The sequence below is a fragment of the Kitasatospora sp. NPDC058190 genome (genome assembly GCF_042883685.1).
Lineage (GTDB): Bacteria > Actinomycetota > Actinomycetes > Streptomycetales > Streptomycetaceae > Kitasatospora.
This window is the reverse complement of record NZ_JBHVVI010000011.1, coordinates 57672-114082: the sequence shown is the minus strand read 5'-3', so window position 1 is coordinate 114082 and position 56411 is coordinate 57672. Positions and strand designations below refer to the sequence as shown.

Annotated in this window: 52 protein-coding genes and 1 pseudogene (1 of these 53 only partly in view); 30 read left to right on the top strand and 23 right to left on the bottom strand. The window is 72.1% G+C overall.

Annotated features, from left to right (window positions below; translation table 11 throughout):
* The first annotated feature begins 57 nt into the window (after window positions 1-57).
* Entirely contained in the window at window positions 58-678 is a 621-nt protein-coding gene (locus ACFVWU_RS07700) for a TetR/AcrR family transcriptional regulator (RefSeq protein WP_387616868.1), read from the top strand.
* Here the strand turns inward: ACFVWU_RS07700 and ACFVWU_RS07695 are convergent.
* From ACFVWU_RS07695 to ACFVWU_RS07680, 4 genes and pseudogenes are all read right to left on the bottom strand, one after another.
* Window positions 656-1048, bottom strand: a complete 393-nt coding sequence (locus ACFVWU_RS07695) for a hypothetical protein (protein ID WP_387616867.1) — start codon at window positions 1046-1048, stop codon at window positions 656-658. The two genes, ACFVWU_RS07700 and ACFVWU_RS07695, sit on opposite strands and share 23 nt — an antisense overlap.
* A gap of 852 nt (window positions 1049-1900) precedes the next feature.
* A pseudogene (locus ACFVWU_RS07690) lies at window positions 1901-3058 on the bottom strand (diguanylate cyclase domain-containing protein); the annotation flags it as partial.
* Window positions 3059-3464: 406 nt separating this feature from the next.
* Window positions 3465-4586 (bottom strand): adenylate/guanylate cyclase domain-containing protein, encoded by a 1122-nt coding sequence (locus tag ACFVWU_RS07685; RefSeq protein WP_387616866.1) that lies wholly within the window; start codon window positions 4584-4586, stop codon window positions 3465-3467.
* Window positions 4587-4759: 173 nt separating this feature from the next.
* Window positions 4760-5653, bottom strand: a complete 894-nt coding sequence (locus ACFVWU_RS07680) for a biotin--[acetyl-CoA-carboxylase] ligase (RefSeq protein ID WP_387616865.1) — start codon at window positions 5651-5653, stop codon at window positions 4760-4762.
* Between the two features lie 201 nt (window positions 5654-5854).
* On the opposite strand from ACFVWU_RS07680, the gene ACFVWU_RS07675 reads away from it, so the two are divergent.
* The 6 genes from ACFVWU_RS07675 to ACFVWU_RS07650 all read left to right on the top strand — a co-directional run bounded on the left by ACFVWU_RS07675 (window position 5855) and on the right by ACFVWU_RS07650 (window position 11626).
* Window positions 5855-7465 carry an acyl-CoA carboxylase subunit beta gene (locus ACFVWU_RS07675; protein WP_387616864.1) on the top strand — a complete coding sequence of 537 codons (1611 nt, stop codon included), beginning with the start codon at window positions 5855-5857 and terminating at the stop codon, window positions 7463-7465.
* Window positions 7466-7494: 29 nt separating this feature from the next.
* Window positions 7495-7716, top strand: a complete 222-nt coding sequence (locus ACFVWU_RS07670; protein ID WP_387616863.1) for an acyl-CoA carboxylase subunit epsilon — start codon at window positions 7495-7497, stop codon at window positions 7714-7716.
* A gap of 282 nt (window positions 7717-7998) precedes the next feature.
* Window positions 7999-8139, top strand: a complete 141-nt coding sequence (mmpB, locus tag ACFVWU_RS07665) for a morphogenic membrane protein MmpB (RefSeq protein ID WP_380610560.1) — start codon at window positions 7999-8001, stop codon at window positions 8137-8139.
* A 47-nt stretch (window positions 8140-8186) separates the two neighbouring features.
* Window positions 8187-8786 carry a nucleoside triphosphate pyrophosphatase gene (locus ACFVWU_RS07660; RefSeq protein ID WP_387616862.1) on the top strand — a complete coding sequence of 200 codons (600 nt, stop codon included), beginning with the start codon at window positions 8187-8189 and terminating at the stop codon, window positions 8784-8786.
* 93 nt (window positions 8787-8879) lie between these two features.
* Window positions 8880-9614 carry a hypothetical protein gene (locus ACFVWU_RS07655; RefSeq protein WP_387616861.1) on the top strand — a complete coding sequence of 245 codons (735 nt, stop codon included), beginning with the start codon at window positions 8880-8882 and terminating at the stop codon, window positions 9612-9614.
* 236 nt (window positions 9615-9850) lie between these two features.
* Complete coding sequence (locus tag ACFVWU_RS07650; protein ID WP_387616860.1) at window positions 9851-11626, top strand: acetyl/propionyl/methylcrotonyl-CoA carboxylase subunit alpha; 1776 nt, start codon at window positions 9851-9853, stop codon at window positions 11624-11626.
* Window positions 11627-11755: 129 nt separating this feature from the next.
* Here the strand turns inward: ACFVWU_RS07650 and ACFVWU_RS07645 are convergent, their stop codons facing one another.
* Together ACFVWU_RS07645 and ACFVWU_RS07640 are read right to left on the bottom strand one after the other, a co-directional pair.
* Window positions 11756-12745 carry a DeoR/GlpR family DNA-binding transcription regulator gene (locus tag ACFVWU_RS07645; protein WP_387616859.1) on the bottom strand — a complete coding sequence of 330 codons (990 nt, stop codon included), beginning with the start codon at window positions 12743-12745 and terminating at the stop codon, window positions 11756-11758.
* Window positions 12746-12945: 200 nt separating this feature from the next.
* Complete coding sequence (locus tag ACFVWU_RS07640) at window positions 12946-14400, bottom strand: NAD(P)H-quinone dehydrogenase (protein WP_387616858.1); 1455 nt, start codon at window positions 14398-14400, stop codon at window positions 12946-12948.
* Window positions 14401-14497: 97 nt separating this feature from the next.
* Between ACFVWU_RS07640 and ACFVWU_RS07635 the strand changes: the two genes are divergently transcribed.
* From ACFVWU_RS07635 to ACFVWU_RS07625, 3 genes are all read left to right on the top strand, one after another.
* Window positions 14498-14935, top strand: coding sequence for a gamma-glutamylcyclotransferase (locus tag ACFVWU_RS07635; protein ID WP_380610554.1), 438 nt, complete (start codon window positions 14498-14500; stop codon window positions 14933-14935).
* Between the two features lie 149 nt (window positions 14936-15084).
* Window positions 15085-15906, top strand: coding sequence for a purine-nucleoside phosphorylase (locus ACFVWU_RS07630; RefSeq protein WP_350511221.1), 822 nt, complete (start codon window positions 15085-15087; stop codon window positions 15904-15906).
* Between the two features lie 163 nt (window positions 15907-16069).
* Window positions 16070-17788 (top strand): phospho-sugar mutase, encoded by a 1719-nt coding sequence (locus ACFVWU_RS07625; protein WP_387616857.1) that lies wholly within the window; start codon window positions 16070-16072, stop codon window positions 17786-17788.
* Window positions 17789-17852: 64 nt separating this feature from the next.
* Here ACFVWU_RS07625 and ACFVWU_RS07620 read toward each other — a convergent pair whose 3' ends face one another.
* Complete coding sequence (locus tag ACFVWU_RS07620) at window positions 17853-18527, bottom strand: PH domain-containing protein (protein WP_387616855.1); 675 nt, start codon at window positions 18525-18527, stop codon at window positions 17853-17855.
* A gap of 106 nt (window positions 18528-18633) precedes the next feature.
* Here ACFVWU_RS07620 and deoC point away from each other — a divergent pair, with 106 nt between their 5' ends.
* The 4 genes from deoC (at window position 18634) to ACFVWU_RS07600 (ending at window position 22886) form a co-directional block, all read left to right on the top strand.
* Window positions 18634-19620, top strand: coding sequence for a deoxyribose-phosphate aldolase (gene deoC, locus ACFVWU_RS07615; protein WP_387616853.1), 987 nt, complete (start codon window positions 18634-18636; stop codon window positions 19618-19620).
* A 5-nt stretch (window positions 19621-19625) separates the two neighbouring features.
* Window positions 19626-21101, top strand: coding sequence for an aldehyde dehydrogenase family protein (locus ACFVWU_RS07610; RefSeq protein WP_387616851.1), 1476 nt, complete (start codon window positions 19626-19628; stop codon window positions 21099-21101).
* Window positions 21094-22020, top strand: coding sequence for an aldehyde dehydrogenase family protein (locus ACFVWU_RS07605; protein WP_387616849.1), 927 nt, complete (start codon window positions 21094-21096; stop codon window positions 22018-22020). Before ACFVWU_RS07610 ends, ACFVWU_RS07605 begins: the two co-directional genes overlap by 8 nt.
* Before the next feature lie 227 nt (window positions 22021-22247).
* The gene (locus ACFVWU_RS07600; RefSeq protein ID WP_387616848.1) at window positions 22248-22886 is read left to right on the top strand and encodes an ATP-binding protein; all 639 of its coding nucleotides are present in this window, start codon (window positions 22248-22250) and stop codon (window positions 22884-22886) included.
* Window positions 22887-23121: 235 nt separating this feature from the next.
* Here ACFVWU_RS07600 and ACFVWU_RS07595 read toward each other — a convergent pair whose 3' ends face one another.
* Entirely contained in the window at window positions 23122-23784 is a 663-nt protein-coding gene (locus tag ACFVWU_RS07595; RefSeq protein WP_387616895.1) for a SigE family RNA polymerase sigma factor, read from the bottom strand.
* Between the two features lie 603 nt (window positions 23785-24387).
* Here ACFVWU_RS07595 and ACFVWU_RS07590 point away from each other — a divergent pair.
* From ACFVWU_RS07590 to ACFVWU_RS07575, 4 genes are all read left to right on the top strand, one after another.
* A complete protein-coding gene (locus ACFVWU_RS07590) occupies window positions 24388-25068 on the top strand; it encodes a response regulator transcription factor (protein ID WP_355669748.1) in 681 nt (226 codons plus the stop codon).
* 46 nt (window positions 25069-25114) lie between these two features.
* Window positions 25115-26659, top strand: a complete 1545-nt coding sequence (locus ACFVWU_RS07585) for an ATP-binding protein (RefSeq protein WP_387616845.1) — start codon at window positions 25115-25117, stop codon at window positions 26657-26659.
* Window positions 26656-26979: a hypothetical protein gene (locus ACFVWU_RS07580; protein ID WP_387616843.1), complete on the top strand. Its 324-nt coding sequence runs from the start codon at window positions 26656-26658 to the stop codon at window positions 26977-26979. The genes ACFVWU_RS07585 and ACFVWU_RS07580 overlap by 4 nt, the downstream gene beginning before the upstream one ends.
* 82 nt (window positions 26980-27061) lie before the next feature.
* The gene (locus ACFVWU_RS07575) at window positions 27062-27679 is read left to right on the top strand and encodes a VanZ family protein (RefSeq protein ID WP_387616841.1); all 618 of its coding nucleotides are present in this window, start codon (window positions 27062-27064) and stop codon (window positions 27677-27679) included.
* On the opposite strand, the gene ACFVWU_RS07570 is transcribed toward ACFVWU_RS07575, so the two are convergent.
* The gene (locus tag ACFVWU_RS07570) at window positions 27649-28323 is read right to left on the bottom strand and encodes a PhzF family phenazine biosynthesis protein (RefSeq protein WP_387616839.1); all 675 of its coding nucleotides are present in this window, start codon (window positions 28321-28323) and stop codon (window positions 27649-27651) included. The two genes, ACFVWU_RS07575 and ACFVWU_RS07570, sit on opposite strands and share 31 nt — an antisense overlap.
* A 145-nt stretch (window positions 28324-28468) precedes the next feature.
* On the opposite strand from ACFVWU_RS07570, the gene ACFVWU_RS07565 reads away from it, so the two are divergent.
* Window positions 28469-28945 carry a hypothetical protein gene (locus ACFVWU_RS07565; protein ID WP_387616837.1) on the top strand — a complete coding sequence of 159 codons (477 nt, stop codon included), beginning with the start codon at window positions 28469-28471 and terminating at the stop codon, window positions 28943-28945.
* Between the two features lie 77 nt (window positions 28946-29022).
* On the opposite strand, the gene ACFVWU_RS07560 is transcribed toward ACFVWU_RS07565, so the two are convergent.
* Window positions 29023-30438, bottom strand: a complete 1416-nt coding sequence (locus tag ACFVWU_RS07560; protein ID WP_387616835.1) for an LPXTG cell wall anchor domain-containing protein — start codon at window positions 30436-30438, stop codon at window positions 29023-29025.
* A gap of 347 nt (window positions 30439-30785) precedes the next feature.
* Here ACFVWU_RS07560 and ACFVWU_RS07555 point away from each other — a divergent pair, with 347 nt between their 5' ends.
* A complete protein-coding gene (locus ACFVWU_RS07555) occupies window positions 30786-30971 on the top strand; it encodes a PspC domain-containing protein (RefSeq protein WP_207813471.1) in 186 nt (61 codons plus the stop codon).
* A gap of 85 nt (window positions 30972-31056) precedes the next feature.
* On the opposite strand, the gene ACFVWU_RS07550 is transcribed toward ACFVWU_RS07555, so the two are convergent.
* From ACFVWU_RS07550 to ACFVWU_RS07540, 3 genes are all read right to left on the bottom strand, one after another.
* Complete coding sequence (locus tag ACFVWU_RS07550; RefSeq protein ID WP_387616833.1) at window positions 31057-31425, bottom strand: ATP-binding protein; 369 nt, start codon at window positions 31423-31425, stop codon at window positions 31057-31059.
* 216 nt (window positions 31426-31641) lie between these two features.
* Window positions 31642-32799, bottom strand: coding sequence for an adenosine deaminase (locus tag ACFVWU_RS07545; RefSeq protein ID WP_387616831.1), 1158 nt, complete (start codon window positions 32797-32799; stop codon window positions 31642-31644).
* A gap of 105 nt (window positions 32800-32904) precedes the next feature.
* Complete coding sequence (locus ACFVWU_RS07540; RefSeq protein ID WP_387616829.1) at window positions 32905-33873, bottom strand: LysR family transcriptional regulator; 969 nt, start codon at window positions 33871-33873, stop codon at window positions 32905-32907.
* Between the two features lie 92 nt (window positions 33874-33965).
* On the opposite strand from ACFVWU_RS07540, the gene ACFVWU_RS07535 reads away from it, so the two are divergent.
* Window positions 33966-35249 carry an MFS transporter gene (locus tag ACFVWU_RS07535; RefSeq protein ID WP_387616827.1) on the top strand — a complete coding sequence of 428 codons (1284 nt, stop codon included), beginning with the start codon at window positions 33966-33968 and terminating at the stop codon, window positions 35247-35249.
* Window positions 35250-35275: 26 nt separating this feature from the next.
* On the top strand, window positions 35276-35830 hold the full coding sequence (locus ACFVWU_RS07530; protein ID WP_387616825.1) for a Uma2 family endonuclease: 555 nt from the start codon (window positions 35276-35278) through the stop codon (window positions 35828-35830).
* 27 nt (window positions 35831-35857) lie between these two features.
* Here ACFVWU_RS07530 and ACFVWU_RS07525 read toward each other — a convergent pair whose 3' ends face one another.
* The 9 genes from ACFVWU_RS07525 to ACFVWU_RS07485 form a co-directional block, all read right to left on the bottom strand.
* The gene (locus ACFVWU_RS07525) at window positions 35858-37135 is read right to left on the bottom strand and encodes a thymidine phosphorylase (protein ID WP_387616823.1); all 1278 of its coding nucleotides are present in this window, start codon (window positions 37133-37135) and stop codon (window positions 35858-35860) included.
* 124 nt (window positions 37136-37259) lie between these two features.
* Window positions 37260-37652: a cytidine deaminase gene (locus ACFVWU_RS07520; RefSeq protein ID WP_380610532.1), complete on the bottom strand. Its 393-nt coding sequence runs from the start codon at window positions 37650-37652 to the stop codon at window positions 37260-37262.
* Window positions 37649-38914 carry an ABC transporter permease gene (locus tag ACFVWU_RS07515; RefSeq protein WP_387616820.1) on the bottom strand — a complete coding sequence of 422 codons (1266 nt, stop codon included), beginning with the start codon at window positions 38912-38914 and terminating at the stop codon, window positions 37649-37651. Before ACFVWU_RS07515 ends, ACFVWU_RS07520 begins: the two co-directional genes overlap by 4 nt.
* Window positions 38911-40074 (bottom strand): ABC transporter permease, encoded by a 1164-nt coding sequence (locus tag ACFVWU_RS07510; RefSeq protein WP_387616818.1) that lies wholly within the window; start codon window positions 40072-40074, stop codon window positions 38911-38913. The genes ACFVWU_RS07515 and ACFVWU_RS07510 overlap by 4 nt, the downstream gene beginning before the upstream one ends.
* A gap of 3 nt (window positions 40075-40077) precedes the next feature.
* Entirely contained in the window at window positions 40078-41904 is a 1827-nt protein-coding gene (locus tag ACFVWU_RS07505; RefSeq protein WP_387616816.1) for an ABC transporter ATP-binding protein, read from the bottom strand.
* Between the two features lie 50 nt (window positions 41905-41954).
* A complete protein-coding gene (locus ACFVWU_RS07500; RefSeq protein WP_387616814.1) occupies window positions 41955-43013 on the bottom strand; it encodes a BMP family protein in 1059 nt (352 codons plus the stop codon).
* A gap of 253 nt (window positions 43014-43266) precedes the next feature.
* A complete protein-coding gene (locus tag ACFVWU_RS07495; protein WP_387616812.1) occupies window positions 43267-44520 on the bottom strand; it encodes an amidohydrolase in 1254 nt (417 codons plus the stop codon).
* A 219-nt stretch (window positions 44521-44739) separates the two neighbouring features.
* Window positions 44740-46365 carry a methylmalonyl-CoA mutase gene (locus ACFVWU_RS07490; protein ID WP_387616810.1) on the bottom strand — a complete coding sequence of 542 codons (1626 nt, stop codon included), beginning with the start codon at window positions 46363-46365 and terminating at the stop codon, window positions 44740-44742.
* 46 nt (window positions 46366-46411) lie between these two features.
* Window positions 46412-47725, bottom strand: a complete 1314-nt coding sequence (locus tag ACFVWU_RS07485) for an RNA-guided endonuclease InsQ/TnpB family protein (RefSeq protein ID WP_387616808.1) — start codon at window positions 47723-47725, stop codon at window positions 46412-46414.
* A 191-nt stretch (window positions 47726-47916) separates the two neighbouring features.
* Between ACFVWU_RS07485 and ACFVWU_RS07480 the strand changes: the two genes are divergently transcribed.
* From ACFVWU_RS07480 to ACFVWU_RS07450, 7 genes are all read left to right on the top strand, one after another.
* Window positions 47917-48672, top strand: a complete 756-nt coding sequence (locus tag ACFVWU_RS07480; protein ID WP_387616806.1) for an SDR family oxidoreductase — start codon at window positions 47917-47919, stop codon at window positions 48670-48672.
* A gap of 69 nt (window positions 48673-48741) precedes the next feature.
* Complete coding sequence (locus ACFVWU_RS07475; RefSeq protein ID WP_387616804.1) at window positions 48742-50385, top strand: alpha/beta hydrolase; 1644 nt, start codon at window positions 48742-48744, stop codon at window positions 50383-50385.
* 297 nt (window positions 50386-50682) lie between these two features.
* Window positions 50683-51168 carry a 2-oxo-4-hydroxy-4-carboxy-5-ureidoimidazoline decarboxylase gene (locus tag ACFVWU_RS07470; RefSeq protein WP_387616802.1) on the top strand — a complete coding sequence of 162 codons (486 nt, stop codon included), beginning with the start codon at window positions 50683-50685 and terminating at the stop codon, window positions 51166-51168.
* A gap of 687 nt (window positions 51169-51855) precedes the next feature.
* Window positions 51856-52236: a succinate dehydrogenase, cytochrome b556 subunit gene (gene sdhC, locus ACFVWU_RS07465; protein ID WP_033332398.1), complete on the top strand. Its 381-nt coding sequence runs from the start codon at window positions 51856-51858 to the stop codon at window positions 52234-52236.
* Window positions 52237-52244: 8 nt separating this feature from the next.
* Window positions 52245-52736: a succinate dehydrogenase, hydrophobic membrane anchor protein gene (gene sdhD / locus ACFVWU_RS07460; protein ID WP_387616799.1), complete on the top strand. Its 492-nt coding sequence runs from the start codon at window positions 52245-52247 to the stop codon at window positions 52734-52736.
* Window positions 52737-52787: 51 nt separating this feature from the next.
* Complete coding sequence (gene sdhA, locus ACFVWU_RS07455) at window positions 52788-54530, top strand: succinate dehydrogenase flavoprotein subunit (protein WP_387616797.1); 1743 nt, start codon at window positions 52788-52790, stop codon at window positions 54528-54530.
* On the top strand, window positions 54530-55300 hold the full coding sequence (locus ACFVWU_RS07450; RefSeq protein ID WP_387616795.1) for a succinate dehydrogenase iron-sulfur subunit: 771 nt from the start codon (window positions 54530-54532) through the stop codon (window positions 55298-55300). The genes sdhA and ACFVWU_RS07450 overlap by 1 nt, the downstream gene beginning before the upstream one ends.
* Window positions 55301-55404: 104 nt before the next feature.
* Here the strand turns inward: ACFVWU_RS07450 and ACFVWU_RS07445 are convergent, their stop codons facing one another.
* Complete coding sequence (locus tag ACFVWU_RS07445; protein ID WP_387616793.1) at window positions 55405-55662, bottom strand: SCO4848 family membrane protein; 258 nt, start codon at window positions 55660-55662, stop codon at window positions 55405-55407.
* Window positions 55663-55806: 144 nt separating this feature from the next.
* Here ACFVWU_RS07445 and ACFVWU_RS07440 point away from each other — a divergent pair, with 144 nt between their 5' ends.
* On the top strand, window positions 55807-56411 hold the 5' portion of the coding sequence (locus tag ACFVWU_RS07440; RefSeq protein ID WP_387616791.1) for a D-alanyl-D-alanine carboxypeptidase family protein. The gene runs 586 nt beyond the window's last position; the window shows 605 of its 1191 coding nt (coding positions 1-605); it begins with the start codon at window positions 55807-55809; its stop codon lies beyond the right edge, outside the window.

The following is a 56411-nucleotide window of genomic DNA, read 5'->3' as shown; positions in this document are numbered from 1 at the left end:
GTGGAGTCTTGAAGAGACAATACGTCTCGTCTCGTCGTTGCGCATAGAATTTTTCCCATGGCTTCCAGAACCGCCCCCGACCCCGCCCGCCGCAGCGAGCGCGCACGCGCCGCCGTCCTCGCCGCCGCCACCGAACTCGTCGCCGAAGTCGGCTACAGCAAGCTGACCATCGAGGCGATCGCCGCCCGGGCCGGCGTCGGCAAGCAGACCATCTACCGGTGGTGGCCCTCGAAGGGCGCCGTCGTCTTCGACGCCTTCCTCGCCGTCAACGCGCACGAGGGCGGCCTCGCGCTCCCCGACACCGGCGACCTCGCCGCCGACCTGCGGGCCGTCCTGCGCCCCACCAGCGACGAGCTCACCGACCCGGGCGCCGACCGCACCTACCGCGCCATCATCGCCGAGATCCTCAACGACCCGGCGCTGCACACCGAGTACCGCACCCGCCTGCTGGACCCGCTGCTGGAGATCACCCGCGACCGCCTCCGCACCGCCCGCGAGGCCGGCCAGCTCGCCCCCGACGCCGACCTCGACCTGGCCGTCGAACTGCTCTACGGCCCGCTCCACTACCGCTGGCAGTACCGACTCGGCCCGCTCACCCACGAACACGCCGACCGCCTGGTCGACGCCGCCCTACGGGCCCTCAACCCGCCTGTCGCTAACGTCCGTTCCGACGTCTGACCGCATACACCAGCAGCACGACGACCAGCAGGACCACCAGCGCCGCGACCGCGAACCAGCCGAACACCGCGTCCAGCGCCCGCCCGACCACGCTGCGGCGGACCTTCCGGGTGCGCCGCGTCGCGGCATGGTCCGTGATCCGGTGCGCCCGCAGGCCCACCCCCAGCTGCGGCGCCCGCTCAGGGGCCGTCCGTACGGGTGTGGCCCGGATCGGCGTCGGACCCGTCTGGCCCGCCGGGGCCGCCGGAGCCGCCGGAGCCGCCGGTAGGACCACCGACGCCGCCGACGCCGGGGCGGCCGTCGCCACCCCGCCGCCGAGCACCAGCACCCCGGCCACCGCCGCGCCCACCAGCCGTCCGCCCACCGCCAACCCCCACTCCCCGGTCCATCCCCGCCACCATCCCACCGCGCCACCCACCCGCGGCAGCCCTCGCCCCCAACCGCGACCCACCCGCGACACCCCGGTCACCGAACCGGCACAAAGCGCCGCCACCCCGCCGCCGGACGGGGCACCGGCAGGCAACGCCCGGCCGTCAAGGGGCAGCCGGCGCAACGCGGATCACGCCCTACGGAGCGGGCGGGTTGCCGATCAATTCAGCGGCATCGTCGGCGAAGAGCTCCACCAGGCCCCCCACCACCACGATCCCCCGCTCCCTCACATCGCCGGCGGCGAAGCCGCCCCCGCCAACGCCACCGCCACCACCGCCCGCATCGCGCAGGCGACCTGCCCCAACGGCAGCGTCGCGTCGTCGGCGAACAGCTCCACCAGCCAGCCCCCCGCCGCGTTCTGCCCACCGGCCGCGACCATCCCCCGGTAACCGGAGACGACCAGCATGGCCTCCTCCGCCGGGTCGTTCCCCGCCGCGCCCGCGCGGAGCGCGAAGGCGCCGCCCCGGACGGCGCGGCGGGTCATCGGGTAGTGGCGGAGGTCGAAGACGGCGTCCGGGGCCTCGATCTGGGCGCGCTGGGTCTCGGCGCGGGTGCTGCTGGGCCCGCTGGTCATCCGGTAGACGGCGTGCTGGGAGGTGCGCATCAGCTGGGAGCCGGGCGAGACGTAGGAGACCCACCAGCCGACCGCGTCGAGCAGCCGGGCGGAGGTCTCGGCGACCACGACCAGCTTGGCGAGAGTGTCGGCCGGGTGGACGGCGCGGGCGGCCGCGGCCTGGTCGAGGGCGGCGAGGACGGCGGTGAGCAGCTGCCCGGGGTCGGCGCTGTGGGCGGCGCCGCGGAAGCGCCGCCGGTCCGCCGCACCGGCCCGCCCACCGGGGCCGCGGCGGCCGTCGGCGCGGTGGTGCGGGTCGGCGGCGTCGGCGAGCAGCACGGTGGGGTCGGGCGAGAAACCGGGGCCGTGGCTGCGCCCGGCGACGACGGGGTGGGCGGCGCGGGCGGCCTTGGCCCGGTACTGGGCGGCGTCGGCGAGCCGGAAGAGCCGGTCGGGGGTGGTGACCGGCCCGATGGAGTCCCCGGTGGAGGCGACGCCGCAGGCAACCCCCTCCCCCTCGGACAGCGCCAGCGCCCGCGCGCACAGCTCCTCGGCGACGGTGACCACCTCGTCGGCCTTCTGCCCCTCCGCCAGCAGGCAGAACTCGTCCCCGCCGAGCCGGGCGGCGAGGCTGCCGGGCAGCTTGGCGGCGGCCAGCGACAGCTGGTGGGCGAAGCGTTCCAGCAGCCGGTCGCCCATCTCGTGGCCGAGCTGGTCGTTGACCCGCTTCAGCCCGTTGACGTCGCAGACCACCAGCGAGACCACGGTGTTGTCCCGGTTGTGCGCCTCCAGCGCGCTCTCCAGCCGGGCGTCGACGGCGCGCCGGTTGGCCAGGCCGGTGAGCGGGTCGGAGAAGGCGAGCTTGCGCAGGTCGGCGAGGCGCTCGGTCTGGGCGAGTCCGGCCGAGACCTGGGCGGCGAGCAGGGTCGCGTAGTCGGCGTCGGCCTGGGTGAACTCGGGCGTTCCGATCGACCGGGCGAGGTAGAGCTCGCCCCAGGCCTGCCCGTGCAGCACGATCGGCGCGACCACGCAGCAGGCCCGTCCGCGCCGGCGCAGCGCCGCGGCGCGTTCCCGGCAGTACGCGCCGGCGGTCGGATGCGTGTGTCCGGCGTGCGGTTCGACGTTCTCGGCGGTCTGCAGCCAGGCGCGGGGCAGGCGCCCGGTGGTCCAGCGCTCCTCCAGGTAGGTCACGATCTCCGGGAAGTCCGCGACCGGGTACGACTCGTCCTCCGGCAGCTCCTCCTCGCCGGGGGCGAGCGCTCCGTGGTTGACCAGGACCCGCAGCCGGCCGGACTCGCGGTCCCACACCGAGACGGCGGCCATGGTGGCGCCGAGCGCCTCGGTGGCCCGGGCGGCGGCGGCCCGGACGGCCTCCAGCGGGGTGAGCGCGCCGGCCATGTCCTGGGCGAGTTCGACCACCGACTGCAGCCGCAGGTCGGGCAGCGGGTCGGGGCGGCGCGGGCCATCGCAGTCGCAGCCGCGGTCCGTCATGATCGCCTCACTGCTCACCGGCTCGCCTCGCTCCCTGTGCTCGGTCCTGCCAGACCCCCGAAGCCGATCGCACCCGTCCGGCCGCTTGCACCAAGACTATGGCGATTTCGTTCGGTTATGCCCCGTTTGCCCGGAGGGACCCGCAGCGGACCGTACGGCTTTCAACCGTTCGGCCACTCGGAGGCCCTCCCCGGACTCGGGTACCCCTCGGAGCACCCCCGAAGCCCCTCCCCGACCCGGCCGCCGGAGGAGCCCAGGAAGAGCCTCCAGGAGGAGCCCCCAGGAGAAGGCACCAGGAGGAGGCACCCGCCCGCTACTCCGGCTTCAGCCGCCGCGACAGCAGCCACGGCTCGACCAGCCCCAGCCCCCGCACCGGCCGCCGCCACATCGGCTGCAGGTGGAACCGGGCCCCCGCGTCCGGCCCCGGCACCGGCAGCCCGGAGGCGGGCATCCCGGCGGCCACCGACAGCGCCTCCGCCAGACCCGGCCCCTCCGAGTCGGCCGGGGCGACGCTGCCGTTCTGCTCCAGCGCGGCGGCGAACTGCCCATCGATCAGCACCGCGTCCTTGGGCGCGATCGAGGTGAGCCGGCTGGCCAGGTTCACCGTGGTGCCGAAGACGTCGCCCATCCGCTGGGTGACCGTCCCGAAGGCCATGCCGACCCGCAGCGCCGGGATGGTCTCGTCCTCGGCCAGCGCCTCGATCAGGCTCAGCGCGATCTCGGCGGCGGTCGCCGGGTCCTCCGAGACGTAGAGGATCTCGTCGCCGAGCGTCTTGATCACCCGGCCGCCCTGCCCGGCGATCAGGTCGGAGCAGGTGTTCTCGAAGGTCTCGACCAGCTCGCCGAGTTCCTCCTCCTCCAGCCGCCGCGACAGCCGGGTGAAGCCGACCAGGTCCGCGAAGCCGACCGCGAGCCGGCCGCTGGTGATCTCGTTGTCCTCGGCGGCCTGCACCACCCGGCCGGTGACGGCGGCCAGCTGGCGCCGCCAGACGTACACCAGGAACTGCTCCAGCTCCGGCAGCAGCAGCTCGACCAGCGGGTACGCGACGTCGGCGCGGGTCAGCCCCGGCTCGGCGGACTGGGTGAGGTTCTCCAGGAAGGTGTCCATCTGCCAGCCGGCCAGCCGGGCCGTGGTCTGGCCGGTGGAACGGGCCACCTGGATCGCCATCGACTCGCTGAGCAGACCGGACTCGACCAGGCCGGCGAGGCGCCGCAGCGCGATCACGTCGCCGTCGGTGAGCGCCCGGGACTGGCCGATGTCGGGGAAGCCCATCGCCCGCCAGAAGCGGGTGGCCAGCTCCATCGGGACGTCGGCGGCGCGCGCGGCCTGGTACGGGGTGTAGCGGCGTGGCGCGTCCAGGATCAGGCGTTCCAGTTCGAGCGCGACCGTGGGGTCGTGGCTGCCCGCCGTCCCGCCGCTGCCGTCCCCTGCCACCGGTCCGTCCCCGTGCGGTTGCCGCACTTGCCTCGTTTCCTACCTGTCCGGGCGCGCCGCCCGCCACCCGGGCGGGCAGTGGCGCGCCTCACACCGCTGCCAGGTGGAATGTTCGCACGGAATCCCGTGATCCGGGGCATCCGCCCGAGTCAAGGGGAGGTGAAGACTGCCGTTCAGGGGGCTTCGGGGCGGACGTGCACCACGTCCCCCGCGCCGACCGCCCGGCGCGCGCCGTCGGCGGTACGGACCACCAGGCGGCCGTCCCCGTCGATCGCCACCGCCTCGCCGACCAGCTCGCGATCGCCCGGCAGGTGCACCTTCACCCGTCGGCCCAGGGTGGTGCAGCGGTCCACGTACGCGCGCATCAGGTCGCTCGCGTGCGGGTCCCCGGCCGCGGCCGTCCACTCGCCGTACAGCTCGGCGAACTCGCGCAGCAGGGCGCGCAGCAGGACGGAGCGGTCGGTGGTCTCGGCGCCCGCCAGCGCGAGCGAGGCGGCGGTGGGAACGGGCAGCTCCTCCGCGCGCAGCGAGACGTTCAGCCCCATCCCGGCCACCACCGCGCCGCCGCTGAGCTCGGTGAGGATGCCGCCGAGCTTGCGCTCCGCGCCGTCGATCTCCACCTGCAGGTCATTGGGCCACTTCAGCCCGACCTCGACCCCGGCCACCCGGCCGAGCGTGCTGGCGGCGGCCACCCCGACCAGGATCGGCAGCCAGCCGTACCGCTCGACCGGCACCTCCTCGGGGCGCAGCAGGAAGGACAGGAACAGCCCGGAGCGGGCCGGGGCGCTCCACTGCCGGTCCAGCCGCCCGCGCGCGGCGCTCTGCGCCTCGGCGACCAGCACCGCGCCCTGCGGGGCACCGGCCCGGGCCCGCTCGGCGAGGTCGGTGTTGGTGGAGCCGGTCTCGGCGACGACGTCCAGCGAGGTCCAGAGCCCGCCCGGGACGACCAGGTCCCGGCGCAGCGCCTCCTCGTCCAGCGGCGGCCGGTCCAGGTCGGTCCAGGGGGACGGTCCGGTACGGCCGAAGCCGCGCAGTCCGCTGCGGCGGGGGGTGTCGGGTGCGGTCATGGGCAGCACACTAGAGGCGCAGTCCGCCATATCGTCCCGCATAACGCTCGTTAACACACTGTGTCGATGACCATAAGGCCAGGACATGACGCGTAGCCCTGCGCGCTGGCTACGCTACTCAACGGTAGTTCGCAGCGCCGCCCTGCCCTCGTGCGCGAGCCCCCGACTCCGGCCCGCGCGCAATCGAACAGGCCGCGGCCCATGATCAGGGAGAGCCACCGGATGACCGAGGCGCCGTACGACCCCCACACCACCGCCGGCAAGCTCGCCGACCTGCGGCGCAGGCTCGACGAGGCGGTGCACTCCGGCTCGGCCAAGGCCGTGGAGAAGCAGCACGCCAAGGGCAAGCTGACCGCCCGCGAGCGGGTCGTGGAGCTGCTGGACGAGGACTCCTTCGTCGAGTTCGACGAGTTCGCCCGGCACCGCTCGACCAACTTCGGCCAGGAGAAGAACCGCCCGTACGGCGACGGCGTGGTGACCGGCTACGGCACCGTCGACGGCCGCCAGGTCGCGGTCTTCGCCCAGGACTTCACCGTCTTCGGCGGTTCGCTCGGCGAGGTCTTCGGAGAGAAGATCGTCAAGGTGATGGACTTCGCGCTGAAGACCGGCTGCCCGGTCATCGGCATCAACGACTCCGGCGGCGCCCGGATCCAGGAGGGCGTGGTATCGCTCGGCCTGTACGGCGAGATCTTCCGCCGCAACGTGCACGCCTCGGGCGTCATCCCGCAGATCTCGCTGATCATGGGCCCCTGCGCCGGCGGCGCGGTCTACTCCCCCGCGATCACCGACTTCGTGGTGATGGCCGACCAGACCTCGCACATGTTCATCACCGGCCCGGACGTGATCAAGACCGTGACCGGCGAGGACGTCGGCATGGAGGAGCTGGGCGGCGCCCGCACCCACAACACCAAGTCCGGCAACGCCCACTACCTGGCCACGGACGAGAAGGAAGCGGTCGAGTACGTCAAGAGCCTGCTCTCGTACCTGCCCTCGAACAACCTGAGCGACCCGCCGTCCTACCCCGAGCAGGCCGATCTCTCGATCACCGACGAGGACCTCGAACTCGACACGATCGTGCCGGACTCGGCGAACCAGCCGTACGACATGCGCAAGGTGATCGAGCACATCGTCGACGACGGCGAGTTCCTGGAGACCCAGCCGCTGTACGCGGGCAACATCATCACCGGCTTCGGCCGGGTCGAGGGCCACGCGGTCGGCATCGTCGGCAACCAGCCGATGGACCTGGCCGGCTGCCTGGACATCAACGCCAGCGAGAAGGCCGCGCGCTTCATCCGCACCTGCGACTCCTTCAACATCCCGGTGCTGACCTTCGTCGACGTGCCCGGCTTCCTGCCCGGCACCGAGCAGGAGTGGGACGGCATCATCCGCCGCGGCGCCAAGCTGATCTACGCCTACGCCGAGGCCACCGTCCCGCTGATCACCGTGATCACCCGCAAGGCCTTCGGCGGCGCGTACGACGTCATGGGCTCCAAGCACCTGGGCGCCGACCTCAACCTGGCCTGGCCGACCGCCCAGATCGCGGTGATGGGCGCGCAGGGCGCGGTCAACATCCTGCACCGCCGGGAGATCGCCGAGGCCGAGGCGGTCGGCACCGTCGAGGAGAAGCGGGCCGAGCTGATCGCCTCGTACGAGGACACCCTGCTGAACCCGTACCTGGCCGCCGAGCGCGGGTACGTCGACGCGGTGATCGCCCCGAGCGAGACCCGCCGGCACATCGTCCGGGGTCTGCGGGCCCTGCGCGGCAAGCGCGAGGTGCTGCCGCCCAAGAAGCACGGCAACATCCCTCTGTAGGCCCCATCCCTGTCGGGAGAGAACACGCCATGTCCCCGATCCACGTGCTGCACGGGCAGCCGACCCCCGAGGAGCTCGCCACCGTCCTGGCGGTGGTCCAGGCCCGGGCCGCCGCCGCGCAGGCCGCCGCCGAGGCGGCGCGCCAGGCCGGCGTCGGCCCGGCCTCCCCCTGGAACGACCGCTCCCGCCTGCTCCGCCCCGCCGTCCACCCGGGCGTCAACGCCTGGCGGACGTCGGGCTGGGCGCACTGAGCTGACTCGCGCATCAGCAGAGCAGGAAGTCGGAAAGCCCGACTTCCTGCTCTGCTGTTCGCCCGCTCGCCTCCGGGGCGCTCTGACCCGGTGCCGACGGTCGGCGCTCCCTCGTCGCTCCCTCGCTTCTCCCTTTCGGCACCGGCGCGCCCCTTCGGCTCGGGGCGGGAATCCCGGCGCGCCCTTCGGCTCGGGGCGGGGACTCGCCCGTTCCCCCTCGTTGCCCGAAACCTGAGTACGGATACTCAGGCGCCCGGCCCCCGCGCGGCGCACTCTGGACGGGTGCTCTGGTCAGACCCCCGCGATGAGCCCTCGCCCGAGGCCCGCCGCATGCAGGAACGGATGCAGCGGGCCGGCAAGGTGCTCGCCGCCCTGGTGCTGGTGGGCGCCGTCCTGATCATGATCGCCCGGTCGTTCACCTGAACCGTTCACCCGAACGGCGGACACCGGCACCCCCTACCCTGGTGGGCATGACCGACCAGCGCCCCCTCGTCCTCGCCTCCGCCTCCCCCGCCCGCCTCGGGCTGCTGCGCCAGGCGGGGCTCGACCCCCGCGTGGTGGTCAGCGGCGTCGACGAGGACGCGATCAGCGCCGCCTCCCCCGCCGAGCTCGCCCTCGTCCTGGCCGAGGCCAAGGCGAAGGCCGTCGCCGCCGAACTGACCGCCGGCGAGCTGGTGATCGGCTGCGACTCCGTCCTGGAGCTGGACGGCGAGGCCCTCGGCAAGCCCGCCGACGCCGCCGAGGCGCTGGCCCGCTGGCAGTCGATGCGCGGCCGCGCCGGCGTGCTGCGCACCGGCCACTGCGTGATCGACACCGTCACCGGTCGGCAGTCCTCGGCGACCGCCTCCACCACCGTCCGCTTCGGCACCCCGGACGACGAGGAGATCGCCGCCTACGTGGCCTCCGGCGAACCGCTGCACGTGGCCGGGGCGTTCACCCTGGACGGCCGCTCGGCGCCGTTCATCGACGGCATCGACGGCGACCCGGGCAACGTCATCGGCCTGTCCCTGCCGCTGCTGCGCCGGCTGCTCGCCGACCTGGACGTCCGGCTGGTCGATCTCTGGGCCTGACCGCCGGGGCCGATCCGTGGACCGAGCGACCTGCCGCACCCGGCAGGTGCACCCCTAAGCTGAGCGGCGTTCGAACGGGGAGGGAACGCGGCGATGACCGACAGCGTGCTCAACGTGGTGCTCGGCCTGGTGGCCAGCGCCATCAGCGCCGCCCTGGGCTGGCTGGCCCAGGCCCTGCGGCGGCGCCGCAGGATCGAACGGGTGCGGGGCTTCCTCGGGCTGCCGTCCGGCAGCGAGTGCCTGATCGTGGTGCCCCGCAGCGTCGGGACGGGCTCGCACGCGCACACCGTGACCCGTCGGGACGCCTACGCGCTGATGTGGCTGGCCGGGCTGGTCGAGGAGTGCGGTGCCCGGCCCGAACTGGTCGCCCACGACGCCGCGCACCGCGGCCTGGGCACCAAGACCGAGCTGTGCCTGGGCGGTCCGGTCAGCAACGACCGGATGGCCGCCCACCTGGCCTGGGGCCTGCCGGGGGTGCTGGTCACCTCCGGTCCCGGTCCGGGCAGCAACGTGCTCGTGGTGGGCGACCGCGACTTCCGCGCCGACCAGGACCAGGCGCACACCCTGCTGGCCCGGATCGCCACCCCGGACGACGGTCGGCCGGTGTTCCTGATCTCCGGCCAGACCGGCACCGCCAACCAGGCCGGGGTGCGCTACCTGGTGTCCCACCACCGCGAACTCGCCCGCACGTACGGCCGGAACGGAACGTTCGCGCTCGTCCTGCGGGTGGTCAACCCGGAGGCGTACGGGCCGGACATGGTGGAGCTCGTCGCCGACGTGACGGCCGAGGCGCTGCGGCGCCCCGCCGCCGCCTCGACCACGGCTTAAGCGGGCTGCGGGAAGGTGTGTCCCATGACACCGTCCCGCCACGCCGCCCGCCGGTCACCCACCGTCGACCGCCTCGGTCCCACCGCACCGGCCTCGACCTGCGAGGTCGCCACAAGGGCGGTGTCCGGGGCCCGAATTCCCATCACCGAGCGTGTGGGATAGTTCACAACCTGGGGCTACTCGCCGGTACTGCCCAGGAATCCATAAACTCAACGAGGTTCAAGAAGGGAGCCACAGTGCGCAAGGTGCTCATCGCCAACCGCGGGGAAATCGCCGTCCGCGTCGCCCGGGCCTGCTCGGACGCCGGTATCGCCAGCGTCGCCGTCTACGCCGAGCCGGACCGGGATGCGCTGCACGTCCGCGCGGCCGACGAGGCTTACGCGCTGGGCGGTGACACCCCCGGCACCAGTTACCTCGACATCGCCAAGGTCCTCAAGGCCGCCGAGGACGCCGGCGCCGACGCCGTCCACCCCGGCTACGGGTTCCTGTCGGAGAACGCCGACTTCGCCCAGGCCGTCATCGACGCGGGTCTGACCTGGATCGGCCCGCCGCCGCAGGCCATCCGCGACCTCGGTGACAAGGTCACCGCCCGTCACGTCGCCCAGCGCGCCGGCGCCCCGCTGGTGGCCGGCACCCCGGACCCGGTCTCGGGTGCGGACGAGGTCGTCGCGTTCGCTCAGGAGCACGGCCTGCCGGTCGCCATCAAGGCGGCGTTCGGCGGCGGCGGCCGCGGCCTCAAGGTCGCCCGCACGCTGGAGGAGATCCCGGAGCTGTACGAGTCCGCGGTGCGCGAGGCGGTCGCCGCCTTCGGTCGCGGCGAGTGCTTCGTCGAGCGCTACCTGGACAACCCGCGGCACGTGGAGACCCAGTGCCTCGCGGACAAGCACGGCAACGTGGTGGTCGTCTCCACCCGTGACTGCTCGCTGCAGCGCCGGCACCAGAAGCTGGTCGAGGAGGCGCCCGCGCCGTTCCTGACCCCGGAGCAGAACGCCGAGCTGTACCGCGCGTCGAAGGCCATCCTGAAGGAGGCCGGCTACGAGGGCGCCGGGACCTGCGAGTTCCTGGTGGCGATGGACGGGACGATCTCCTTCCTGGAGGTCAACACCCGTCTGCAGGTGGAGCACCCGGTCACCGAGGAGGTCACCGGGATCGACCTGGTCCGCGAGATGTTCCGGATCGCCGACGGCGAGGAACTCGGCTACGGCGACCCGGAGGTGCGCGGCCACTCCTTCGAGTTCCGCATCAACGGCGAGGACCCGGGCCGCAACTTCCTGCCCGCGCCCGGCACCGTGACGCTGTTCGCCCCGCCGTCCGGCCCGGGCGTGCGCCTGGACTCCGGTGTGGAGACCGGCTCGGTCATCGGCCCGGCCTGGGACTCGCTGCTGGCCAAGCTGATCGTCTCCGGCCGTGACCGCAAGCAGGCCCTGGAGCGGGCCAAGCGCGCGCTGAACGAGTTCAAGGTGGAGGGCATGGCCACCGCCATCCCGTTCCACCAGGCGGTCGTCACCGACCCGGCGTTCGCGCCCGAGGTGCACGGCAGCGACGAGCCGTTCACGGTCTACACCCGCTGGATCGAGACCGAGTTCAACAACACCATCCCGGCGTTCGCGGGCTCGGCCGGCGAGGCCGAGGAGGCCGAGACCCGGGAGACCGTGGTCGTCGAGGTCGGTGGCAAGCGGATCGAGGTCTCGCTGCCGTCCTCGCTGGGCGTCTCGACGGCGCCGGCGGCCGGTGCGGCGGGTGCCGCCAAGGCCAAGCGCCGGGTGGGCGCCAAGAAGGCCGGCTCGGCCGTCAGCGGTGACACCCTGGCCTCGCCGATGCAGGGCACCATCGTCAAGGTCGCCGTCGAGGAGGGCCAGGTCGTCGCCGAGGGCGAGCTGATCGTGGTCCTGGAGGCGATGAAGATGGAGCAGCCGCTGAACGCCCACAAGTCGGGCACCATCGTCGGCCTCAAGGCCGAGGTGGGCGCGAGCGTCAGCAGCGGCGCCGCGCTCTGCGAGATCAAGGACTGACCGAGGCGGTAGCGGTTCGGGCCCCGGCGGAATCGGGGGCCGAACCGCGGCCGTCAATCCTTCGACCGGTCCGTACTCCCTTCGGGGGGTGCGGACCGGTCGTGTTTCCCGGTCGTACGGGAGACGGCCTCAGCGCCCCCGCGGCAGGCCCAGCTCGGCCAGCCGGACCGGCATCCCGCCCGGGCCGACCGGCCCGCCGTGCGCCCCGGGACGGCGCTGGCCGGGCAGCGGGGCGCCGCCGGGGCCCTGGGCGGGGCGGCGGCCCATCGGGCCGGGCTGGGTCTGGTGGACCGGGCCGCTGCCCGTGCCGTGCACCGGGGCGTCGCCGGGGACCGCGCCGATCGGCGCCAGGTCGATCTGCACCCCGCAGTCGGCCAGCGCGTCCAGCTCGCGGGCGGTGGCGTCGTCGGCGGTGGCCTGCTCGTCGGTGACCAGCCGGGTGATGGTCTCGGTGGCCACGGTCTGGAACATGCCGGCCGCGCCGAGCTTGGTGTGGTCGGCGAGGACGATGACCTCGGCGGCCGCCAGCACCATTGCCCGGTCCACGCTCGCGGACAGCATGTTCGCGGTCGACAGCCCGCGCTCGGCGGTCAGCCCGCTGCCGGAGATGAAGGCCTTGGTGACCCGCAGCCCCTGCAGCGACTGCTCGGCGCCGCTGCCCACCAGCGCGTAGTTGGAGCCGCGCAGGGTGCCACCGGTCATCACCACCTCGACCCGGTTGGCGTGCGCCAGCGCCTGGGCGACCAGCAGCGAGTTGGTGACCACCGTCAGGCCGGGCACCCTGGCCAGCCGGCGGGCCAGCTCCTGGGTGGTGGTGCCGGCGCCGACCACCACCGCGTCGCCCTCCTCCACCAGCCCGGCGGCGAGGTCCGCGATGGCGCTCTTCTCCGCCGCGGACAGGTGGGTCTTCTGCGGGTAGCCGGGTTCGCGGCTGAAGCCGCCGGGGAGCACCGCGCCGCCGTGCCGGCGGTCGAGGAGCCCTTCTGCCTCCAGCGCCCGCACGTCGCGGCGCACGGTCACTTCGGAGGTCTGGACGACGCGGGCCAACTCCCGGAGCGAGACGGCTCCGTTGGCGCGCACCATTTCGAGGATCAACTGGCGACGTTCTGCTGCAAACACAGAACCGACGGTAACCCGCGTGACCGTCTGCTTTCAGGCGTTTGCAGCTAGTAGCGGGAATTGCTCGCGCACGAGCGGCGCGTGACCGTACAATACGCGCCGTCAATAGCCCGGGACTGCGCCCGCCGTCCGGGTGACGATCACCCATGCGCGAAGGGCGGCCGCCGATCGGCGGCCGCCCTCAACTTCAGGCCTCGGGCTCAGGATTCGCCGTCGGCCCGCTTGCGGATGTGCAGCTGCCGCGCGGCCTCGGCGGTCGAGCCGGACACCGACGGGTAGACGGTGAAGGCGCTGGCCACCTGTTCGACGGTCAGATTGGCGTCCACCGCGAGCGAGATCGAGTGGATCAGCTCGCTGGCCCGCGGGGCGACGACCACGCCGCCGACCACGATGCCGGTGCCCGGGCGGCAGAACAGCTTCACGAAGCCGTCCCGGATGCCCTGCATCTTCGCCCGCGGGTTGCCGCGCAGCGGGAGCTTGACCACGACGGCGTCCATCTTGCCGCACTCCACGTCGGCGGCGGTGTAGCCGACGGTGGCGATCTCCGGGTCGGTGAAGACGTTGGAGGCCACGGTCTTGAGGTTCAACGGCTGCACCGCGTCGCCGAGCGCGTGGTACATCGCGATCCGGCCCTGCATGGCCGCCACCGAGGCGAGCATGAAGACGCCGGTGCAGTCGCCCGCCGCGTACACGCCCGGGGCGCTGGTGCGGGAGACCCGGTCGACCTGGATCTGGCCCCAGTCGTTGAGCTTGACCCCGGCCTCCTCCAGGCCCATGCCGGCCGTGTTGGGGATCGAGCCGACCGCCATCAGGCAGTGGGTGCCCTCGATCACCTTGCCGCTGGAGAGGGTCACCTCGACCCGGTCGCCGATGCGCTTGGCGCTCTCGGCGCGCGAGCGGCTCATCACGTTCATGCCGCGGCGCCGGAAGACGTCCTCCAGCACCTCGGCGGCGTCCGGGTCCTCGCCCGGCAGGACCCGGTCGCGGCTGGACACCAGCGTGACCTTGGAGCCGATCGCCTGGTAGGCGCCGGCGAACTCGGCGCCGGTCACACCGGAGCCGACCACGATCAGCTCGCGGGGCAGCTCCTCCAGGTCGTACACCTGGGTCCAGGTGAGGATCCGCTCGCCGTCCGGCTGGGCGTCCGGCAGCTCGCGCGGGTGGGCACCGGTGGCGATCAGCACGGCGTCGGCGCGCAGCGACTGCACACTGCCGTCGGGCCCGTCCACCAGCACCTCGCGGGAGCCGTCCACGGCCTGCCCGCCGGCGCCGAGCCGGCCCCGGCCGCGCAGCACGGTGACCCCGGCGCGGGTGACGGACTGGGTGATGTCGTGGGACTGCGCGATCGCCAGGCGCTTCACACGGCGGTTGACCTTGCCCAGGTCCACGCCGATGACCTTGCTCTCCTGCGCCTCGCCGTCGCCGTCCCGGGCGACCGTGATGCCCAGCTCCTCGTACGAGCTGTCGAAGGTGGTCATCACCTCCGCGGTCGCGATCAGGGTCTTCGACGGCACGCAGTCCGTGAGCACCGCCGATCCGCCCAGACCGTCGCGGTCGACGACGGTCACCTCCGCGCCGAGCTGAGCGGCCACCAGCGCCGCCTCGTAGCCGCCGGGTCCGCCACCGATGATCACGATCCGAGTCACGCTCACCATTGTCCCGCACGCCGAGAGCGCCGCCACAACGGGGTCCGGGCTCCGTACGGACGCACAACCGCCCGCCGCGTGCGCCGACCGGGCTACGCTGGCCCCCATGCCCCTTTACGCCGCGTATGCCACCAACCTCGATGCCCGGCAGATGACCCGCCGAGCCCCGCACTCCCCGCTGCGCGGCACGGGGTGGCTGGACGGCTGGCGGCTCACCTTCGGCGGCGAGCAGCTCGGCTGGGAGGGCTCGCTGGCCACCGTCGTCGAGGACGGGAAGCACCAGGTCTTCGTCTCGCTCTACGACATCGCGCCGATGGACGAGGAGGGCCTGGACCGCTGGGAGGGCGTCCAGCTCGGCATCTACCGCAAGACCAAGCTGCGCGCGCAGACCCTGGACGGCGACATCCAGGTCTGGACGTACGTGCTCAACGACTACGAGGGCGGCCTGCCCGCGGCCCGCTACCTCGGCCTGATCGCCGACGCCGCGGAGAGCGCCGGCGCCCCGCACGACTACGTGATGGACCTGCGCCGCCGGCCCTGCTGAACGCGCGCCTCCTTCTTTCTGTACGTATCAACGACCCGGTCACCCGAAAGGCGCCGCCGAGCTGTGTTTTCGGGTCAACCGGGTAACGATCCGGCACGCCGCGTCGGAATTTCTACGCGCGTAGCCGAAAGCCGTCTATCCTCGGACCCGTGAACGCTTCTCCTCAGTCGGTCGTCTCCGCCGACCCCTACGCCGCCGCCCAGGCCGCCGCCGAGCGCCTGCGCGAGCTGACCGGTGCCGAGCGGCACGACGTCGCCCTGGTGATGGGCTCCGGCTGGGTGCCAGCCGCCGACGCCCTGGGCGAGACCGTGGCCGAGTTCCCGGTCACCGAACTCCCGGGCTTCCCCGCCCCCGCCGTGGCCGGCCACGCCGGCAAGATCCGCTCGGTGAAGATCGGCGACAAGCGCGCCCTGATCTTCCTCGGCCGCAACCACTACTACGAGGGCCACGGCGTGGCCACCGTCGTCCACGGCGTGCGCACCGCCGCCGCGGCCGGCTGCGGCATCATCGTGCTGACCAACGGCTGCGGCGGCCTGCGCCAGGGCTGGACCCCCGGCCAGCCGGTCCTGATCAGCGACCACATCAACCTGACCGCGGACTCCCCGATCGTCGGCGCCAACTTCGTCGACCTCACCGACCTGTACTCCAAGCGCCTGCGCGCGCTGTGCCACGAGGTCGACCCGAGCCTGGACGAGGCCGTCTACGTCCAGTTCCGCGGCCCGCACTACGAGACCCCGGCCGAGGTCAACATGGCCCGGGTGATCGGCGGCGAGCTGGTCGGCATGTCCACCACCCTGGAGGCCATCGCCGCCCGCGAGGCCGGCGCCGAGGTGCTCGGCATCTCCCTGGTCACCAACCTGGCCGCCGGCATGACCGGCGAGCCGCTCAACCACGAAGAGGTGCTGGAGGCCGGCAAGGCCTCCGCCGAGCGCATGGGCGAGCTGCTGGCGAAGGTCCTGGAGCGGATCTGACGCCTCCCGGGCGCAGAATCATGAACGACGGGGCCCACGGGCGGCGTGATCCGCTGATCACGCCTTCCCGCGGGCCCCGTCCGCATGTGCACACCTCATCCCTTCTTGTTGCGCGGAACCCTCCGGCCGACACACCGACGCACTTCCCGATGGAGCAGCCGACATGACGCAGGCACCCACCACCGACCTCCTCGCCCGGGCCCGCACCTGGCTGGCCGAGGACCCCGACCCGCAGACCCGCGAGGAGCTGACCGCCCTGCTGGCCCGGGCCGAGGGCCCGGAGGCCGAGGAGGACTGCACGCTCGCCTGGGCCGAGATCGCCGAGCGCTTCGCCGACCGCCTCCAGTTCGGCACCGCCGGCCTGCGCGGCGAACTGGGCGCCGGCCCCATGCGGATGAACCGCGCCGTGGTGATCCGGGCCGCCGCCGGCCTGGTCGCGTACGTCAAGAAGGAGAACCTGGGCGACCTGGTCGTCATCGGCTACGACGCCCGGCACAAGTCCTACGACTTCGCCCGCGACACCGCCGCCGTGGTGGTCGGGGCCGGCCTGCGGGCCGCGCTGCTTCCGCGCCCGCTGCCGACCCCGGTGCTCGCCTTCGCCATCCGCCACCTGGGCGCGGCCGCCGGTGTGACCGTCACCGCCAGCCACAACCCGCCGCAGGACAACGGCTACAAGGTCTACCTGGGCGACGGCTCGCAGATCGTCCCGCCGGCCGACGCCGGCATCGCCGCCGAGATCGACGCGATCGGCTCGCTGAACGACGTCCCGCGCGCCGAGGAGGGCTGGGAGGTGCTCGGCGAGGAGGTCATCGAGGCCTACCTGGCCCGGGCCGTCTCCATCGTCGACGAGCACAGCCCGCGCGAGCTGGACGTGGTCTACACCCCGATGCACGGCGTCGGCCGCGACACCCTGGTCGCCGCCTTCCGCCGGGCCGGCTTCCCGGCGCCCACCGTGGTCGCCGAGCAGGCCGAGCCCGACCCGGACTTCCCGACCGTGGCCTTCCCCAACCCGGAGGAGCCGGGGGCGATGGACCTCGCCTTCCGCACCGCCGCCGCGGTCGGCCCGGACATCGTGATCGCCAACGACCCGGACGCGGACCGCTGCGCGGTGGCCGTCCCCACCAACGCCAACGCGGCCGGCAGCGGCAACGGCACCTCCGGCTGGCGGATGCTGCGCGGCGACGAGGTCGGCGCGCTGCTCGGCTCCGCCCTGGTCGCGAAGAAGGCCGAGGGCACCTTCGCCACCACCATCGTCTCCGCCACCCTGCTCGGCCGGATCGCCGAGGCCGCGGGCCTGGAGTACGCCGAGACGCTGACCGGCTTCAAGTGGATCTCCCGCGCCGAGGGCCTGCGCTACGGCTACGAGGAGGCGCTCGGCTACTGCGTCGACCCGCAGGGCGTCCGGGACAAGGACGGCATCACCGCCGCCCTGCTGGTCGCCGAGCTCGCCGCGACCCTCAAGAAGTCCGGCCGCACCCTGACCGACCTGCTGGACGACCTGGCGCTGGAGCACGGCCTGCACGCCACCGACCAGCTCTCCGTCCGGGTCCAGGACCTCTCGCTGATCGGCGACGCGATGCGCCGCCTGCGCGAGCAGCCCCCGACCGCCCTGGCCGGCCTGACCGTCACCCGCGCCGACGACCTCTCGGCCGGCTCCGCCGACCTGCCCCCCACCGACGGCCTGCGCTACTACCTCGCCGGCGAGTCCGTCCGCTCCGCGCGCATCGTGGTCCGCCCCTCCGGCACCGAGCCCAAGCTCAAGTGCTACCTGGAGGTCGTCCTCCCGGTCGCCAGCGCCGCCGACCTCGCCTCCACCCGCACCCGCGCCGCCGAGCTCCTCGACACCATCAAGCACGACCTCGCCCAGGCCGCGGGCATCTGACCCACCCCGTACGAAAGGGCCCGCCGGTGCGCACCGGCGGGCCCTTTCGTACGTGTCGGTCGGGTCAGACCGTGATCACCGTGATCAGGGCGACGAGGCCCACCAGGGTGGGGGCGATGACCCACCAGCACCAGCGGACGACGACGGGGCCGGCGGCTTCCGGGCGGGCGGCGTTGCGTTCGGCCATCTCCTGGAGGACGTCGGTGATCTGGTCGGACCAGGCGCGGGTGGGGTCCGGGGCGCCCTGGACGACCGGGTTGGTCTGGCGGCCGAAGACCATGCCCATCCGGGAGGCGTGCTCGGCGGCGCCGCGGGTCTGGGCGCGGGTGGCCCGCTTGCGCTGGCGCAGGGAGACCGGGACGGCCCAGACCTGGTACTTCTTGTCGCCGGCGAGGAGCTCCACCGAGTAGCCCGCGCGCAGGGCGTCCACCGAGGCCCAGGGGGCGGTGATGGTCCGCCACGGGTTGCGGACGAGCAGGCGGCTGTTGTCGGCCCGCACCGCCGGACGCAAGGTGTAGGCGATCACCGGGAGGGCGAACACCGGGACGGCCGCGAGGGCGACGTACGGGGTCTTCCCGGTGCCGGTCACCACGGCATCGCCGATCAGCCAGGCGGCGACGGCCAGCAGGAACACGCCGGAGATGACGCCGGGGACGGAGCGGTACACGCGGTCCGCGTACTCGGGCTCCCCGTCGGGGGCGGCCGAGCCCTGGTGGGGCTTGCCGTCGGAATCGGTCATGGCGTCGATTCTGCCCCATGCCCCTCACCCGCAGGTCTCGGTCCGGCCACGAATGGCGGGCACCCTAGCGGTTTGCTACGCGCGTAGATATGCTGGTCTTGTGACTATGTCCACTGTTGCAGCCAATGCCCCCGGCGTTGCGGGCAGCGGCCTCGCGGACGTTGCGGCGTCCGAGGCCTCGCTCCGCCGCTTTCTGCACGGCCTGCCCGGCGTCGACCAGGTCGGCCTGGAGGCGCGTGCCGCCGCCCTCGCTACCCGCTCGATCAAGACCACGGCGAAGGCCAATGCCATCGACCTGGCGATCTCCATGATCGACCTGACCACGCTGGAAGGCGCGGACACGGTCGGCAAGGTGCGCGCCCTGTGCGCGAAGGGCAGGACCCCCGACCCGACCGACCCGACCACCCCGCGCGTCGCCGCCATCTGTGTCTATCCCGACATGGTCGCCACCGCGAAGGGCGCCCTGCGCGGCACCGACATCCAGGTCGCCTCCGTGGCCACCGCCTTCCCGGCCGGTCGCGCCGCCCTCCCGGTCAAGCTCGCCGACACCGCCGACGCGGTGGCCGCGGGCGCCGACGAGATCGACATGGTGATCGACCGCGGCGCCTTCCTCTCCGGCCGCTACCTCGACGTCTTCAACGAGATCGTCGCCGTCAAGGAGGCGTGCAAGCGCGCCGACGGCAGCTACGCCCACCTCAAGGTGATCTTCGAGACCGGCGAGCTGCAGACCTACGACAACGTGCGCCGCGTCTCCTGGCTGGCGATGCTGGCCGGCGCCGACTTCATCAAGACCTCCACCGGCAAGGTCACCGTCAACGCGACCCCGCCGGTCACCCTGCTGATGCTGGAGGCGGTCCGCGACTTCCGCGCGCAGACCGGCGTCCAGGTCGGCGTGAAGCCCGCCGGTGGCATCAAGACCACCAAGGACGCCATGAAGTACCTGGTGATGGTCAACGAGACCCTCGGCGACGACTGGCTGACCCCGCACTGGTTCCGCTTCGGCGCCTCCAGCCTGCTCAACGACCTGCTGATGCAGCGCCAGAAGCTCACCACCGGACGCTACTCCGGCCCCGACTACGTGACGGTGGACTGATCACCATGGCCAAGAAGAAGAACATCGAGGAGCCCGTGCGCAAGGCCGGCCTCTTCGAGTACGCCCCGGCCCCCGAGTCCCCCGCCGCCGCGGGTGACATCGCCACCTCCTACGGCCACTTCATCGGCGGCGAGTTCGTCGACTCCTCCGGCAGCGAGGCCCTGAAGACGGTCAACCCGGCCACCGAGCAGGTGCTCGCCGAGTTCGCCCAGGGCACCGACGAGGACGTGGACCGCGCCGTCGCCGCCGCCCGCAAGGCCTTCGCCGACTGGTCGGCGCTGCCCGGCAGCGAGCGCGCCAAGTACCTGTTCCGGATCGCCCGGATCATCCAGGAGCGCAGCCGCGAGCTGGCCGTGCTGGAGTCGATCGACAACGGCAAGCCGATCCGCGAGACCCGTGACGTCGACCTGCCGCTGGTCGCCGCGCACTTCTTCTACTACGCCGGCTGGGCGGACAAGCTGGACTACGCCGGCTTCGGCCCGAACCCGAAGCCGCTGGGCGTGGCCGGCCAGGTCATCCCGTGGAACTTCCCGCTGCTGATGCTGGCGTGGAAGATCGCGCCCGCGCTGGCGACCGGCAACACGGTCGTCCTGAAGCCGGCCGAGACCACCCCGCTGACGGCCCTGCGCTTCGCCGAGATCTGCCGCCAGGCCGGTCTGCCGAAGGGCGTCGTCAACATCGTCACCGGTGACGGCCGCACCGGCGCCGCGCTGACCTCCCACCCGGACGTCAACAAGGTCGCCTTCACCGGCTCCACCCCGGTCGGCCGGGCGATCGCCAAGCAGCTGGCCGGCACCCGCAAGAAGCTGTCGCTGGAGCTGGGCGGCAAGGCCGCCAACATCGTCTTCGACGACGCGCCGCTCGACCAGGCGGTCGAGGGCATCGTCAACGGCATCTTCTTCAACCAGGGCCACGTCTGCTGCGCGGGCTCGCGCCTGCTGGTCCAGGAGTCGATCCAGGACGAGCTGCTGGACGCCCTGAAGCGCCGGATGGGCACCCTGCGGGTCGGCGACCCGCTGGACAAGAACACCGACATCGGCGCCATCAACTCGGCCGAGCAGCTGGCCCGGATCACCGCGCTGACCGAGGCCGGCGAGGCCGAGGGCGCCGAGCGCTGGTCGCCGGCCTGCGAGCTGCCGGGCACCGGTTTCTGGTTCAAGCCGACCCTGTTCACCGGCGTCAGCCAGGCCCACCGGATCGCCCAGGAGGAGATCTTCGGCCCGGTGCTGTCGGTGCTGACCTTCCGCACCCCCGAAGAGGCGGTCGCGAAGGCCAACAACACCCCGTACGGCCTCTCCGCCGGCATCTGGACGGAGAAGGGCTCGCGCATCCTCTGGATGGCCAACAAGCTCAAGGCCGGTGTGGTCTGGGCCAACACCTTCAACAAGTTCGACCCGACCTCGCCGTTCGGCGGCTACAAGGAGTCGGGTTACGGCCGCGAGGGTGGCCGCCACGGTCTGGAGGCCTACCTCGATGTCTGATGTCGCGACGCGTCTTGACGTCTTCAAGACCTACAAGCTGTACGTCGGCGGGAAGTTCCCGCGCTCCGAGAGCGGGCGGGTGTACGAGGTGACCAAGGCGACATCAGCCGCCGACGCGGCGGGCAAGCGCGAGTGGCTCGCCAACGTCCCGCTGGGCACCCGCAAGGACACCCGCGACGCCGTCCTGGCCGCCCGCGCGGCGGTCAAGGGCTGGGCCGGCACCACCGCGTACAACCGCGGCCAGGTGCTGTACCGGGTGGCCGAGATGCTGCAGGGCCGGCGCGAGCAGTTCGCCGCCGAGGTGGCCGTCTCCGAGGGCATCGGCCCGAAGAAGGCCGCCGCGCTGGTGGACGCCGCGATCGACCGCTGGGTCTGGTACGCGGGCTGGACGGACAAGGTCGCCCAGATCGCGGGCGGCGCCAACCCGGTGGCCGGGCCGTACTTCAACCTCTCCACCCCGGAGCCGACCGGCGTGGTCGGGATCGTCGCGCCGCAGGCCGGGTACGGGCACTCGCTGCTCGGCCTGGTCTCGGTGATCGCCCCGGCGATCGCCACCGGCAACACGGTCGTGGTCGCGGCCGCCGCGGACGCCCCGCTGCCCGCGCTGTCGCTGGGCGAGGTGCTGGCCACCTCGGACGTCCCGGGCGGCGTGGTCAACATCATCTCGGGCCGGACCGCGGACATCGCCCCGACGCTGGCCTCGCACCAGGACGTCAACGCGCTGGACCTCACCGGCGCCATCGCCGCCGAGGGCCCCGGCGCGGCGCCCGCCCTGGAGGCCGCCGCCGCGGATACCCTGAAGCGGGTGGTCCGTCCGGAGCTGGACCCGTTCGCCCAGGACTGGACGAATGCGCCCGGTACGGACCGGCTACTCTCGTTCCTGGAGACGAAGACGGTCTGGCACCCGATGGGGATCTGACCCTCCGTCGCCGCTTCGTCACAACTCCACAGACTGGCCGTCCCCAGTGCCCTCTCCCCCCCAGGGCCCGGACGGTCATTGGACGGACCCGCACCTCTCCCCCCTGGTGCGGGTCCGTCGGTGTTCCGGCGGCTTGCGTCCCGCCACCGCCTACGAGCCGCCCGGAGCCGGAAGTTCTGCGCACACCGGTTTCGGCAACCGGCCCGGATGCGTCAGACTGGTGTCCCGTGAGTGACTCCCCCATGAATCCCGCCCCGCCGGCCCGTGCCCGGGTGATCCTGCTCTCCGGGCCCTCCGGATCGGGGAAGTCCTCGCTCGCCGAGCGCAGCGGTCTGCCGGTGCTCCAGCTCGACGACTTCTACAAGGACGGGGACGACCCGACCCTGCCCCGGCTGCCGGACGGCGCCGTGGACTGGGACTCCCCGCTCGCCTGGCACCGCGACCAGGCCGTCGCCGCGATCCGCGCGCTGTACGAGCACGGTCGCGCGGACGTGCCGGTGTACTCGATCCCGGACAACGGCCGGATCGACACCCGCCCCCTGGACCTGGGGGGCGCGGCCGCGTTCATCGCGGAGGGCATCTTCGCCGCCGAGATCGTCGCGCAGTGCGCCGCCGAGGGCCTGCTCGGCGACGCCCTGTGCCTGCGCAACGGCGCGCTCACCACGGCCTGGCGCCGACTGCGCCGGGACGTCCGCGAGGGCCGCAAGTCGCTGCCGGTGCTGCTGCGCCGGGGCTACCGGCTGATGCGGGCCGAGCGCTCCATCGTCGGGCGGCAGGTCTCGCTGGGCTCGTACCCGTGCGCCGGGCCGGAGGCCGAACGGCGGGTCCGCGCCGCGACCGGACGGCGGGAGCTCTCCGCGGTCTGAGCCGCCGGAGCGGCCGCCCGGAGCAGCCCCGCAGCGGCCCCTGGGGCCACCCCCTGACGGCGGCCCCGGGCCCCTGAAACGAAAAGGACGACGGGCCCGGTGCGTCTCCCCCGCACCGGGCCCGTCGCCTTCCCCGAACGGCTCTCGGCTCCCCACGGGCGCCGCTCCCCCGAGTCGGCGTCCCCGAACCGCAACCGTCCGCTACCCGTCCCCCGACGGGAGTCCTCTGTGAGTCCTACGCGACCAGCTCGCCGAACGCCCGGACGGTGTCGCCCGACTTGTTCAGGTGCTCGTCGTCGCGCAGCCGGCGCAGGGCGCGCCAGATGCTGCTCTTGACCGTGCCGACGCTGATCCCCAGCACGTCGGCGATCTCCGGGTCGGTCTTGCCCTCGTAGTACCGCAGCACCAGCATGGTCCGCTGGTTCTCCGGCAGCTTCGCCAGCGCCTGCCAGAGCACGGTGCGCAGCTCGGTGCCGCCCATCGCGTCGGTGTCGCCGGCCGTCTCCGGCAGCTCCTCGGTCGGGTACTCGTTGACCTTGCGGCGCCGCCAGGCGGAGATGTGCAGGTTGGTCATGGTGCGGCGGAGGTACCCGCCGACCGCGGCCTTGTCGGTGATCCGGCCCCAGGCCCGGTAGGTGCTGAAGAGCGCGCTCTGCAGCAGGTCCTCGGCCTCGTAGCGGTCACCGGTGAGGTGGTACGCCGTGGCGTACAGGGAGGCGCGGCGCTCGCGCACGTACGCGGTGAACTCCGTGATGTGGTCCTCCGCGACGGCCGGGTGCTCCCCCTGCGCGTCTCCCTGTCCCGCCTCGGTGGTGCGGGCCGGTGCGGGGTTCAGCCGCAGCAGCGTCGCACCGGCGGCCTCGCGGCCGGTCGGCTCCCCCGAACCGACCGTCCGCAGGCCGTTGTTCCCCCCGGTTCCCCTGGTCCCCCCGGTACCCCCCAGGGCGTCCTTGCCCTCGACGCGGACGGGGAGGATCCCCCGCAGCGTGAGGGTGTTGGCGGAGTCGACCGCACTCCCCAGTCGGCCGATTCCGTACAGCTCCCCCGTCCTGCCGCCGCCGCTCACCCGGCGTGCGACAGGGTTTCCACCGGTGCTGTGCGCGCACCCCCGTACGGTTACGGCACCGGAGTTCTCGTCGGTCCTGATCTCGTACCGGGTCCGATGGGTGGTCGCTGAGGAACGCGCGGTGCGGAGAGCCGGGTTGGTCCGGGTCTGAAGCGTGGCGTTCATCGTGCGCCCCCTTTGTCGGTACGAGCGGTTCCTGTTGCCGCCCTCCAGCCGGCCCTTGCGGCCCGCTGTCCTGCGGCGACATGGAAAATCCTGCCCGGCGGTTGTGATGGCGCTGTCCGTCGACTGTCACAGGGGTGTCACAGGGGTGGGCCTTTCGTCCCGGTCCGCCTTCTTCCGTACCGGACGCCGGTAGCCGCCCTTCCGGTTCCCGTACGGTCGGTGACCGGTGCTGGGGGTGATTCGACGCTCCCGGTGGGCCAAAATGGGGCCGTGCCTTTCCTCCTACTGATCGAGGACGACGACGCCATCCGGACCGGCCTCGAACTCGCCCTCACCCGCCAGGGCCACCGCGTGGCCACCGCCGCCTCCGGTGAGGACGGTCTGAAACTCTTCAAGGAGCAGCGGCCCGACCTGATCGTGCTGGACGTGATGCTGCCCGGGATCGACGGCTTCGAGGTGTGCCGTCGGATCCGCCGTACCGACCAGTTGCCGATCATCCTGCTCACCGCGCGTTCGGACGACATCGACGTGGTCGTCGGCCTGGAGTCCGGCGCGGACGACTACGTGGTGAAGCCGGTGCAGCCGCGCGTGCTGGATGCCCGGATCCGGGCGGTGCTGCGGCGCGGGGAGCGGGAGAGCTCGGACTCCTCCGCGTACGGCAGCGTGGTGATCGACCGGGCCGCGATGACCGTCACCAAGGACGGCCAGGACCTCCAGCTCACCCCGACCGAGCTGCGGCTGCTCCTGGAGCTCAGCCGCCGCCCCGGCCAGGCGCTCTCCCGCCAGCAGCTGCTGCGGCTGGTCTGGGAGCACGACTACCTCGGCGACTCGCGCCTGGTGGACGCCTGTGTGCAGCGGCTGCGGGCGAAGGTCGAGGACGTGCCGTCCGCGCCGACGCTGATCCGCACCGTGCGCGGCGTCGGCTACCGACTGGACCCGCCGACGGTCTGACCGCTCATCCCAGGAATTCTGAACTCCCGTACGACGACAGGCTCTCGTGACTGACCATCAGCAGACTGCCCGACGGTTCTCCGCGGGCCGGTGGCGGAAGCTGCGCTCCCTGCGGGTGCGGCTGATCGCGGTGTTCGCGGCGGTCGCGCTGCTCGCCGCCGTCTCGGCCTCCGGCATCGCGTACTGGTTGAACCGCGACGCGGTACTCAAGCGCGCCCAGGACACCGCGCTGAACGACTTCCGGGTCTCGCTCAGCCGCAACGTCTCCGACCTGCCGCTGAACGCCAGCTGCCCGGAGCTCGCCACGCTGGCCTCCAACGTGGCGAGCTCCGGCCTGAGTTACGACGTGGTGGTGGTCGACCCGGCGCACCCGGAGTGCCCGGCCTCCTCGGACCCGCAGCACTACACGCTGGCCGACGTGCCGGCGGCGCTGCAGTCCACCGTCGCCAAGCCTCGCGAGGTCAGCGAGAGCAACCCGTACCCGTACCACCTGTACTGGCAGCGGCAGAACCTGGAGGGCCACCCGTTCGTGATCGGCGGCACCAAGGTGGTGCCGAACGGGCCGACGGCCTACGTGTTCAAGTCGCTGGAGAACGAGCGGGCCGATCTCAACACGCTGGGCTGGTCGCTGGCCATCGCGACGCTGCTCGCACTGATCGGCTCGGCACTGCTCGCCCAGGCCGCCTCGGCGACCGTGCTGCGGCCGGTCAAGCGGCTCGGTGAGGCCGCCCGACGGCTCGGCCAGGGACACCTGGACACCCGGCTGGAGGTCGAGGGCTCGGACGAACTCGCCGACCTGGCGCGGACGTTCAACCGGGCCGCGGAGTCGCTGTACGAGCAGGTCGAGGAGCTGAGCGCGCGCGAGGCGCAGAGCCGGCGGTTCGTCGCCGACATGTCGCACGAGCTGCGCACCCCGCTGACCGCGATGACCGCGGTGACGGACATCCTGGAGGACGAGGCCGAGTCCCTGGACCCGATGATCGAGCCAGCCGTACGGCTCGTGGTGAGCGAGACCCGCCGACTGTCCGACCTGGTGGAGAACCTGATGGAGGTGACCCGCTTCGACGCCGGCACCGCCAAGCTGGTCGCCGACGAGGTGGACATCGCCGACCTGATCATGTCCTGCATCGACGGCCGGGCCTGGTACGACGCGGTCGAACTGGACGCCCCGCGCGGCATCCTGGCCGTGGTCGACCCGCGCCGACTGGACGTGGTCTTCGCCAACCTGATCGGCAACGCGCTCAAGCACGGCGGCTCGCCGGTACGGGTCAAGGTCCGGCAGACCGACGACTCGGTCGTGATCGAGGTCTCCGACAGCGGCCCCGGCATCCCGGAGGACGTGCTGCCGCACGTCTTCGACCGCTTCTACAAGGCCGACCGCGGGCGGGCCCGCTCCGAGGGCAGCGGCCTGGGGCTGTCCATCGCGATGGCCAACGCCCAGATCCACGGGGGGACGATCACCGCGGCGAACGGGGAGGTCGGTGCGGTGTTCACCCTGACGCTGCCGCTGACCCCGCCGCCTCCGCCGTCCGTCGGCGAGGCCGAGGGCGGCCCCGTCGGCGACGCCGCCGAGCACAAGGACGCCACGTGACCTCCCCCACCCGCACCACCGTGCGCCGCACCGCCGGCGTGCTGCTCCTGCTCGCGCTGGCCTCCGGCTGCGGCATCCGGCCGACCGCCGTCCCGGTCGACGCCGGCGCGCCCGCCAGCCGGACCGCCTGCCCGACCACCCCGCACATACCGACCGCCCTGGCCACGCCGTCCGGCCCGGCGCCCGCCGCGACCCCGGCCCGCGGCACGGCCGCCAAGGCGAGCGTGAGCCCGAGCCCCTCGCCCACCCCGGTGACGCCGGGCTCGCCGCCGCCGGACAACGTGTTCAGCGCGGTGCCGACGGCCTCCCCGTGCAAGTGAGGAGGCCGTGCGAAGGGGCGCGTCCGGGAATGTTCACGCCCGGCGTGGAACCGCTGCGCCACCGGGGCACGTCCTTCCCCCCGTGCAGCGAGATGGCACCAGGACACGCGACGAGCGTTCCGGCGCGCGGACCGAGACGAGGCCGGCGGCGGTCGTCCACCGTCCCCTCCGGCTGGCCGGGCTGGCGGGCCTGGCCCTCCACCTGACGCTGGCACTCTGGCTGGTGCTCAGACCCCTGCCGGTGGCCTGGGTGTACGACGCCAACCTGACGCCGCTCGCCTCGCTCCGCTCCTCCACCACCTGGCAGGTGGTCGGCGAGTTCCTGCTGCTCGCCCCGCTCGGCGTCCTGCTCCCGCTGGCCGGCGGCCGGATCCGGGCCCCCTGGCTGCCGTCCTTCCTGCGCACCACCGGCGTCTCCGCCCTGCTGGCGACCGGCCTGGAGTTCCTCTCCTCCTGGACGCCCGGGCACGTCCTCAACGTGGACCACATACTGTTCGCCGTCATCGGCGTGGTGATCGCCCACCTCGCCCTCGTCCCCGGCCTGCGCCACCTGCTGCGGGACCGTCGGCCCGAGCCGCGGGCACCGCGCGTCGCCGTCCTGGCCGGCCCGCCGGTGACCGCCACCGTCGCCCCGGCGGTGGCGGTCGCGCCCGCGGTCCGTCCGCGCGCCTACGCGGAGCCGACGCCGCCGGCGGGCTGAGGTTCCGCCCTCATCACCCGGCCGCCGACCTCGATCAGCCCACCCGGGCGCGGCCCGGTCAGCAGCTGCGAGCCCCGGCCCTGGGTGATGGTCAGGGCCCGCCCGAGCCGGGCGGTCAGCAGCAGGGCGGCCGCACCGGTCGCCTCGTCCTCGTCGATCCCGTCGCCCCGGCCGGGGAAGGCCCGCGCCCGGACCGTACCGGCCGCCTCGTCCTGCCAGGCCCAGGCGTAGATCCACTCCCCGGGCGGCGGCACCCGGAGCGCGTCCACCTCGGCGGCCGAGCCGTACTGCCGCAGGGTGCGCCCCGGGGCCCACTCCGGCCGGGCCTCGATCCGGGTCAGCCCGCCGTCGTGCCGGACGGCCACCACCCCGGCGGCGGTGACCAGTCGGTCCACGCCGAGCAGCCAGGCCGTGCCGACGCAGGGGTGGCCGGCGAAGGGCAGCCGCAGCGTCGGGGTGTAGATGTCGATCTCCCCGTGCTCCGGGTCGTCGACGAACACCGTCTCGCTGAAGCCGAGTTCGCGGGCGAAGGCCTGCCGCTCCGCCCGCTCCGGCACGGCGGAGCCGTCGCGCACCACCCCGAGTTCGTTGCCGTGCCGTCCGTCGGGCCCGCAAAAGACCCGCAGCACCTCATAGCCAGTCATTTCCCACCTCGTCAATTGCCGTTCCGGCGCGGCGCAACGACACCGTGATGAAAAGGCGACGACGGATGTCGGCCGCCTCCAGTACTGTGCGCTCTCGTCCCCGAACGGTTCCCGCCGTTTTTCTTCCTCTCACAGGAAACCCCCCTTGAACAATCTCGACTTCAGCGCCGAACCGGTGTTCTCCTGGTACGTCGTCCTGCTGGCGCTCAGCGGCGCCATCATGCTGGTCCTCGGCGCCATCGGCGGCGGAACGAAGGCCGGCCTGCGGATCCTCAACGTGCTCTTCGGCCTCGGGTTCCTGGGCTACGCCTACTACCTCGCGTTCGTCTTCAAGGGCGGCGAGTACATCCTCTTCTTCAAGGCGTTCATCCTGCCGGTGGTGATGATCGTCGCCTCGGTGAAGGCGATCGTCGAGCGCAGCAACGCCAAGAACCGGCCCACGGCCCCGCCCGTCGGGGCGTACAACCCCAACGCGCCCTACAACCCCAACGCGCCGTACAACCCCAACGCGCAGCAGGCCCCGTTCAACCCGAACGCCCCGCACCAGCCGGGTGTCCCGTCGCAGCCGGTGGCGGACAACCCGTACGCCCAGCCGCAGCCGCCGCAGCAGCCGGCCGGCTGATCCCGCCGCACGAAGGCCGAAGGCCCGTCCGTCCCCGCTTCGCAGTGGGTGACGGGCGGGCCTTCGGACGTATCAGGTCACTTCCCGGCGCCCGGCGCGCCGTTGCGGCGGCGCGCGACGACCAGGGTGCCGAGGCCGAGGGCGATCGCCATCGCGCCGGTGATCGCCATCGGGGCGGAGGAGGAGTCGCCGCCGGTGGAGGCCAGCCGCGTGCTGGTCGCGGCGGCCGGGGCGGAGCCTGCCGTCGGGTTCGGTGCGGCGGTGGTGACCAGGGCGGCCGGGGCGGCGGACGGGTCGGTGGTGGCCGCCGGGGTGGTCGGCGCCGCGGCCGCGTCCGTGGCCGGGGAGGTCGGGGCCGGGGTGCCGGTGGAGCCCGCGGCGGCCTCGATCCGGAAGGCGACCTTCGGGCTGGTGGTGGCCCGCTCGGGCTGGCCCGGGCCGCCCAGGCTCCAGCCGTTGGCGAGCACCGACTCGGCCGCCGCCGGTGCGGTCCTGGTCCAGGCGAGGCGCAGGTTGACCGTACGGGTCTCGCCGTTCGGCAGCGCGATGACGTCGGCGTCCTTCGAGCCGGTGAGCAGCCGCACGCCCAGCTGGCTGCCGGGGAGGTCGTGCCATTCCGGCGTGCCGGCGATCCAGTCGCCCGCCTGGGTCTGGAATTCGATCCTCACCATGTCCGCACGGAGCAGGCCCTCGCCCTCGAACACGATCGTCGGGACGATCCGGAGGTCCGTGCCGGTGTGGTTGCCGTAGACCACCTTGAACGGCCTCGCCTCGCCGCCCGCGGTGAAGGAGGCGGGCACGCCCTCGACCTTCACGTCCGGGAGCCCGACCGGGGCCGGGGTGGTCGGGGTGCTGCTGACGACGGTGAAATTCGGGGTGCCGCCGGAGGCCTGGGTGACGCGCTGCTCCGGAGGCAGGGTCGGGTCCGAGACCATCGCGGTGAGACCCGCGGAGGTCCAGCCGGGGGCGGCGTCGGCGGTGAGGGTCAGCCGCAGCCGGTAGGTGGCCTCGGCGCCGGCCGCCAGGTGCAGCTGGGTGGCGAACTCGTCGAGCTGCCAGAATCCGCCGGTGTCGACGTTGCTCGCCTTGCCGTCCTGCCACTGGGTGCTGCCGGGACGCTGGTACTCCAGCTTGAGCTGGCTCGGCTTGAGGCCGCTGCCGGCGGCCGCGACGCCGAACTCGGTCGTCACGTCCAGCTGGTGGTCCGCGGTGTTCTTGAGGGTCGAGGTGAACTCGACCGCGCTGCCCGCCGTCACCGTGGTCGGGAAGCCGCTGGTGGTGATCACGACGGGTGAGGCCCAGCCGTGCGGCACCTGAGTGGGGGCGCTGGTGGCCGGGGTGGTGGGTTCGGTCGTCGGGGTCGCGACGGCGGCGGGGGTGGTGGGTTCGGTCGTCGGGGTCGCGACGGCGGCCGGAGCCGAGGTCAGGGCGAGACCGGAGACCAGGGCGGCGGTGGCGGCTGCGGCGAGGAATCCGCGGGACTGACTGCGCAATGGAACCTCACGGAGGAATCGGGCGAAAACCCGAGAGAGTGCGAAATCGCAGGCGTGAGGGGCCGCTTGAGGCCGTGAAGGCGCCGCCGAATCGCCCCCCACCATCAGCGACCGCGGAATCATATCTCCCTGGCCGTACAGCTTTGCGAACGGGTTTTCCACACCCGCGCGACCTTTGCCTCAGGGGCATCCCTGAGGCGGACCCCGACTCCGGCCTACGCCTCCCCGGTGACCCGTCGGGGTGGAGAATCGCCTGGTGGGCGGAGGTTTCCGGCCCGGCGGCGGCAGAGCATGGAAGTACGCCCGCCGGACCGGCCGGACCGGGTCGCCACCGCCGAGGAGCCGACATGAGTGCCCGTCTCGCCCGCCCCCGTCACAACCGCGTCATCGCCGGCGTCTGCGCCGGGATCGCCGAGCGCTTCGGCCTGACCCCGTGGACCGTCCGACTGATCTTCCTGCTCTCCTGCCTGCTCCCCGGCCCGCAGTTCCTGATCTACCTCGCCCTGTGGGTGCTGCTCCCCCAGGAGCCGTGACGCCGTACGGGCGGGCACGACGACGGGCCGCCCGCTCCCGGGGTCTCCGGGGGCGGGCGGCCCGTCGTCGTGCGGGCTGGGCGGATCAGCCCAGCGGCAGGCCCGGCAGGGTGTTGGCCAGCCCACCGATGGGGGTCTTGTCCAGGCCGGGGACGCCCGGAAGGGCCCCGCGCTGCTGGGTGATGCCAGCGACCGGGGCGGCCTCGGCGGCGGGCGCGGCCTGGCCGGCGGTCGGAGCCAGGGTGCCGAGCGTGCCGGCGACCTTGTCGCCGCCGGGCAGCTTGGCGGCGGTGTCGGCGACCGCGCCGGTCACCGCGGGGTTCGTCACCGCGCCGGTGGGCAGCCCGAGGCCGCCGGCCGCCTGGCCTGCGGCCGCGGAGGCCGTGCCGGCGCCGACCGCCGCGATCGCGATGCCGAGCGCCGCGGTGCCGGCGGCCTTGAGAGCCTGCTTCATGGTTCGTCCCCTTGGTTCGTCGTCGGTGGCCGACATCACATGCGGAATCGGCGGACGGGCGACCGCCGCCACGGCCTGTCAGCAATGACGGGCACACCGTAGTGAGAGGCTCGCGCGAGAACCAAAGGGCGTTCACTCACCCGAGTGACTAGTCGGATGAACGCCAACTTCCGTACGGGGAAGCCGCGTTCATCCGACACAGGGCGGGGTGCCGGCTCAGCTGGTGGCGACGCCCGCGCTGAACAGCCACTCCGCCTTGAGCTCGGCGTAGCCCGGCTTGATCACGTCGTTGATCATCGCCAGCCGCTCGTCGAAGGGCAGGAACGCGGACTTCATCGCGTTCACCGTGAACCACTCCATGTCGCCCAGCGTGTAGCCGAAGGCGTCCACCAGGTGGCCGAACTCCTGGCTCATGCTGGTGCCGCTCATCAGCCGGTTGTCGGTGTTCACGGTGACCCGGAACTTCAGCCGGCTGAGCAGCCCGATCGGGTGCTCGGCGTACGAGGCGGCCGCCGCCGTCTGGAGGTTGGAGGTCGGGCACATCTCCAGCGGGATGCGCTTGTCGCGCACGTACGCGGCCAGCCGGCCGAGCTCGACGCTGCCGTCCTCGTTCACCGTGATGTCGTCGACGATCCGCACGCCGTGGCCGAGCCGGTCGGCGCCGCAGCACTGCAGGGCCTCCCAGATCGACGGCAGACCGAAGGCCTCGCCCGCGTGGATGGTGAAGTGGTTGTTCTCGCCCTTGAGGTAGTCGAAGGCGGCCTGGTGGCGGGTGGGGGGGTAGCCGGCCTCGGCGCCCGCGATGTCGAAGCCGACGACGCCCCGGTCCCGGTGGCGGTTGGCCAGCTCGGCGATCTCCTGCGAGCGGGCGGCGTGCCGCATCGCGGTGATCAGGGTGCCGATGCGGATCCGGTTGCCTGCCGCGCGGGCGTTGGCCTCGCCGAGGCGGAAGCCCTCCTGGACGGCCTCGACGACCTCGTCCAGGCTCAGGCCGCCCTCCAGGTGCTGCTCGGGGGCGTAGCGGACCTCGGCGTACACGACGCCGTCGGCGGCCAGGTCCTCGGCGCAGTCGGCGGCGACCTTGATCAGGGCGTCACGGGTCTGCATGACGGCGCAGGTGTGCGCGAACGTCTCCAGGTAGCGGACCAGCGAGCCGGAGTCGGCGGCCTCGCGGAACCACTCGCCGAGTTCCTTGACGTCGGTGGTCGGGAGGCCTTCGTAGCCGGTCGCGGCGGCCAGCTCCACGACGGTCTCCGGGCGCAGCCCGCCGTCCAGGTGGTCGTGCAGCAGGACCTTCGGCGCGCGGCGGATCTGGTCGGGGGTGGGGATGCGCGGGCCGGTGCCCGCGGTGGTGACGGGGATCTGCTTCTCCATTGCGGAAATATAGCCCCTACGCGCGTAGACCTACCACCGGGGACAGTACCGAATGGTCCAAACTCCACCCGGAATTCCACCGACTGGTCCATACGATCCGCCAAATCAGTCGTGGTGCAGCAGCCGCCCTCGCCGGGACAGCACGAAATCCCGGAACGCCGCCACCGGCGGGGTCAGCGGCCGCCCCGCCGCCCAGGCCAGGCCGATCGCCCGCCGGGTCCGCGGCGCGGTCACCTCCAGCTCCACCACCCCGGGCCTCGGCACCAGCGCCGGCGGCAGCAGCGCCACCCCCAGCCCCGCCGCCACCAGCCCGCGCAGCGTCTCGGTCTCCTCGCCCTCGAAGGCCAGCCGGGGCACGAACCCGGCCTGCGCGCAGAAGCCGTCCGTGATCATGCGCAGCCCGTACCCCTGCTCCAGCCCGACGAACGGCTCCTCGGCCACCTCCGCCAGCCGGATCCGCCGCCGGCCGGCCAGCCGGTGGTCGGCCGGGACGGCCAGGTGCAGCCGCTGCTCGTCCAGCGGCCGGGCGGTGAAGGCCGGGTCGTCCGGCAGCGGCGCGACCAGGCACAGGTCCAACTCCCCCGCCCGCAACCGCTCCAGCATCGCCATGCCGTAGTCCTGCACCAGCTGGAAGCGCACCTGCGGGTGCGCCGCCCGGAAGCCGCGCAGCAGCGCCGGGACGGCGTCCGGCCCCATCGTGTGCAGGAAGCCGAAGGCCACCCGCCCCGCCGCCGGATCCGCCTCCGCCCGGGCCGCCTCCGCACCGCGCTCCACCTCCGCCAGCGCCCGCTCCACCGAGGCCAGCAGCAGCCGGCCCGCCCTGGTCAGCCGGACCGTCCGGCCCTGACGGGCCAGCAGGTCCACCCCCAGCTCCTCCTCCAGCCGGGCCACCGCGCGCGACAGCGTCGGCTGCGGCACCCCGAGCAGCGCCGCCGCCTGCGTCACGTGCTCCAGCCGGGCCACCGCGGCGAACTGCGCCAGCCGGGGCGCCAGCAGGACGGCCGGCTCGTCCGGCCCCAACTCGGCCGCCCGGTACCGCTGCTCCGTACCGTCCGACACATCCGGCACCGCCATCCCGCCACCACCTCGACTCATACGTCAGTGCATCGATCATCCGCTCTTCATGCATTGGACGCATCAACCACGCCAGGCCTACGGTCGACGACATGCAGCCCTCCGATACCAGGGCATCCGCGACCGCCCCGGATGCCCGCGCCGCCGCCCCCACCGCCCCCGCCCCGGACGACCGCCACCGCCCCGGCCAGCGCGACTTCCGCCGCGCCAACCTCGCCCTGTTCGCCGCCGGGATCGCGACCTTCGTCCTGCTCTACTCCACCCAGGGCCTGCTGCCGATCCTCTCGGCCGACCTCGACCTCACCCCCGGCCAGGCCAGCTGGACGGCCTCCGCCGCCACCCTCGGCCTCGCCCTCGGGCTGCTCCCGGCCAGCGCGCTGTCCGACAAGTACGGCCGCACCGCGGTGATGACGGCCTCCACCCTCGCCGCCACCGCCCTCGCCGTCGCCCTGCCCTTCGCGCCCGACCTCACCACCCTCGTCGCGCTGCGCGTCCTGCAGGGCGCCGCCCTCGCCGGACTGCCCGCCACCGCGATGGCCTACCTCGCCGAGGAGGTCCACCCCAGCGCCCTGGCCTCCGCGATGGGCCTGTACGTGGCCGGCAACGGCATCGGCGGCATGGGCGGCCGACTGCTCTCCGGCTGGACCGCCGCCGCCCTCGGCTGGCGCTGGGGCCTGGCCGCCTCCGCCGCCCTCGCGCTGCTGGCCGCGCTCGCCTTCCGGCTGCTGATCCCCGCCGCCCGGCACTTCGCCCCGGCCCCGGTCGACGCCCGCGCGCTCGCCCGGACGGTCGGGCGGCACCTGCGCAACCCGCTGCTGGTGCGGCTGTACGCGCTCGGAATGCTGTTCATGGCCGTGTTCGGCGCGGTCTACAACACCGTCGGCTACCGGCTGATCTCCGCGCCGTTCCACCTGCCGGAGTCGGTCGCCGCCTCGATCTTCGTGGTCTACCTGGTCGGCACCGGCACCTCCGCCGCGGCCGGCCGCCTCTCCCGCCGCCTCGGCCGCCGCGGCGCCCTCTACGTCTCCATCGGCGTCACCGCCGCCGGCCTGCTGCTCTCCCTCGCCGACTCGCTGCTCTGCGCGCTGCTCGGCCTGGTCCTGATCACCGCCGGCTTCTTCGCCGGCCACGCCACCGCCTCCTCCGCCGTCGGCCGCACCGCCACCGAGGGCCGCGCCCAGGCCTCCGCCCTCTACCTGATCGCCTACTACCTCGGCAACAGCCTCGGCGGCACCCTCGGCGCCGACGCGTACCACGCCACCGGCTGGCCCGGCGCCGCCACCGTCGGCCTCACCGCCATGGCCCTCGCCGCCGCCGTCACCCTCTACGCCACCCACCAGGCGCACTCGGCCCAGCGAGCGATCGCGGACGCTTGACAGTCGCCGCCGATACACTCCGGGACATGAGCATCGATCCTGCTGTGTACGCCCGGCTGCGCGAGATCGCGGATCAGCTGCCGCAGGTGCCGGGGATAGGGAAGATCGAGATCGCAGACGGCGAGATCGTCATGATGATGTCGCCGGTGAAACGTCATGAGCTTGCCGTCATTCGCCTTGCGCAGCAGCTCAACGCCCAGCTGCCCCAGACTCACCCCGGGTACATCGCCCACGGCGGCGCAGACCTGGAGGACGTGGGCCTTGGCCGACTCCGGAACCCGGACCTCATGGTGTTCCCCGAGGCGGATCTGGACGACGACAATCCGGCGTTCCTCCCCCACGAGATCCTTCTCGTCGTGGAGATCGTCTCCAAGTCCAACCCTGAGAACGACTACCACGGCAAAGTCCGCGACTACTCGGCCATGGGCATCCCGATGTATCTCCTCGTCGACCCCCGCAAGGGCACCGGAATCATCCACGACGGCCCCGGCTACACCTCCCGCGAGAAGTTCAAATTCGGCGACACGATCACGGTCGGCCCCTGGACCCTCGACACCAGCGTCCTGCGGACGTACGCCTGAGCGCACGTCCGCAGGACGCCGGACTGATCAGGCGATGCGGTCCAGCACGATCGGGTTCGGGGTGAACGCCGTGCCCGCCGGGGCGACCTCGATGCCGCCCGCCAGCGCCTCGATGGCGTAGTCGTAGCGCTCCGGGGTGTCGGTGTGGAGGGTCAGCAGGGGCTGGCCGGCCACGACGGTGTCGCCGGGCTTGGCGTGCATCTCGACGCCGGCGCCGGCCTGGACCGGGTCCTCCTTGCGGGCGCGGCCGGCGCCCAGGCGCCAGGCGCAGACGCCGACGGCGTAGGCGTCCAGCGCGGTGAGGACGCCGGAGGCGGGGGCGGGGATGACGTGCTGCTCGCGGGCGACCGGGAGCGGGGCGTCGACGTCGCCGCCCTGGGCGGCGATCATGCGGCGCCAGTGGTCCATCGCGGAGCCGTCGCGCAGGGCGTCGGCCGGGTCCTTGCCGTGCACGCCGGCCGCGGCGAGCATCTCGCGGGCGAGCGCGAGGGTGAGCTCGACGACGTCGGCCGGGCCGCCGCCCGCCAGGACCTCGACGGACTCGCGGACCTCCAGCGCGTTGCCCGCGGTGAGGCCGAGCGGGGTGGACATGTCGGTGAGCAGGGCGACGGTGTTGACCCCGGCGGTGGTGCCCAGGCCGACCATGGTGCGGGCGAGTTCGCGGGCGTCGTCCAGGTTCTTCATGAAGGCGCCGGAGCCGACCTTGACGTCCAGGACCAGCGCGCCGGTGCCCTCGGCGATCTTCTTGGACATGATCGAGGAGGCGATCAGCGGGATGGCCTCGACGGTGCCGGTGACGTCGCGCAGCGCGTACAGCTTCTTGTCGGCGGGCGCGAGGCCGTCGCCGGCCGCGCAGATGACCGCGCCCGCGTCGCGCAGCACGTCCATCATCTCGTCGTTGGAGAGCAGGGCGCGCCAGCCGGGGATGGACTCCAGCTTGTCCAGGGTGCCGCCGGTGTGGCCGAGGCCGCGGCCGGACAGCTGCGGGACGGCCGCGCCGCAGGCGGCGACCAGCGGGGCGAGCGGGAGGGTGATCTTGTCGCCGACGCCGCCGGTGGAGTGCTTGTCGCTGGTGGGCAGCGGCAGCGAGGAGAAGTCCATCCGGACGCCCGAGCGGATCATGGCGTCGGTCCAGCGGCTGATCTCGCGCGGCTTCATGCCGTTCAGCAGGATCGCCATGGCCAGTGCGGACATCTGCTCGTCGGCGACCTCGCCGCGGGTGTAGGCGTCGATGACCCAGTCGATCTGAGCGTCGCTCAGCTCTCCGCGGTCGCGCTTGGTCCGGATGACGGAGATGGCGTCCATGCGTGCTCCCAGTGGGGTTCTCAAATGCAGTGGGGTTTCAAAAAGCGTCAAAAGCGAAGAGTGCCGCGAGATGACCGGGTTACGGCCCACTCGCGACACTCTACGCGCGTAACAATTGCCGATGCTAGAGCCGCTCCGGCCCGAACGCGTCGGGCAGAACCTCGCTCATCGGCTTCACGCCGGAGGCCAGGTCGATCAGCAGCTCGGGACCGCCGTGCTCGTACAGCAGCTGGCGGCAGCGCCCGCACGGCATCAGCAGCTCGCCCGCGCCGTCGACGCAGGTGAAGGCGACCAGCCGGCCGCCGCCGGAGGCGTGCAGCGCGGACACCAGCCCGCACTCGGCGCACAGCCCGAGCCCGTACGAGGCGTTCTCCACGTTGCAGCCGCTGACCAGCCGGCCGTCGTCGACCAGCGCGGCCGCGCCGACCGGGAACTTGCTGTACGGGGCGTACGCGTGGCCCATCGCCTCGCGCGCCGCCGCGCGCAGCCGCTCCCAGTCGATCGCGGGGGCCGTCACTTGCCCTGGCCCTTGCGGTAGATCTGGCCGTCCGCCTTGGGCATCCGCAGTCGCTGCGAGGCCAGCGAGAGCACCACCAGGGTGATCAGGTACGGCGTGGCGACGATCAGCGGACGCTGCACCTCATCGGTCAGCGCGTACCAGGCACCGAGACCGCCGGCCACCACGAAGGAGATCACCGTCGCGGTGTACTTGCGGCGGTACAGCTGCCACAGGGCGAGCAGCGCCATCGCGATCGAGACGATCAGGATCAGCACGTGGACCGACTCCGGGTCGCGCAGCTGGAGGCTGTCGGTGAAGCCGAACAGGCCGGCGCCCATGGCGAGACCGCCGGGCATCCAGTTGCCGAAGATCATCGCCGCGAGGCCGATGAAGCCTCGGCCCAGGGTCTGGCCGTCCTTGTAGAAGTGCGCGGCGACCAGCGAGAGGTACGCACCGCCGAGGCCCGCGAAGGCGCCGGAGGCGATGACCGCCATGTACTTGTACTTGTAGACGTTGACGCCCAGCGACTCGGCCGCGGTCGGGTTCTCACCGCAGGAGCGCAGCCGCAGGCCGAACACCGTGCGCCAGAGCAGGAAGTAGCTGGCCACGATCAGCGCGGCGGCCAGCACCACGACCACCGAGAGGTTGGTGACCAGACCGCCGAGCACACCGGCCACGTCCGAGACGAGGAACCAGTGGTGGCTCTCGATGCTCTTCAGACCCGAGGACAGGCCCGGGACGGTGATGTACGGCAGCGGGTCCGCCGGCGGGGACTGGTTCTGCCCGGCGCCAAACGCGACGTAGTCCTTGTAGTAGATCCGGTTGATGTACGCGCAGATGCCGGGGATCAGCAGGTTGATGCCGACGCCGGACACGATGTGGTCGACGCCGAAGGTGACGGTGATGACCGCGTGCAGCAGGCCGCCGAGCGCACCGCCGAGCATGCCGGCCAGCAGACCGACCCACGGGTTGACCAGGTAGCCCGCCCAGGCGCCGCAGAAGGTACCGGCGACCATCATGCCTTCGAGGCCGATGTTGACCACGCCGGCCCGCTCGGACCAGAGACCGCCCAGACCGGCCATGCCGATCGGCACGGCGGCGCTGAGCGCGGCGGTGACCTGCCCGGAGGAGGTCAGCGAGTGGTTGCCGGTGGCCATGCCCACGGCGGCGACCAGGACCAGGGCGCCCGCGATCAGGAGCAGGACCACCGGCCAGGACAGCTTGCGCTTCTTCGCGGGCGCGCCCGACGCCTTCGGACGAGCAGCAGTGGCCGTGCTCACGCGGACACCTCCTTGTTCTCGTTGGCCGCCGCAGCCTGGGCGGCGAGCTGGGCGCCGACCCGCTTCTGCTGGCGGACCAGGCCGTAGCGGCGCACCAGCTCGTACGCGACGACGACGCAGATGACGATGGTGCCCTTCATGACGTCGACGATCTCGGAGGGGAACTCGCCGTTCTGGGGCAGTGGCAGCAGCGAACCGGTGACGTCCAGGAAGGCGAACAGCAGCGCCGCGAAGGCCATGCCGATCGGGCTGTTGCGGCCGAGCAGGGCGATCGAGATGCCCAGGAAGCCCAGGTTCTGCTGGAAGGTCTGCCCGTAGTAGAACGAGTTCTGCAGCAGCTCGGGCAGGCCGATCAGACCGGCGATCGCGCCGGAGACCGCCATCGAGATGATCACCATCTTCTTGACGTTCACGCCGGAGGCGGTCGCGGCGGACTCCGAGCGGCCGGTGGCGCGCAGGTCGAAGCCGAACCGGGTCCGGGTCAGCACGAACTGGAAGACCACACCGACCAGGGCGGCGATGAAGATGAAGCCCCAGAGCTGGCCGCCGGCCGTGTCCATGGAGAAGAAGTGGCTGGACTGCGAGACCGGGTCGGTCTGGATCGAGTTGCTGGTGCCGCTCACCTTCGGGGCGAAGACGCCCGGGACGAGCAGCAGACCGACGATCGCGACCGCGATCGAGTTCAGCATGATGGTCGAGATGACCTCGCTGACACCGCGGTAGACCTTCAGCAGACCGGCGATGCTCGCGTACAGGCCACCGACCAGCATGGCGGTGATCAGCAGCAGCGGGATCTGGATGAACGACGGCAGGTCGAGCTTGGCGCCGACGAAGGCCGCGAACAGCGCCGCGACCTTGTACTGGCCCTCGACGCCGATGTTGAACAGGTTCATCCGGAACCCGAACGCGGCGGCCGCGGCGGCCAGGTAGTAGGTGGTGGTCCGGTTGAGGATCAGCACCTGGCCGTCCGACTTGGTGGCGAACGTGATCATCACGTTCCACGCGTCGAACGGGTTCTTGCCCGAGGTCGCCAGCAGGACGGAGCAGATCGCGACGGACAGCACGACCGCGAGCACCGGCGCCGCCAGTGCGAGCACGATCCGCTCACCGCTGATCCGCTGCGCCAGGCTGCGCTTGGCGGCGGGGTTGGGACTGGTCATGGGTTACTCCCCCGCCTGCGGGTCGTCGGCGGTGTCGGTGTGCGGGTGCTCGCTCTCGGCCTCGGTGCCCTCGGCCGCGACGGCCTGCGCCTCTGCGACGGCCTCCGGCTCGGACTCGATGTGGCCGGCGGCGGCACCGGTCATCGCGGTGCCGAGGTCCTCGGCGGTGACGGTGGCCGGGTCGGCGTCGGCGACCAGGCGGCCGCGGTAGATGACCCGGATGGTGTCCGAGAGGCCGATCAGCTCGTCCAGGTCGGCGGAGATCAGCAGGACGGCCAGGCCCTCGCGCTGCGCGGTCCGGATGTGCTCCCAGATCTGCGCCTGCGCGCCGACGTCCACACCACGGGTCGGGTGCGCGGCGATCAGCAGCTTGGGCTGGTGGCTCATCTCGCGGCCGATGATCAGCTTCTGCTGGTTGCCGCCGGAGAGCGAGGCCGCGGTGACCTCGATGCCGGGAGTGCGGACGTCGTACTGCTCGACGATCCGCCAGGTGTCCTCGCGGGCGGCGGTCGGCTTGAGCAGCGGGCCGCTGGAGTTGGGCTCCTCGGTGACGTGGCCGAGGATGCGGTTCTCCCAGAGCGGGGCCTCCAGCAGCAGGCCGTGCTTGTGGCGGTCCTCGGGGATGTAGCCGATGCCGGCCTCGCGGCGGGCCCGGGTGAGGGTGCCGGAGAGGTCCTTGCCGTCCAGGGTGACGGTGCCGCCGTCCAACGGCAGCATGCCCATGATGGCCTCGACCAGTTCGGCCTGGCCGTTGCCCTCGACGCCGGCGATACCGAGGATCTCGCCCTTGTGGATGCGCAGCGAGATGTCGTCCAGGACGACGCGCTCGATGCCCTCGGCGTCGCTCTTGGCGATCCGCAGGCCCTCGACGTTGAGCATCTCGGTCGTGGTGACGGTCGACTCGCGGCTCTCCGGGGAGGGCAGCTCGGCGCCGACCATCATCTCGGCGAGCTGACGGGCCGTGACGGCCTTCGGGTCGGCGTCGCCGACCGTGGTGCCGCGCCGGATGACGCTGATCGCGTCGGCCACCGCGAGCACCTCGTGCAGCTTGTGCGAGATGAAGATGACGGTGACGCCCTCGGACTTGAGCTCGCGCAGGTTGTCGAACAGCGCGTCGACCTCCTGCGGGACCAGCACGGCCGTGGGCTCGTCGAGGATCAGGATCTTGGCGCCGCGGTACAGCACCTTGAGGATCTCGACGCGCTGGCGGTCGGCGACACCGAGGTCCTCGACCAGGGCGTCCGGGCGCACGCCCAGGCCGTACTGGTCGGAGATCTCCTTGATCTTCGCCTTCGCCTTGGCGCCGATGCCGTGGAGCTTCTCGCCGCCGAGGACGACGTTCTCCAGCACCGTGAGGTTGTCGGCGAGCATGAAGTGCTGGTGCACCATGCCGATGCCGCGGGAGATGGCGTCGCCCGGGGTGTGGAACTCGCACTGCTCGCCGTTGATCGCGATGGTGCCCTCGTCCGGCTTCTGCATGCCGTAGAGGATCTTCATCAGCGTCGACTTGCCGGCGCCGTTCTCACCCATCAGGGCGTGCACCGTGCCCGTGCGGACGGTGAGGTTGATGTCGTGGTTGGCCACGACACCCGGGAAGCGCTTGGTGATGCCGCGCAGTTCGACGGCCGATGTCGCCGTCCCCGCGCTGGGGGTGCCGTCCTTGCGCAGGGGGACGGGTTCGGATGCGGTGATGGCGATCTCCTGGTGGTCTGGAGGCGCGTCGTTGCGCTGGGAGGGCCAAAAGGTGGGGAAACGTGGAGACGGAACGGGGCCCGGGGGTACGCGTTGAGCGCACCCTGCCGGGCCCCTCCCGTTTACCGTGTCGATCATCGCGCCACCGGGCAGGCGGCAGCGCATGTCGCGTCCGAGACGCGCGGGCCTTACTGGGCCGGCGCGGTCGGGACGGTGGTGGCGCCGCTGGTGATGGCGTCGCTGGCGGCCTTCAGCTTGTCCTGGATGTCGTCGATCTTGCCGCCGGTGGTGGCGAGCGAGACACCGTTGGCCTTCAGGTCGAAGAGCTTGATGCCGGTGAACGGCGTGCCCTTCTTGACCGAGTCGATGTACGAGTACACCGCGGTGTCGACGTTCTTGACCATCGAGGTCAGGATGCTGTTCTTGAACTTCGCCAGGGCCGGCTGGCTGGCCTGGTCGGAGTCGACACCGATCGCGAGCTTGCCCGCGTTGGCGACGGCCTCGATGGCGCCGGCGCCGGACGAACCGGCGGCGGAGTAGATGACGTCCGCGCCCTTGTCGAGCTGGCCCTGCGCGGCCTCCTTGCCCTTGTCGGGCGAGGCGAAGCCGCTGAAGTCCGGCGGGGTGGTCAGGTAGGTGGTCTCGACCTGGATGTTCGGGTCGACGGACTTGGCGCCCGCCTTGTAACCGGCCTCGAACTTCTTGATCAGCTCGGACTGCACACCACCGATGAAGCCGATGTGGTGGGCCTTCGACTTGTTGGCGGCGGCGACACCGGCCAGGTACGAACCCTCCTGCTCGGCGAAGAGCAGCGAGGTGACGTTGGACGGCTGGTCCTTGTCGTTCGAGTCGATGATCGCGAACTTGACGTTCGGGTTGTCCTTGGCGACCTTGTCGACCGCCGGCTGGTAGACGAAGCCGACCGCGATGATGGTCTTGTAGCCGGCGTCGACCAGGTTCTTGAGGCGGGTCTCCTTGTCGGCCTCGGCCTCGCCCTGCTTGGCCTCGGCCTCGGTGACGGAGACGCCCAGGTCGGCCTTGGCCTTGTCCAGACCGCGGGCGGCGGAGTCGTTGAACGACTGGTCGCCACGGCCGCCGATGTCGTAGGCCATACCGACCTTCAGCGAGCCGTCACCGGACGCGGAGGAGGAGGTGTTGTCATTGCTCTTTGCGCCGCAAGCGGCGAGCGAGGCCATGCCCAGGGAACCCGAGAGCACAACCGCGGCGAGCTTCATTGAACGGCGCAAGGGAGTTTCTCCTTCTGACACGCAACCGTTTGGCGTGGTCGGACGCCACCGTAACGCGCGTAGAACACGGTTGGGTTACGGGGTGCCGGAGCGTTCGGGTTGTTATCAAACCGTGGTCTGAAGGCCCTCCGAAGGCTCCTTTCCCGTACACGGACGGCGATCCGAGACTGGTTCGACCCAGTTTACGGAACCGCCCGAAACTCCGGATCTCGCCAACGCGATCACGCACCGACCACAAGTCGCCGGTAAACGGTCAGTCCTGGTCGTCCTCCAGGGCCAGCGCCGCGAACAGTTCCACACCGACGCCGATCGCCCGCTCGTCCACGTCGAAGCGGCCCTGGTGCAGGTCGCGGACGGTGGGGTCGCCGGGGGCGCGGACGCCGAGCCGGGCCAGCGCGCCCGGGGCGTGCTCCAGGTACCAGGAGAAGTCCTCGCCGCCGAGGCTCTGTTCGGTGCTCTCCACCACCTGGGCGCCGTCGCTCCCGAAGCGGGCGGTCATCGCGGCGTCCAGCCGGGCGACCGAGACCGCCTCGTTGACCACCGGCGGCACCCCGCGGTGGTAGTCCAGCGTCCACTTGGCCCGATTGGTCTCGGCGAGCTTGGCGATCAGCTCGTGCAGCAGGTCCGGCGCCTCGCGCCAGCCGTCCAGCTCCAGGCAGCGGACGGTGCCCTCCAGCTCGGCGTGCTGCGGGATGACGTTGGGCGCGGAGCCGGAGGCGATCCGGCCCCAGACCAGGCTGACGCCCCAGCGCGGGTCCATCCGGCGGGCCAGCGCGCCCGGGAGGTCGGCGGCCATCCGGGCGATCGCGGTCACCAGGTCGGTGGTCAGGTGCGGGCGGGCGGTGTGGCCGCCGGGCCCGTCCAGGTGCAGCACCAGGCGGTCGCAGGCCGAGGTGATCGCCCCGGTCCGCAGGGCGATCCGGCCGACCTCCACCTTCGGGTCGCAGTGCACCGCGAAGATCCGGCCGACGCCGTCCATCCCGCCGGCCTTGATGACGTCCAGCGCGCCGCCGGGCATGACCTCCTCGGCGGGCTGGAACACCAGCCGGACGGGGCGGCGCAGCTCACCGGTGCGGGCGGCCTCGGCCAGCACCAGCCCGAGGCCGAGCACCACCGAGGTGTGCACGTCGTGGCCGCAGGCGTGGGCCCGGCCGGGGACGGTCGAGCGGTACGGGACATCGGTCTTGGCGTCGTCGATCGGCAGCGCGTCGATGTCGGCGCGGAAGGCCAGGAACTCGGTGCCCGGGAGGGTGCCGGCCGGAACGATGTCCACCAGCAGACCGGTGCCGCCGGGCAGCACCCGCGGGTCCAGGCCCGCCGCCACCAGCCGGTCGCGCAGCAGGTTGGTGGTGCGGAACTCCTGGCGGCCCAGCTCCGGGTGCCGGTGCAGATCACGGCGGAAGGCGACCAGCTCGGGCTCCAGCCTGCTGACCCTGGCGCGCAGTTCGGCGGGGGGGCGTGCGGCGGCGAGGGTGGCGCCCGACTGAGCGGGATCAGGACGGTTCATCTCCCCAAGACTAGGCCCGTTGGGGGGATTTGGCCCGACTTCCAGAAAATTAGTCCCCGGATGGGCGCATACCGGCCGGACAGGTGGGTATGACATCTCGTTTTAGCCGCCTTCCCCGGGTTGCTTGCCCTGTGCAACGATCACCCGGGCCGGTGGTCACGGCCACCGCCCACTTGACGGGCGCGGGATATTGACGGCTGTTCAGAAGATCCGCTCCGTTCAGAAACGCTCCACCGGAGCGTACGTCCCCCACACCCCGCGCAGCGCGTCGCAGACCTCGCCGACGGTGGCCCGGGCGGCCAGCGCCTCCTTCATCGGGTACAGCACGTTCTCCTGCCCCTCCGCGGTGCGGCGCAGCGCGTCCAGCGCCCGGGTGACGGCGGTCGAGGAGCGGTCGGCCCGCAGCCGGGCCAGCCGTTCGGCCTGCCGCCGTTCGATCGCCGGGTCCACCCGCAGCGGGTGGTACGGCTCCTCCTCGTCCAGCCGGAAGCGGTTCACGCCGACCACCGTCCGCTCGCCGGAGTCGGTCTCCTGCTGGAGGCGGTAGGCGGTCCGCTCGATCTCGCCCTTCTGGAAGCCCTGTTCGATCGCGGCCACCGCACCGCCCCGTTCCTCGATCCGGGCCATCAGGGCCAGCGCGGCGGCCTCCACCCGATCGGTGAGCGACTCCACCGCGTAGGAGCCGGCGAAGGGGTCGACGGTGGCGGTCACGTCGGTCTCGTGGGCGAGCACCTGCTGGGTGCGCAGGGCCAGCCGGGCGGCCTTCTCGGTGGGCAGCGCGATCGCCTCGTCGAAGCTGTTGGTGTGCAGCGACTGGGTGCCGCCGAGCACCGCGGCCAGCGCCTGCACCGAAACCCGGACCAGGTTCACCTCGGGCTGCTGGGCGGTGAGCTGCACCCCGGCGGTCTGGGTGTGGAAGCGCAGCATCCGCGAGCGCGGGTCCTTCGCGCCGAACTCGTCGCGCATGACCCCGGCCCAGATCCGGCGTGCGGCACGGAACTTCGCCACCTCCTCCAGCAACGTGGTGCGGGCCACGAAGAAGAAGGAGAGCCGGGGCGCGAAGTCGTCCACCGCCATCCCGGCGGCGAGCGCGGTGCGGACGTAGGCGATGCCGTTGGCCAGGGTGAAGGCGATCTCCTGCGCCGGGTCGGCCCCGGCCTCGGCCATGTGGTAGCCGGAGATGGAGATGGTGTTCCAGCGCGGGATCTCGGCCCGGCAGTACCGGAACACGTCCGCGACCAGCCGCAGCGAGGGCTGCGGCGGGAAGATGTAGGTGCCCCGGGCGATGTACTCCTTCAGCACGTCGTTCTGGACCGTGCCGGTGAGCGCGGACGACGCCACCCCCTGGGCCTCGCCGACCAGCTGGTAGAGCAGCAGGAGCAGGGCGGCGGGCGCGTTGATGGTCATCGAGGTGGACACCTCGCCGAGCGGGATCCCGTCGAGGAGCACCGCCATGTCCTCGACGCTGTCCACCGCCACGCCCACCTTGCCGACCTCCCCGGCGGCGAGCGGCGCGTCCGAGTCGTAGCCCATCTGGGTGGGCAGGTCGAAGGCCACCGAGAGGCCGGTACCGCCGCCCGCGATCAGCTGCCGGTAGCGGGCGTTGGACTCGGCTGCGGTGCCGAAGCCCGCGTACTGGCGCATCGTCCACGGCCGGCCGGTGTACATCGTCGGGTAGACCCCACGGGTGTACGGGTACTCCCCCGGACGGCCCAGCCGGGTGTCCGGGTCCCAGCCGGCCAGCGCCTCGGGGCCGTACAGGGGCTCGATCGGGAAGCCCGATTCGGAAAGACGGGCCGATTCCGAAGGTCGGGCGGACTCGGTGCGGCGCGGCTCGGCTGCCATGGGTCCCTCCACGGGAACGGCGGGGCACAGGTCGGTCCTCGCAAATCTAGGGCCGGACCGGCCCAACCGGGCGGCGGCGACGCGGTTGAGATGATCGGTTGACATCCCCCCGTCCTGATGAACGGGGATTCCTCCCGCGCCTGCGGCACGGACGCCCGTGGACCGCTGGTCGCCGAGGCGGGTTCCCCGTTCGACGGGCCGCGCCTGGCGCGGGATCGCCACGCCGGGTCTCACCGGCCCCCCAGGGGCGTTTAGCCTGCCCGGCGGCCAGGATGTTGCGAGCAGCGTTGAGGTCACGGTCATGCAGTACGCCACACTCGCCGCAGGCCCATTCGCGCACCGCGAGGGGCTTGGGTCCGTCGTGGTGTCCGCACTCCGAGCAGAGCTGGGAGAACGGGTACGCGCAATGCACGATGCCGACCGTACGCCCGTACCGGGCCACCTTCTCCTCAAGAAGGCGGCGGAAGGTGGACCATCCGGCGTCGTGGACGGACTTGGCCAGGCGGCCCCGGGCGAGGCCGCGCACGTTCAGGTCCTCCAGGAACACCGCTTGGGTTTCGCGGATGATCCTGGTGGTCTGCTTGTGCAGCCAGTCCATGCGGGTGTCGACCACCTTGGCGTGGGCCTTGGCGACCTTGATGCGGGCCTTGGCCCGATTCTTCGAGCCCTTGGCCTTGCGGGACAGTTCCCGCTGGGCGGCCTTGAGCTTCTTCTCCGCCTTGCGGAGGAAGCGCGGGTTGTCGATCACTTCGCCGGTCGAGAGGACTGCGTAGGTGGTCAGCCCGAGGTCGATGCCGATCTCGGCATCGACCTCGGGCAGCACGTCCGGGGCCACGTCCACGACGAAGCTGGCGTGGTAGCGGCCGGACGGGTCCAGGACGATCGTCACGGACGACGGGTCGGCCGGCAGCGCCCGCGACCACTTCACCCGCACGTCGCCGATCTTCGCCAGGTTCAGCTTCCCGTTGCCCCAAATGCGGAACCCGTTGCGGGTGAACCGCAGCGACTGCCGGCTGTCCCGCTTCGACTTGAACCGGGGCAGGCCGACCAGCCGACCGGCGCGCTTGCCGGACACCGAGTCGAAGAAGTTCCGGTACGCGGTGTCCAGATCCCGAAGGGACTGGATCAGCGGGTCCACCCCGACCGAGGCGAGCCACGCCCGCTCGGGGGCCCTCTTCGCCGCCGCGATCACGGCCTTCTGCAAGTCCGTGGACTTCGGGTAGGGCCGCCCGGCCTTGCGGGCTTCCTTCCGCACCGCGAGAGCGTCGTTGTACACCACCCGCGCACACCCGAACGTCCGTGCCAGCGAAACACGCTGACCCGCCGTCGGGTAGATCCGGTAGGAGTACCTGAGGTGCACAAGGTCAACCTACCGAGGGCCACTGACATCAACGCTCCCGTCAAGCAGCTGAACTCCGCTCCGCCGTTTCGCGGCTCCGATCCAGAGCGCCTCCCCGACCGCCTGGCGGGGGACCCCCGTCTCCCCGGCCCGGAGGCCGGGGCATCCTGGGAGGACAGAGGTGAACGACCGATGAGCCCCAGGGAGTGGCAATGACCGAGCAGAAGGTGGCCGTGGTCACCGGTGCCAGCAGCGGAATCGGCGCGGCGACCGCCCGCCGGCTGGCCGCCGAGGGCTTCGACGTGGTGCTGACCGCCCGCCGGACGGAGCGGATCGAGGCGCTGGCCAAGGAGATCGGCGGCCGGGGCGGTTCGGCGAGGGCGGTCACGCTGGACGTCACCGACCGCGCCGCCGTGGACGCCTTCGCGGCCGAGGTCGGCCGGGTGGACGTACTGGTGAACAACGCCGGCGGCGCGATCGGCGCCGAGACGGTCGAGCACGGCGACCCGGCCGACTGGCGAGCGATGTACGAGGTGAACGTGCTCGGCGTGCTGCACATGACGCAGGCGCTGCTGCCCGCTCTGCGCGCCACCGGCGACGGCACGGTGCTGGTGCTCTCCTCGACCGCCGCGCTGGCCGCGTACGAGGGCGGCGGCGGGTACGTCGCGGCCAAGCACGCCGCGCACACCATCGCGGCCACGCTGCGGCTGGAGCTGTGCGGGGAGCCGATCCGGGTGATCGAGATCGCGCCCGGCATGGTGAAGTCCGAGGGCTTCGCGGTCACCCGCTTCCGGGGCGACGAGGAGAAGGCCGCCGCCGTGTACGCGGGCGTGGCCGAGCCGCTGACCTCGGAGGACATCGCGGACACCGTGGCATGGGCGGTCACCCGGCCCTCGCACGTGAACATCGACCTGCTGGTGGTCCGCCCCCGGGCCCAGGCGGCCAACCACAAGGTCCACCGCGGCTGACCGGGACGGGCGGGCGGACCGGCGGGGGTGCAGGTCAAACACGTCACCACCGGGTGGTACACACGTGCGATGAAGATCTTCCGGGCCGCCCGCCCACGCGTCCTGCTGACCGCGTTGGCGGCAGGCACCCTGCTGCTCACGTCCGCCTGCGACGACACCGCGAAGCCGGCCCAGGACCAGGCCGCCGGCACCGCCGGCACCGCCGGCGCGAGCAGGTCGGCCGACGCGACCGCCAAGCCGAGCGGCGAGGCCGACCCGGCCCTGAAGTCCTTCTACGGCCAGAAGATCAGCTGGTCCGACTGCCCGGCCGACCCCAAGGCCGAGGAGGCCCAGGCCGACGTCTCCACGATGAAGTGCGGCAAGCTGCGCGTCCCGCTCGACTACACCAACCCCACCGCCGACGCGATCGACCTCGCGCTGATCAAGTACCCGGCCGGCAACCAGGACCAGCGGATCGGCTCGCTGATGGTCAACCCGGGCGGCCCCGGCGGCTCCGGCGTCGAGATGGTCGAGTACGGCGCCAAGGACTTCGCCGGCGCCCTGCACAACCGCTTCGACGTGATCGGCTTCGACCCGCGCGGCACCGGCGGCAGCTCGCCCGTCCTCTGCCTGGACGACAAGCAGCGCGACGCCCAGAGCCAGGTGGACTCGCCGCTGGACCCGGACGCCCGCCGGGCCGCCGAGGAGAAGCAGAACACCGAGTACATCGCCGCCTGCAAGGCCAAGTCCGGCAAGCTGCTGCCCTTCGTCGGAACCCGCAACACGGCCCGCGACCTGGACGTGCTGCGCGCGGCCGTCGGCGACCACAAGCTCAACTACCTGGGCGTCTCGTACGGCACCTACCTGGGCTCGCTCTACGCCGAGGAGTTCCCGCAGAACACCGGCCGGCTGGTCCTGGACGGCGCGGTCGACCCGGCCGCCGACGACCTGGACTCCGCGGTCAAGCAGCGGATCGGCTTCGAGACCTCCTTCGAGCACTTCGCCGCCGACTGCGTCCAGAACCACGCCGACGAGTGCCCGCTCGGCCAGGACAAGGACCAGGCCGCCAAGAAGGCCGCCGACTTCCTGGACGGCCTGATCGACCACCCGCTGCCCACCAAGGACGGCCGCAAGGTCGGCCGCGACCTGGCCTGGAGCGGCGTCACCGCGGCCCTCTACGGCGACCAGACCCAGGACTGGAAGTACCTGCGGGTCGGCCTCGGCATGGCGATGACCACGAAGCGCGGCGACGTCCTGCTCGCCTTCGCGGACAGCTACGAAGAGCGCGACGAGAACGGCCACTACTCCCCGATGGACTCCGCCCACACCGCGATCAGCTGCGCCGACGGGTCCGCCCCGGCCCCCTCGCCCGAGCGCGCCCAGGCCGCGGTCAATGAGCTCCAGGAGAAGGCCCCGCTGCTGACCAAGGGCGTCACCGCCGAGGACTTCACCGACGCGGCCTGCGAGGGCTGGCCGTACCAGTCCCCCGAGAAGCCGCACACCATCCGGGCCGAGGGCGCCGCGCCGATCCTGGTGATCGGCACCACCAGCGACCCGGCCACCCCGTACGCCGCGGCCGAGTCCCTGGCCAAGGGCTTCGCCAAGGCCACCCTGCTCACCCGGGTGGGCGAGGGCCACGGCGCCTTCGGCAAGGGCAACACCTGCATCGACCGGGCCATGGAGGCCTACCTGACCGAGGGCACGATGCCTACCGAGGGAACCCGCTGCTCCTGAGCCGGCCGCGGTGAACCAACGGAGGAAGACGGGGAGGGCGATGACGCGAAGGTGTCAACGTCACAACTTGATAGCTCGTCCGGATGAATTCCGCGCGCGCCCTCCCCAACTGATGACGGCTCAACTACCGTTGAAGCGCTGCCAGAGCGCCGCCGCGCGCCCCCTGCAGCCCCCATACTCCACCTGCTTCACCACCCCACTCCACCGGCACCTTCCCGCCCTCACGAGGAGGACCCGCTGGCCAGCGACATCCCGTCACAGCGGCTCGACGCCAGCACCGAGCCGACCCTCCTCGGGTTGCACCGTTTCAACGAGGCGGACGCCGGCGCCGCCGAGGAGGCCCTGCTGGCCTGCTGCGGCAGCCACCGCTGGGCCCTGCGGCTCACCGCGCACCGGCCGTACCCCGACATAGAGTCCCTGCTGGCCGCCGCCAGCGAGGCCTCCTACGACCTGCGCCCGGCGGACCTGACCGAGGCGCTGGCCGACGAGAGCTGGATGCCGCAGCCGCTGCTCGGCATGCGGGCCCCCGGCAGCCAGGCCGCGCACACCGCGCTGCGGGCGGCGCACGCCGCGTACGAGGCCCGGTTCGGCCACGTGTTCGTGGTCTGCCTGGACTGCGTCGCCCCGGAGGAGATGCTCGACACCGTGCTCTCCTCGATCCGCACCCGGTTGGCCAACGACCCGGACGAGGAGCGGCTGATCGCGGCGGACGAGCTCCGGCGGATCGCCCTCACCCGGCTGGAGCACCTGGTCGCCACCCACTCCGAGGCCGGGGCGCACTAGGACCGACGCTTCGGCTGCGCGCGGCTCGGCCACCCGCTGCCGGACGATCCCGCTCGTCCGGCACGCCGAGCCAGCACGGCGGTACCCGATTCATTCGTGAGGGTGAATCCGATCGCCGAGTCCGCCCCCCTCGGGCGTGGGCGCGCCCTGCCGGCTCAGCCGGCGCCAGGTCCGGATCGCCGTCTTCCCGCCCGGCCCGGTGGCCCAGCAGCCAGCCCGTCGCACCCCCGCTCTTGGGGTCGGCTGCCCGAGCCACGCTCAGGTCCGCCTCCGCGTACGGGTGGCCGGGCGCCGGCGAGGCCGGGGACGCTCCCGTGGTGGCGGCCGGGGCGACCGCCCAGCAGCGGCTGACGGGTCGGGACGTCGGCGGCCTCCTGCCCCGGCGCCCGCCCCGGTGTCGCCGTGACCGGACGTCATCGGCTCGGCGAAACGGCGCGGACTCCTCGGCAGGGTGTCGGCGGGCGGATCTCGCCACCGCATCGCGGTCATGCGATCACTAAGCGTGAGCAAAACGGCCTTGGTTCCCGCGCCGCTAGGCCAGAAGTGCCTGATTGATCACACCTGGGGGCCCCGGAGGCGGTTCCCGACAAGGCGTCGATAGGATGCTGGCGGCCGGTGGACCGACCCGGCCGGGCTGACCGACACCGAAGCCGGCCGAGCCCCCAATCGCTTCCGGAGGGTTTTTCCGTGCCGGCTGGAACGCTGTACCGCGGCCGGGAAGGCATGTGGAGCTGGGTGGCTCATCGAGTCACCGGCGTCCTCATCTTCTTCTTCCTGTTCGCCCACGTCCTGGACACCGCCCTGGTGCGAGTGTCGCCGGAGTCCTACGACACCGTCATCCAGACGTACAAGACTCCCCTTGTGAACCTGATGGAGTACGGCCTGGTGGCCGCCATCCTGTTCCACGCGCTCAACGGCCTGCGCGTCGTCGCCGTGGACTTCTGGTCCAAGGGCCCGAAGTACCAGAAGCAGATGCTCTGGACCGTCGTCGGAGTCTGGGTCGTCCTGATGGCCGGCTCGTTCTACGGGATCCTGCAGCACACGCTGATCTCCTGGTTCGGGAAGTGAGCTGAGACATGTCCACGGAAATCTCCGACACCGTCGTCGTGCCGTCGAAGCAGGCGCACACCGGCAAGGGTCTCGGCACCGGTAACCCGGCCGACGCCTTCGTCATCGAGCCGCCGCGCAAGCGGACCGCGAAGACCCCGCGCCGCACCCGCACCAACTTCGAGATGCTGGCCTGGCTCTTCATGCGCCTGTCCGGTGTCGTCCTGGTCGTGCTGATCCTCGGCCACCTGCTGATCATGCTGGTGCTCGACGGCGGCGTCTCCAAGATCGGCTTCGCCTTCGTGGCCGGCCGCTGGGCCTCGCCGTTCTGGCAGGGCTGGGACCTCCTGATGCTCTGGCTCGCCATGCTGCACGGCGCCAACGGCATGCGTCAGGTCATCAACGACTACGCCGAGAAGGACTCGACCCGGCTCTGGCTCAAGGGGCTCATGGGTACCGCCACGGTCTTCACCGTGCTGCTCGGCACCCTGGTGATCTTCACCTTCGACCCCAACATCTGAGCCGCGAGCACCATCGACCATCGGCAGAGGCCAGAGGCGAGTTAACCCCCCATGCAGATTCACCAGTACGACACCGTCATCGTCGGCGCCGGCGGCGCCGGCATGCGCGCGGCCATCGAGTCCACGCAGCGCAGCCGCACCGCGGTCCTGACCAAGCTCTACCCGACCCGGTCCCACACCGGCGCGGCCCAGGGCGGCATGTGCGCCGCCCTGGCCAACGTCGAGGAGGACAACTGGGAGTGGCACACCTTCGACACGGTCAAGGGTGGTGACTACCTGGTCGACCAGGACGCCGCCGAGATCATGTGCAAGGAGGCCATCGACGCCGTCCTCGACCTGGAGAAGATGGGTCTGCCCTTCTCCCGCACCGAGCAGGGCCGGATCGACCAGCGCCGCTTCGGCGGTCACTCCCGCAACCACGGCGAGGCCCCGGTCCGCCGCTCGTGCTACGCGGCCGACCGCACCGGCCACATGATCCTCCAGACGCTGTTCCAGAACTGCGTCAAGCACGGCGTCGAGTTCTTCAACGAGTTCTACGTCCTCGACCTGCTGATCAACGAGGGCAAGACGGCCGGCGTCGTCGCCTACGAGCTGGCCACCGGCGAGATCCACGTCTTCCAGGCCAAGGCCGTCGTGTTCGCCTCCGGCGGCACCGGCAAGATGTTCAAGGTCTCCTCGAACGCCCACACCCTCACCGGTGACGGCCAGGCGGTGGCCTACCGCCGCGGCCTGCCGCTGGAGGACATGGAGTTCTTCCAGTTCCACCCGACGGGCATCTGGCGCATGGGCATCCTGCTCACCGAGGGCGCCCGCGGCGAGGGCGGCATCCTGCGCAACAAGGACGGCGAGCGCTTCATGGAGCGCTACGCCCCGGTCATGAAGGACCTCGCGTCCCGTGACGTCTGCTCCCGCGCGATCTACACCGAGATCCGCGAGGGTCGCGGCTGCGGTCCGGACGGCGACCACGTCTACCTGGACCTGACCCACCTGCCGCCGGAGCAGCTGGACGCCAAGCTCCCGGACATCACCGAGTTCGCGCGCACCTACCTCGGCATCGAGCCCTACACGGACCCGATCCCGATCCAGCCCACCGCGCACTACGCCATGGGCGGCATCCCGACCAACGTCGAGGGTGAGGTCCTGCGCAACAACACGGACGTCGTCCCGGGCCTGTACGCGGCCGGCGAGGTCGCCTGCGTGTCCGTCCACGGCGCCAACCGCCTGGGCACCAACTCGCTGCTGGACATCAACGTGTTCGGCCGTCGCGCGGGCATCGCCGCCGCCGACTACGCCAACGCGAACGAGTTCGTCCCGCTGCCGGAGAACCCGGAAGAGCTGGTCCAGGACATGGTCGACAAGCTGCGCGAGTCGACCGGCACCGAGTCCGTGGGGCAGATCCGCACGGCCCTGCAGGAGACCATGGACGCCAACGCGATGGTCTACCGCACCGGCGCCACCCTGAAGCAGGCGGTCGAGGACATCGCCGCGCTGAAGGAGCGCTACAAGAACATCTCCATCCAGGACAAGGGCTTCCGTTACAACACGGACCTGCTGGAGGCGATCGAGCTGGGCAACCTGCTCGACCTGGCCGAGGTGCTGGCCGTCTCCGCGCTGGCCCGCGAGGAGTCCCGCGGCGGTCACTACCGCGAGGACTTCCCGACCCGTGACGACGTGAAGTTCATGCAGCACACCATGGCGTACCAGGAGGTCGCCGCCGACGGCAGCACCTCCATCCGCCTCGACTACAAGCCGGTCGTGCAGACCCGCTACCAGCCGATGGAGCGTAAGTACTGATGAGCACTCCGACCGTGGAGCACTCGGCCGCTCTGGACGCGGCCGAGGCCGGTGTCACCCAGCTGATCACCGTCACCTTCCGGATCCGCCGGTTCAACCCGGAGGAGCACCCGGACCCGGTGTGGGTGGACTACCAGCTGACGATGGACCCGAAGGAGCGCGTCCTGGACGCGCTCAACAAGATCAAGTGGGAGCAGGACGGCACCCTCACCTACCGCCGTTCCTGCGCGCACGGCATCTGCGGCTCCGACGCCATGCGGATCAACGGCCGCAACCGGCTGGCGTGCAAGACCCTGATCAAGGACGTCAACCCGGAGAAGCCGATCACGATCGAGGCCATCAAGGGCCTGACGGTCCTCAAGGACCTGGTCGTGGACATGGACCCGTTCTTCCAGGCGTACAAGGACGTCATGCCGTTCCTCATCACCAAGGGGAACGACCCGACCCGCGAGCGCCTGCAGTCCGCCGAGGAGCGCGAGCGCTTCGACGACACCACCAAGTGCATCCTGTGCGCCGCGTGCACGTCGTCCTGCCCGGTGTTCTGGAACGACGGCCAGTACTTCGGCCCGGCCGCCATCGTCAACGCGCACCGCTTCATCTTCGACTCGCGCGACGAGGGTGCCGAGCAGCGCCTGGAGATCCTCAACGACCGTGAGGGCGTGTGGCGCTGCCGCACCACCTTCAACTGCTCCGAGGCCTGCCCGCGTGGCATCGAGGTCACCAAGGCGATCCAGGAAGTGAAGCGGGCGCTGGTCACCCGCCGCTTCTGATCCCCGCCTGACGAACGCGAAGGCCCCCGTCCGATCCTCCGATCGGACGGGGGCCTTCGCGTTCCGCCGGCTGCCGGCGGGGACCGGCGGCGGCAACGGGGATCTCAGTCCACGGCCGGGCTGCGCCGGGTCGCGCGCAGACCGCGCACGCCGACGGCGCCGACGGCGATGCCGAGCACGAAGGAGGTGATGGCGAGCAGCAGGTGCACCCAGAAGAAGGCGGTGGGCTGGGAGTGGTCGCCGTTCACGAAGGCCTGGCCGCCGGAGTCCTTCCACAGGTTCTTGACGAAGGTGGTCCAGATGATGACCGACCAGACGCCGAAGGCGGTCAGGAACCAGGAGGTGCGGCGGCTGAGCTTCATGGGGTGGTCCTCGCCGGGGGTGTGAAGGCGGTGTGTGCCTCCCCAGTATGCGTGGACCGCCGATCGGCGTACGGCGGGGCCCTCGTACGGAGGACGGGTGCGGCGTGGCGAACGGCGGTGGCGCCGAGTGGGTACGGTCTGCGGGTGACTGCACGCCATCGAAAGCTCGCGCACCGGCTCGTCGCCGCCACCGCCGTCCTCCCCGCGCTGCTCGCCGCCCCGGGGGCGGTCGCGGCCCCGTCCGAGCCGGCCCCGTCGACCGTGGTCGGGGGCGCTCGGCTCGGCCAGTCCGGGGTCCAGGTCTCGCCGCTGGCCGGCGCGCCGGCGCTCCCGGGGGATCTGACCGGTCAGTCCTGGATAGTCTCCGACGCCGCCACCGGGGACGTGTTGGCGGCGTACAACCCTCATCTGCAGCTGCCGCCGGCCAGCACTCTGAAAATCCTCTTCGCCGACACCGTGCTGCCCAAGTTCGACCGCAACGCCGTGCACAAGGTCGCGGACGAGGAGATCCAGGGGATCGGGCCCGGCAGCAGCCTGGTGGGGATCAAGGAAAACCTGGAGTACCGCGTCGAGGACCTGTGGCGCGGGGTGTTCCTCAGCTCGGGCAACGACGCCGTGCACGTCCTCGCGCACATGAACGGCGGCGTCCAGCGGACCGTCGCCGACATGCAGGCGCGCGCGGACGCCCTCCAGGCGCGGGACACCAAGGTGATCTCCCCGGACGGCTACGACATGGACGGCCAGGTCTC

Bases quoted from the DNA above. Each gene is read 5' to 3' on its own strand.
- ACFVWU_RS07480 (WP_387616806.1), top strand. From the start codon at position 47,917: ATGACCGAGCAGAAGGTGGCCGTGGTCACCGGTGCCAGCAGCGGAATC.
- ACFVWU_RS07635 (WP_380610554.1), top strand. From the start codon at position 14,498: ATGCCCCTTTACGCCGCGTATGCCACCAACCTCGATGCCCGGCAGATG.
- ACFVWU_RS07540 (WP_387616829.1), bottom strand. From the start codon at position 33,873: ATGGCGGTGCCGGATGTGTCGGACGGTACGGAGCAGCGGTACCGGGCG.
- ACFVWU_RS07655 (WP_387616861.1), top strand. From the start codon at position 8,880: ATGACCGACAGCGTGCTCAACGTGGTGCTCGGCCTGGTGGCCAGCGCC.
- ACFVWU_RS07675 (WP_387616864.1), top strand. From the start codon at position 5,855: ATGATCAGGGAGAGCCACCGGATGACCGAGGCGCCGTACGACCCCCAC.
- ACFVWU_RS07490 (WP_387616810.1), bottom strand. From the start codon at position 46,365: ATGGCAGCCGAGCCGCGCCGCACCGAGTCCGCCCGACCTTCGGAATCG.
- ACFVWU_RS07525 (WP_387616823.1), bottom strand. From the start codon at position 37,135: ATGGACGCCATCTCCGTCATCCGGACCAAGCGCGACCGCGGAGAGCTG.
- ACFVWU_RS07495 (WP_387616812.1), bottom strand. From the start codon at position 44,520: ATGAACCGTCCTGATCCCGCTCAGTCGGGCGCCACCCTCGCCGCCGCA.
- sdhD (WP_387616799.1), top strand. From the start codon at position 52,245: ATGTCCACGGAAATCTCCGACACCGTCGTCGTGCCGTCGAAGCAGGCG.
- ACFVWU_RS07550 (WP_387616833.1), bottom strand. From the start codon at position 31,425: ATGAAGCAGGCTCTCAAGGCCGCCGGCACCGCGGCGCTCGGCATCGCG.
- ACFVWU_RS07535 (WP_387616827.1), top strand. From the start codon at position 33,966: ATGCAGCCCTCCGATACCAGGGCATCCGCGACCGCCCCGGATGCCCGC.
- ACFVWU_RS07545 (WP_387616831.1), bottom strand. From the start codon at position 32,799: ATGGAGAAGCAGATCCCCGTCACCACCGCGGGCACCGGCCCGCGCATC.
- ACFVWU_RS07620 (WP_387616855.1), bottom strand. From the start codon at position 18,527: ATGACCGATTCCGACGGCAAGCCCCACCAGGGCTCGGCCGCCCCCGAC.
- ACFVWU_RS07680 (WP_387616865.1), bottom strand. From the start codon at position 5,653: ATGACCGCACCCGACACCCCCCGCCGCAGCGGACTGCGCGGCTTCGGC.
- ACFVWU_RS07475 (WP_387616804.1), top strand. From the start codon at position 48,742: ATGAAGATCTTCCGGGCCGCCCGCCCACGCGTCCTGCTGACCGCGTTG.
- ACFVWU_RS07505 (WP_387616816.1), bottom strand. From the start codon at position 41,904: ATGATCGACACGGTAAACGGGAGGGGCCCGGCAGGGTGCGCTCAACGC.
- ACFVWU_RS07670 (WP_387616863.1), top strand. From the start codon at position 7,495: ATGTCCCCGATCCACGTGCTGCACGGGCAGCCGACCCCCGAGGAGCTC.
- ACFVWU_RS07625 (WP_387616857.1), top strand. From the start codon at position 16,070: ATGACGCAGGCACCCACCACCGACCTCCTCGCCCGGGCCCGCACCTGG.
- ACFVWU_RS07530 (WP_387616825.1), top strand. From the start codon at position 35,276: ATGAGCATCGATCCTGCTGTGTACGCCCGGCTGCGCGAGATCGCGGAT.
- ACFVWU_RS07555 (WP_207813471.1), top strand. From the start codon at position 30,786: ATGAGTGCCCGTCTCGCCCGCCCCCGTCACAACCGCGTCATCGCCGGC.
- ACFVWU_RS07605 (WP_387616849.1), top strand. From the start codon at position 21,094: ATGTCTGATGTCGCGACGCGTCTTGACGTCTTCAAGACCTACAAGCTG.
- deoC (WP_387616853.1), top strand. From the start codon at position 18,634: ATGTCCACTGTTGCAGCCAATGCCCCCGGCGTTGCGGGCAGCGGCCTC.
- ACFVWU_RS07610 (WP_387616851.1), top strand. From the start codon at position 19,626: ATGGCCAAGAAGAAGAACATCGAGGAGCCCGTGCGCAAGGCCGGCCTC.
- sdhA (WP_387616797.1), top strand. From the start codon at position 52,788: ATGCAGATTCACCAGTACGACACCGTCATCGTCGGCGCCGGCGGCGCC.
- ACFVWU_RS07570 (WP_387616839.1), bottom strand. From the start codon at position 28,323: ATGACTGGCTATGAGGTGCTGCGGGTCTTTTGCGGGCCCGACGGACGG.
- ACFVWU_RS07450 (WP_387616795.1), top strand. From the start codon at position 54,530: ATGAGCACTCCGACCGTGGAGCACTCGGCCGCTCTGGACGCGGCCGAG.
- ACFVWU_RS07640 (WP_387616858.1), bottom strand. From the start codon at position 14,400: ATGGTGAGCGTGACTCGGATCGTGATCATCGGTGGCGGACCCGGCGGC.
- ACFVWU_RS07660 (WP_387616862.1), top strand. From the start codon at position 8,187: ATGACCGACCAGCGCCCCCTCGTCCTCGCCTCCGCCTCCCCCGCCCGC.
- ACFVWU_RS07445 (WP_387616793.1), bottom strand. From the start codon at position 55,662: ATGAAGCTCAGCCGCCGCACCTCCTGGTTCCTGACCGCCTTCGGCGTC.
- ACFVWU_RS07700 (WP_387616868.1), top strand. From the start codon at position 58: ATGGCTTCCAGAACCGCCCCCGACCCCGCCCGCCGCAGCGAGCGCGCA.
- ACFVWU_RS07510 (WP_387616818.1), bottom strand. From the start codon at position 40,074: ATGACCAGTCCCAACCCCGCCGCCAAGCGCAGCCTGGCGCAGCGGATC.